At 46.3% G+C, this 46226-nt stretch carries 44 protein-coding genes and 3 tRNA genes; 12 read left to right on the top strand and 35 right to left on the bottom strand.

Going from position 1 to position 46226, the window contains the following annotated elements; translation table 11 throughout:
• Window positions 1–596 precede the first annotated feature (596 nt).
• From A1359_RS14935 to rpmH, 8 genes are all read right to left on the bottom strand, one after another.
• Window positions 597–2267 (bottom strand): arylsulfatase, encoded by a 1671-nt coding sequence (locus A1359_RS14935; protein ID WP_066984700.1) that lies wholly within the window; start codon window positions 2265–2267, stop codon window positions 597–599.
• A 108-nt stretch (window positions 2268–2375) separates the two neighbouring features.
• Window positions 2376–2582: an IS3 family transposase gene (locus A1359_RS23685; RefSeq protein WP_198159374.1), complete on the bottom strand. Its 207-nt coding sequence runs from the start codon at window positions 2580–2582 to the stop codon at window positions 2376–2378.
• On the bottom strand, window positions 2573–2737 hold the full coding sequence (locus tag A1359_RS23680; RefSeq protein WP_083960666.1) for a DDE-type integrase/transposase/recombinase: 165 nt from the start codon (window positions 2735–2737) through the stop codon (window positions 2573–2575). Before A1359_RS23680 ends, A1359_RS23685 begins: the two co-directional genes overlap by 10 nt.
• A gap of 191 nt (window positions 2738–2928) precedes the next feature.
• Window positions 2929–4266 carry a tRNA uridine-5-carboxymethylaminomethyl(34) synthesis GTPase MnmE gene (gene mnmE / locus A1359_RS14930; RefSeq protein ID WP_066984697.1) on the bottom strand — a complete coding sequence of 446 codons (1338 nt, stop codon included), beginning with the start codon at window positions 4264–4266 and terminating at the stop codon, window positions 2929–2931.
• A gap of 6 nt (window positions 4267–4272) precedes the next feature.
• Window positions 4273–5973: a membrane protein insertase YidC gene (gene yidC, locus A1359_RS14925; protein WP_066984694.1), complete on the bottom strand. Its 1701-nt coding sequence runs from the start codon at window positions 5971–5973 to the stop codon at window positions 4273–4275.
• 4 nt (window positions 5974–5977) lie between these two features.
• Window positions 5978–6202 (bottom strand): membrane protein insertion efficiency factor YidD, encoded by a 225-nt coding sequence (gene yidD / locus A1359_RS22010; protein ID WP_083960665.1) that lies wholly within the window; start codon window positions 6200–6202, stop codon window positions 5978–5980.
• Window positions 6184–6552: a ribonuclease P protein component gene (gene rnpA, locus A1359_RS14920; protein WP_066984691.1), complete on the bottom strand. Its 369-nt coding sequence runs from the start codon at window positions 6550–6552 to the stop codon at window positions 6184–6186. Before rnpA ends, yidD begins: the two co-directional genes overlap by 19 nt.
• Entirely contained in the window at window positions 6553–6687 is a 135-nt protein-coding gene (gene rpmH, locus A1359_RS14915) for a 50S ribosomal protein L34 (RefSeq protein ID WP_066984687.1), read from the bottom strand.
• Between the two features lie 356 nt (window positions 6688–7043).
• Here rpmH and htpG point away from each other — a divergent pair, with 356 nt between their 5' ends.
• Both htpG and A1359_RS14905 read left to right on the top strand, forming a co-directional pair.
• A complete protein-coding gene (htpG, locus tag A1359_RS14910) occupies window positions 7044–8978 on the top strand; it encodes a molecular chaperone HtpG (RefSeq protein ID WP_066984684.1) in 1935 nt (644 codons plus the stop codon).
• Between the two features lie 101 nt (window positions 8979–9079).
• Window positions 9080–9907 (top strand): hypothetical protein, encoded by an 828-nt coding sequence (locus A1359_RS14905; RefSeq protein WP_066984681.1) that lies wholly within the window; start codon window positions 9080–9082, stop codon window positions 9905–9907.
• A 229-nt stretch (window positions 9908–10136) separates the two neighbouring features.
• Here A1359_RS14905 and A1359_RS22505 read toward each other — a convergent pair whose 3' ends face one another.
• Entirely contained in the window at window positions 10137–10733 is a 597-nt protein-coding gene (locus A1359_RS22505; RefSeq protein ID WP_066984677.1) for a hypothetical protein, read from the bottom strand.
• A gap of 312 nt (window positions 10734–11045) precedes the next feature.
• On the opposite strand from A1359_RS22505, the gene A1359_RS14895 reads away from it, so the two are divergent.
• The 3 genes from A1359_RS14895 (at window position 11046) to A1359_RS14885 (ending at window position 13520) form a co-directional block, all read left to right on the top strand.
• A complete protein-coding gene (locus tag A1359_RS14895; RefSeq protein ID WP_066984675.1) occupies window positions 11046–11564 on the top strand; it encodes a hypothetical protein in 519 nt (172 codons plus the stop codon).
• An 82-nt stretch (window positions 11565–11646) separates the two neighbouring features.
• Entirely contained in the window at window positions 11647–12756 is a 1110-nt protein-coding gene (gene tgt / locus A1359_RS14890; RefSeq protein ID WP_066984672.1) for a tRNA guanosine(34) transglycosylase Tgt, read from the top strand.
• Between the two features lie 20 nt (window positions 12757–12776).
• The gene (locus A1359_RS14885) at window positions 12777–13520 is read left to right on the top strand and encodes a Fic family protein (protein ID WP_066984669.1); all 744 of its coding nucleotides are present in this window, start codon (window positions 12777–12779) and stop codon (window positions 13518–13520) included.
• 64 nt (window positions 13521–13584) lie between these two features.
• On the opposite strand, the gene A1359_RS14880 is transcribed toward A1359_RS14885, so the two are convergent.
• The 12 genes from A1359_RS14880 to A1359_RS14825 form a co-directional block, all read right to left on the bottom strand.
• Window positions 13585–14805, bottom strand: coding sequence for an aspartate kinase (locus A1359_RS14880; protein WP_066984666.1), 1221 nt, complete (start codon window positions 14803–14805; stop codon window positions 13585–13587).
• A 762-nt stretch (window positions 14806–15567) separates the two neighbouring features.
• Entirely contained in the window at window positions 15568–16908 is a 1341-nt protein-coding gene (locus A1359_RS14875; protein ID WP_066984663.1) for a Fic family protein, read from the bottom strand.
• Window positions 16909–17502: 594 nt separating this feature from the next.
• A complete protein-coding gene (locus A1359_RS14870) occupies window positions 17503–17880 on the bottom strand; it encodes a type II toxin-antitoxin system VapC family toxin (protein WP_066984660.1) in 378 nt (125 codons plus the stop codon).
• On the bottom strand, window positions 17877–18086 hold the full coding sequence (locus tag A1359_RS14865; protein ID WP_066984657.1) for an AbrB/MazE/SpoVT family DNA-binding domain-containing protein: 210 nt from the start codon (window positions 18084–18086) through the stop codon (window positions 17877–17879). The genes A1359_RS14870 and A1359_RS14865 overlap by 4 nt, the downstream gene beginning before the upstream one ends.
• A gap of 205 nt (window positions 18087–18291) precedes the next feature.
• The gene (locus A1359_RS14860) at window positions 18292–18534 is read right to left on the bottom strand and encodes a DUF2442 domain-containing protein (protein ID WP_066984653.1); all 243 of its coding nucleotides are present in this window, start codon (window positions 18532–18534) and stop codon (window positions 18292–18294) included.
• 11 nt (window positions 18535–18545) lie between these two features.
• A complete protein-coding gene (locus A1359_RS14855) occupies window positions 18546–18806 on the bottom strand; it encodes a DUF4160 domain-containing protein (protein ID WP_066984650.1) in 261 nt (86 codons plus the stop codon).
• 25 nt (window positions 18807–18831) lie between these two features.
• Window positions 18832–21441, bottom strand: a complete 2610-nt coding sequence (gene alaS, locus A1359_RS14850; RefSeq protein ID WP_198159373.1) for an alanine--tRNA ligase — start codon at window positions 21439–21441, stop codon at window positions 18832–18834.
• Window positions 21442–21517: 76 nt separating this feature from the next.
• Window positions 21518–21856, bottom strand: coding sequence for a HepT-like ribonuclease domain-containing protein (locus A1359_RS14845; RefSeq protein ID WP_066984647.1), 339 nt, complete (start codon window positions 21854–21856; stop codon window positions 21518–21520).
• The gene (locus tag A1359_RS14840; RefSeq protein WP_066984643.1) at window positions 21846–22157 is read right to left on the bottom strand and encodes a nucleotidyltransferase family protein; all 312 of its coding nucleotides are present in this window, start codon (window positions 22155–22157) and stop codon (window positions 21846–21848) included. Before A1359_RS14840 ends, A1359_RS14845 begins: the two co-directional genes overlap by 11 nt.
• A gap of 23 nt (window positions 22158–22180) precedes the next feature.
• Window positions 22181–22678, bottom strand: coding sequence for a regulatory protein RecX (locus A1359_RS14835; RefSeq protein WP_083960663.1), 498 nt, complete (start codon window positions 22676–22678; stop codon window positions 22181–22183).
• Window positions 22641–23690, bottom strand: coding sequence for a recombinase RecA (gene recA / locus A1359_RS14830; RefSeq protein WP_066984640.1), 1050 nt, complete (start codon window positions 23688–23690; stop codon window positions 22641–22643). Before recA ends, A1359_RS14835 begins: the two co-directional genes overlap by 38 nt.
• Window positions 23691–23794: 104 nt before the next feature.
• Entirely contained in the window at window positions 23795–24310 is a 516-nt protein-coding gene (locus A1359_RS14825; protein WP_066984637.1) for a hypothetical protein, read from the bottom strand.
• Window positions 24311–24983: 673 nt separating this feature from the next.
• Here A1359_RS14825 and A1359_RS23245 point away from each other — a divergent pair.
• Window positions 24984–26243, top strand: coding sequence for a VPLPA-CTERM sorting domain-containing protein (locus A1359_RS23245; RefSeq protein ID WP_232322270.1), 1260 nt, complete (start codon window positions 24984–24986; stop codon window positions 26241–26243).
• A 210-nt stretch (window positions 26244–26453) separates the two neighbouring features.
• On the opposite strand, the gene A1359_RS14810 is transcribed toward A1359_RS23245, so the two are convergent.
• Window positions 26454–27152 (bottom strand): 4'-phosphopantetheinyl transferase family protein, encoded by a 699-nt coding sequence (locus A1359_RS14810; RefSeq protein ID WP_066984627.1) that lies wholly within the window; start codon window positions 27150–27152, stop codon window positions 26454–26456.
• A gap of 157 nt (window positions 27153–27309) precedes the next feature.
• On the opposite strand from A1359_RS14810, the gene A1359_RS14805 reads away from it, so the two are divergent.
• The 6 genes from A1359_RS14805 to A1359_RS14780 all read left to right on the top strand — a co-directional run bounded on the left by A1359_RS14805 (window position 27310) and on the right by A1359_RS14780 (window position 33211).
• Entirely contained in the window at window positions 27310–29046 is a 1737-nt protein-coding gene (locus tag A1359_RS14805; protein WP_066984624.1) for an acetolactate synthase 3 large subunit, read from the top strand.
• Entirely contained in the window at window positions 29046–29537 is a 492-nt protein-coding gene (gene ilvN, locus A1359_RS14800; RefSeq protein ID WP_066984621.1) for an acetolactate synthase small subunit, read from the top strand. The genes A1359_RS14805 and ilvN overlap by 1 nt, the downstream gene beginning before the upstream one ends.
• A 105-nt stretch (window positions 29538–29642) precedes the next feature.
• The gene (gene ilvC, locus A1359_RS14795) at window positions 29643–30659 is read left to right on the top strand and encodes a ketol-acid reductoisomerase (RefSeq protein ID WP_066984618.1); all 1017 of its coding nucleotides are present in this window, start codon (window positions 29643–29645) and stop codon (window positions 30657–30659) included.
• Between the two features lie 58 nt (window positions 30660–30717).
• Window positions 30718–31515 carry a DUF5020 family protein gene (locus A1359_RS14790; RefSeq protein ID WP_066984615.1) on the top strand — a complete coding sequence of 266 codons (798 nt, stop codon included), beginning with the start codon at window positions 30718–30720 and terminating at the stop codon, window positions 31513–31515.
• A gap of 108 nt (window positions 31516–31623) precedes the next feature.
• Window positions 31624–32364, top strand: a complete 741-nt coding sequence (pssA, locus tag A1359_RS14785) for a CDP-diacylglycerol--serine O-phosphatidyltransferase (RefSeq protein WP_066984612.1) — start codon at window positions 31624–31626, stop codon at window positions 32362–32364.
• A gap of 7 nt (window positions 32365–32371) precedes the next feature.
• Window positions 32372–33211 carry a CHAD domain-containing protein gene (locus A1359_RS14780; RefSeq protein WP_066984610.1) on the top strand — a complete coding sequence of 280 codons (840 nt, stop codon included), beginning with the start codon at window positions 32372–32374 and terminating at the stop codon, window positions 33209–33211.
• Window positions 33212–33274: 63 nt separating this feature from the next.
• Here the strand turns inward: A1359_RS14780 and phoR are convergent, their stop codons facing one another.
• From phoR to A1359_RS14715, 13 genes are all read right to left on the bottom strand, one after another.
• Window positions 33275–34549 (bottom strand): phosphate regulon sensor histidine kinase PhoR, encoded by a 1275-nt coding sequence (gene phoR, locus A1359_RS14775; protein ID WP_066984607.1) that lies wholly within the window; start codon window positions 34547–34549, stop codon window positions 33275–33277.
• Between the two features lie 5 nt (window positions 34550–34554).
• On the bottom strand, window positions 34555–35247 hold the full coding sequence (gene phoB, locus A1359_RS14770) for a phosphate regulon transcriptional regulator PhoB (RefSeq protein WP_066984709.1): 693 nt from the start codon (window positions 35245–35247) through the stop codon (window positions 34555–34557).
• A 223-nt stretch (window positions 35248–35470) separates the two neighbouring features.
• Window positions 35471–37339: a SurA N-terminal domain-containing protein gene (locus tag A1359_RS14765; protein WP_066984604.1), complete on the bottom strand. Its 1869-nt coding sequence runs from the start codon at window positions 37337–37339 to the stop codon at window positions 35471–35473.
• Between the two features lie 98 nt (window positions 37340–37437).
• A tRNA-Asp gene (locus tag A1359_RS14760) sits at window positions 37438–37514 on the bottom strand.
• A gap of 6 nt (window positions 37515–37520) precedes the next feature.
• Window positions 37521–37596: transfer RNA gene (locus A1359_RS14755), tRNA-Val, on the bottom strand.
• Window positions 37597–37609: 13 nt separating this feature from the next.
• Complete coding sequence (locus A1359_RS14750) at window positions 37610–37882, bottom strand: HU family DNA-binding protein (RefSeq protein ID WP_066984601.1); 273 nt, start codon at window positions 37880–37882, stop codon at window positions 37610–37612.
• A 203-nt stretch (window positions 37883–38085) separates the two neighbouring features.
• Window positions 38086–40500 (bottom strand): endopeptidase La, encoded by a 2415-nt coding sequence (lon, locus tag A1359_RS14745; protein WP_066984598.1) that lies wholly within the window; start codon window positions 40498–40500, stop codon window positions 38086–38088.
• A gap of 149 nt (window positions 40501–40649) precedes the next feature.
• Entirely contained in the window at window positions 40650–41927 is a 1278-nt protein-coding gene (clpX, locus tag A1359_RS14740; protein ID WP_066984595.1) for an ATP-dependent Clp protease ATP-binding subunit ClpX, read from the bottom strand.
• 94 nt (window positions 41928–42021) lie between these two features.
• On the bottom strand, window positions 42022–42657 hold the full coding sequence (gene clpP / locus A1359_RS14735; RefSeq protein WP_066984592.1) for an ATP-dependent Clp endopeptidase proteolytic subunit ClpP: 636 nt from the start codon (window positions 42655–42657) through the stop codon (window positions 42022–42024).
• 8 nt (window positions 42658–42665) lie between these two features.
• Window positions 42666–43967, bottom strand: a complete 1302-nt coding sequence (tig, locus tag A1359_RS14730) for a trigger factor (protein ID WP_066984589.1) — start codon at window positions 43965–43967, stop codon at window positions 42666–42668.
• A 110-nt stretch (window positions 43968–44077) separates the two neighbouring features.
• A tRNA-Leu gene (locus A1359_RS14725) sits at window positions 44078–44161 on the bottom strand.
• Window positions 44162–44300: 139 nt separating this feature from the next.
• Complete coding sequence (locus A1359_RS14720; protein WP_157200567.1) at window positions 44301–45863, bottom strand: hypothetical protein; 1563 nt, start codon at window positions 45861–45863, stop codon at window positions 44301–44303.
• A 15-nt stretch (window positions 45864–45878) separates the two neighbouring features.
• Window positions 45879–46139 carry a hypothetical protein gene (locus A1359_RS14715; RefSeq protein ID WP_066984586.1) on the bottom strand — a complete coding sequence of 87 codons (261 nt, stop codon included), beginning with the start codon at window positions 46137–46139 and terminating at the stop codon, window positions 45879–45881.
• Window positions 46140–46226: the final 87 nt, after the last annotated feature.

Genomic DNA, 46226 nt, shown 5'->3' with positions numbered 1-46226 from the left:
AGCAGGAGAGGGAGCTTTTCTTAACTTAATGGTATTGATGCTTTGCGTAGGAACGATCAGCTTGGGTTTCGTCAGGTTATTTTCAGCCATCGCCGATTCGACAATGCTGAAATACTAGGTAAGCTCTAATGAAAAAATAGGAGAGTTAGACATGGGTCCGTATTACAGAAGCACATCTCAAGGCATGGGTAATTTTTTTGATACTTTCTATCAGCACCCCATTTTAATGTTACTTTTAGCTGCGGGGTTAGTGGCTACCGCGATCTTTTTTTGGAGCAGAAAAAGATCAAGTTAACAACGATGCTTGCTAAGCGCTTTGCTTTTTAAGTACGAGTGATAGAATTTCATAAAAAACAACACTAAAGCAATAAGTTACAAAATATCACCTTATGGTCGACCAGGATGTAGATGCTGCTCCACTATCTCGGCGCAGCGTCTATGTACATGTGTTTGCTCACTTCCACAGACGTTTCTGTCCTAAAAAAGGCCGTCACTTTTTATGATGACAGCCTCTATTAAAGCTTTAAAGACAAATTAGAGTTATTAATTGTCAAGTTGGACGACACCGTGAATATCCACGGCGTTGCCTCCGAACATTAATTCCCCGTTGGCATAGGAATGGTTACTCCTTCCGTCTTAAGCGCGTCCTTAATATATTGGAATTTTTGATACTTGGAAAGTTCGATCGGTCCGTCATATCCCATACTCTGCAACTTGCGTGGCGGATATTTCACATAGGTCTCCATCAGCTCTTTTACGGCCATTTCGACAGGCACTATCGTCCAAGTGTGATCCGTGAAGTTGTTCATGAAGATGTCATAGCGCTCCTGCGGATCCGCCAAAAGATCAAAAACCTGCGGAACTGTTGCAACATATTTTTCTGCGCCCTTCCAGCCAAGGTTAGTGTCGACAGCCAGACCACCCGTTGCTTGCCCATCGTCTCCGCGCAGATTGAACACAGCTTTGTAGTGGCCGACACGAGCGGCACCAGGGGATAACTCGTTCTCGGTGAAATAGAACCAGTTATTGCGTGCCGACTTGCCAGTGCCGAACAAAGCCGGTGACATATCATAACTATCGAAAGTCATGGGCTTGCCATCGCGATCTTTCTCCGGCAGCTTCACTCCCGCGAGCGATGCAAAAGTGGCCATGTAGTCAAGCCCGCCAAGAATGTCATTATTGGTAGTACCAGCCTTGATATTCGGTCCCCAGGCAATGGCGGGAACGCGGTTTCCGCCTTCACGAACTGTACCTTTAGTGCCACGGAAAGGCGTATAGCCGGCATCAGGGTATACATCTTGCCAGGCGCCGTTGTCGGTAGTCCAGAAGATGTAGGTGTTTTTGTCGAGACCGAGCTCACGAACCTTGTCAATTATTCTGCCAATCCGACTGTCGTTCTCGACCAGAGAATCGGCATACTTGCTCTTTGAAATGGATTTGCCTATGTAATCAGGATGGGGCATGTTCGGCTGATGCACCTTCATGAAATTGACGCTCATGAAAAACGGCTTGTCGGATTTGGCTACTTTTTCAAGATGCTCGATGCTGGCCTTCTCGACATAAGCATCGTAGAAAGGAATCCCGACAACGCCTTCCTTGCCGTCGATCACAGGCGTGTTCACATATTGACCGTTGACCTTGAATTCCTCAATCGTTTTACCCCCTGCGGTGCCGGACAATGAACCTTTGGTCACTTTCTGGAACATTTCGCGCAGTTCCGTAGGCATGTCGGGGAACCATGTGGGATCAGCATAGGTGTAAGCATTAAGGTGATAAAGCCCGACGTACTTCATCTCGTCGTAGCCATGGGCAGTAGGCATAGCATAATCGGCTTCGCCCAAGTGCCATTTGCCGGTGAAGAACGTCTGGTAGTCGGCTTTTTTCAGCACCGACGCTACCGTCCACTCCGCAGCAGGTAGCCCGCCACCCTGACCCTGGAACGCAACAGTGGTCATGCCGCTGCGATTAGGTATGCGCCCGGTTTGCACTGCGGCCCGGCCGGGGGTGCAGCTTGGCTGGGCATAAAACGAGTTGAACTTCATGCCTTCACTCGCCAGTCTGTCAAGATTGGGTGTGGGCATACCACGCCCCTCTCCACCGCCCCAAGCACCAGCGTCGCCATAACCAAAGTCATCTGACAAGATGAGAATGATGTTAGGTTTTTTATCTTCCGCCTTTACGGTAAATGAAACAAAACAAGCAGTCAAAGAAATAAGCGCCAATAATGCTGAGTGAAACAGGCGTTGTCGCCGGTGTATTGAAGTCATAATCCACCCCTTTTTTATGTTGATTTGAAAACAGATAATACTTAATTCTGTTAAGAGAAGAATTAACCCAAATTAGGCTGTAATGGTCAACAAAAACCTGACACTTCTTCAGTCAGCGTTTTTAAAATATCCCGGCTCGAATTCGAGCCGGGATTGATAACCCAATGTTGAATGTAATCGCTTACCATTGTAGAAAGCCAAATAACCGATCACGCTCAGTCTTGCTAAATCCTGGGTTCTAAATGTTTCGTAGTTGAGCTGTTCATGTTTTAGGCTACGGAAAAATCGTTCGGTTCGGTTGGCTACTATCCCCAAGGGGGCAGGCCCTCCCAACAATTACCCTTGCGACTCATGCTTTGCTCCTTGCCCATCACTGCCAAATGTTCTCGGTATTCGTGGCTGGCATATTGGCTACCACGATCTGAGTGATGTAGCAGGCAAGGTGGTCTTTTACGGCGCCAAAAAGCCACTTGTGCCCCGTGGGTATATGATTATTAGTCACTCAACCCACCACTTGGCGGAAAAATAAATCGATTACGAAGCGCAACGAGGGCAGGTGGATTTGACTGGATTCTGTAAGTCTATTCTGGAATAAAATTAGCGTAAGTTGTTGCTATAGCATGGCATTTAAGGAAATGCTCGGAACATGCTGGAAGCGATGCTATTTTCCGATACAAAAACTCCCGAAAATCTCACCTAAAAGATCATCGGATGTAAATTCGCCGGTAATTTCAGATAGACTAGTTTGAGCTTGTCTAAGATCTTCCGCCACCAACTCAGGGGCAAGATTGCTTAGTTGGTAACCGGCGTTTTCGACGGATTCCTGAGCCTGGGTCAAGGCTTGCAAATGGCGCCGGCGAGCAATAAAGATGTTATCGGTGGTTTCGCCAAAGCCTACACTGGCTTTTAAATGCTGTTTCAGCAAGTCCAGGCCGGCACCCGTTTTGGCCGATAAGTAGATTTCTACTTGGTGCACCCTATCGATTATTTGCGCAGGATGACCTGATAAATCGATTTTGTTGAAAACCCGAGTAACATCGATGTTGGCAGGCAATCTATCCAATAATGTACTGTTTTCGCTATCGGTACTATCCATCAACAACAAGACTTTGTCGGCTTTTTCGATCTCAAGCTGAGCGCGCCGAATACCTTCCTGTTCGACGATATTCTCGCTGTCGTGTAAGCCGGCAGTGTCGATAATGTGCAGCGGCATGCCATCGATCTGTATTCGTTCGCGTAATACATCGCGCGTAGTGCCTGCTATATCCGTCACAATTGCAGCCTCGTGTCCGGCCAGCGCATTCAGCAGACTGGACTTACCCGCGTTAGGCTTGCCGGCCAGTACGACGGTGATACCATCGTGTAGAAGGCGGCCTTGCTGAGCAGTGGCGTGAATTTTCTGAAGTTTGGCGCCTAGTTGCTCGATTTTGTTCGCCACCATGCCGTCGCTGAGAAAATCGATTTCCTCATCGACAAAATCAATGGCCGCTTCAATGTAAACCCTTAGTTCGATGAGCTCATCTATGAGTTCGTTGATTTGCTCGGAAAATAACCCCTGCATGGATTGCTGCGCTGAACGCACAGCTTGCTCGGTACCGCTGGTAATCAGGTCAGCAATCGCTTCGGCCTGGGCCAGATCAATTTTGTTGTTTAAAAATGCCCGCTGACTGAATTCACCCGGGTTGGCTAATCGAGCCCCCAAACTTAAAACCCGGCGCAATAGCATGTCTAAAACGACGCTACCACCATGCCCCTGTAGTTCCAACGTGTCTTCGCCGGTAAATGAGGCAGGCCCAGGAAAATAAAGCAGTAAACCAGAGTCGATAACACGCTCATCTATATCATGGAAATGACAATAATGGGCGTAACGGGGCTTGAGGGGTTTGCGACTGATTTGATTAGCGATGCTCTGAACGGCAGGCCCGGAAATGCGAATAATGCCAACGCCGCCGTTACCCGGCGGCGTGGCAATGGCGGCAATAGTGTCGCCGGTTTTCATGCCTGCTTAATGATGGTGATGCGCGTCTTCTGCCAACACATGCTTGGTGATATACCACTGCTGGATGATAGACAATGTGTTATTGCATATCCAGTACACAACCAAACCCGATGGGAAGAACAAGAAGAATACGGTGAAAACGATAGGGAACATTTTCATCACTTGAGCTTGCAACGGATCGATAGGTGCCGGATTCAAGCTTTGTTGAATCTTCATGGTGATGCCGTACAAAATCGGCAGCAAGTAGAATGGATCTTGCGCTGAAAGATCTTGTATCCACAACATAAAGTCAGCTTGACGCAGCTCTACAGTTTCGATCAAAACCCAATAAAGTGAAATGAACACCGGAATCTGTACCAGCATGGGCAAACAGCCACCTAATGGGTTGACCTTTTCCCGCTTGTACATGGCCATCATTTCAGTGTTGAATTTTTGTCTATCCTCGCCATAGCGCTCTTTCATTTCTTTCAGGCGTGGCTGAATTTTGCGCATTTTTGCCATCGACTGGAAGCTGGCTTTTGACAGCTTGAAGAACGTGGCTTTGATGAGGAAGGTGACACCCAGAATCGCCACGCCCCAGTTACCGACATAGCTGAATATTTTATTCAACAGCCAATAAATCGGTTTGGCAATAATCGTCAACCAGCTGTAATCGACCGTCAATTCCAGACCAGGAGCCGTGGCTTCCATGATGGGTTGTATTTTGGGACCGACGAACATTTTTGCATTGAATAAGCCTTCGCCATTCGATGGAATACTGACATCCTGCGAATAAGAGCCAATCACGAAACGGCCGTTATTGAGCGCCTTGGTGTAAAAATGATTTTCTTGATCCGCTGGTGGAATCCAGGCACTCGCAAAGTAATGCTGAATAAATGCACTCCAGCCACCTTTTGAGGTAACGTCCAGGTTGCTATCAGCTATATCGTCGAATTTTACTTTTTGATATTTATCTTTTTCAGTGTAAACGACGCCGCCGGAATAAGTTCTTATGAAGTTATTGCCATTGCTATCACTGTGTTCAACGCGAAGCAATTGATTGTATTGGCGACCCGACCAAGGCTTAGCGGACTGATTGTTGACTTTGTGTTCCAAATCAACAACATAACTGCCGCGTTTAAATGTAAAGGTCTTGGTAATGCTTAAACCTTCTGCGTTAGTCCAGGTCATTGGAATACTTAGCGTATCCTGACCTTCCTGCATTTCATAGCTGGTTTTCTCACTATGGTAAATAGCGTGATGATCAGGAGCAATAGCTGAATTTTGACCACCCACCAAGCCACTTTGCGCTAGAAACTCTTTTTCGGGGCTGCAGTCGAACAGGCGAATAGGAGATAAATCTTTTTCCGGGGCCTGCATGCCAATCAGCGCATATGCTTTTTGCACATAAGTGTTTACTTTTTCATGTGGATATTTCAACAAATCCAAATTACATAAAGTACCGCCCTCGGTATCAATTACTAAAGCAAAAACATCGGTTTTAACCGTAATTATTTTATTTTTGCTTGATGCTACAACTTGCTGCTGCAGCCCTGCTTCAGTTTGATCGGAATTGACTGCGGGTTGCTGAGTCATGTCGCCGGCTACAACAGGCGTGTCGGAGATGAAAGCCTGAGGTTTAGGGCCATAGTCTATCTGCCACGACTCCCAAAGCATGTAGGAGATCATCAACATCGCCATGATAAGCAGAAATCTTATGTTATCCATTGTTTTATTTACTCAATTTTTCTGGAACAGGATCGATGCCACCTTCGTGGAACGGGTGGCACTTTAATAATCGTCTAAGCGTGAGATAGGAACCCTTGGCTGCACCATGAAGCTGAATGGCCTCCAAGCCATAACTAGAACAACTCGGATAAAAACGACAACTCGGCCCTAGTAGGGGGCTTATGAAGTACTTGTAAACTTTGATCAGGGTTATAAGCAGGAATCGCATCGATCTACCAATTTAAGCCAATGTTTTTCCAATGACTTCCTCAAAATTTGCACGTCTGCATTTGCAGCGTCACCACGCGCCAATACCACAATATCTATGTTGACAATTTGCTGGCGTTGCAAGCGAAAGCTCTCCCGGACAGTTCTTTTTATGCGATTCCGTGCGACTGCTTTTTTGATGGCTTTTTTGGCGATGGCCAGTCCCAGTCTCGGATGCGACAAGGGACTATTGATCGCTAGAACTGTAAAATATTTATCAGAAGATTTTACAGGATTTGCAAAGACATTTTTATACTCGGCGGGCGTCCTGAGCCGATATAAATCGGGAAAGCCGAATTCTTCGGCTAACAATTAAACGGTCAAAGAAGCGCGACCTTTTGCTCTGCGCGCATTAATCACTCTGCGACCGCCGACTGTAGCCATTCTAGCGCGGAAACCGTGAGTTCTAGCGCGTTTCAGTTTACTGGGTTGAAAGGTTCTTTTCATGAGGTTTGCCTAATTAAATAAAACGGATAAAAAAGGCTGCGGATCATACTTTAAGAAGCCTGCTCATGTCAATTTGACTTAAGTCTTGTCTATTAAGACCTAACGATTGCAAAAAGACTAAGTTAGCCAGTTTCAGAACACCGTAGCAAAGCTTTGGCGTGGGAATTTTTGCCCACTTTTTAACGAAAAACGCTGACCTATTTAAAGACAGCTCAAGCCATTGCAAAGCATTCTACAGGTCATAGGCAAAATTAAGCTACGCCGGGCATGGATTTTTTTAAATCAAAAACTTGAAAAAACCGACCAGCATCCCCAATTAGCCACAGTCCCGTTTTTTAACTTGCATGAGTAACAATATGACTGTTGAAGCAAAAAAAGAAACCTTAGGTTTTCAAACCGAAGTGAAACATCTGCTGCACTTGATGATTCACTCGCTGTATAGCAACAAAGAAATTTTCCTGCGTGAATTGATTTCCAATGCCTCAGACGCCGCCGATAAACTGCGTTTTGAAGCCCTGGCCAACGACAGCCTGTATGAAGGCGACAGCGAACTAAAAATCCGCATCGCGTTTGACGAAGCCAAAAAAACCATCACCATCACCGATAACGGCATCGGCATGACTCGCGAGGAAGTGCAGGATCATATCGGCACCATCGCCAAATCCGGCACCAAGCAATTTTTCGAAAGACTCACCGGCGACCAAGCCAAAGATAGTGAATTGATTGGTCAATTCGGGGTCGGTTTTTATTCGGCGTTTATCGTCGCCGACAAGGTCACGCTGACCACACGCAAAGCCGGCGCTGATCATGAAGCCGGCGTGCGCTGGGAATCGGCCGGCGAAGGCGATTACAGCATCGAAACCGTCGACAAAGCCAACCGCGGCACCGAAATTGTGCTGCACCTGAAAGAAGGCGAAGACGAGTTTTTGAACAGCTGGAAGCTACATTCCATCATCAAAAAATTCTCCGACCATATCTCTTTGCCCATCATCATGAGCAAAGAAATCCCAGCAGAGAAAGACGAGGAAGGTAACGAAACCGCGCCGGCTCGCATCGAAGACGAAACTGTCAACAGCGCCTCCGCCCTATGGACCAAAAATAAGGACAACATCAGCGCCGAGGAATATAACGAGTTTTACAAACACGTCGGCCACGATTTCCAGGACCCGCTGGTACATGTCCACAGCAAAGTGGAAGGCACCAACGAGTACACCCTGTTGCTATATGTACCGGGCCGCGCACCGTTCGATATGTGGGATAGAGACGCCAAACACGGCGTCAAGCTGTACATCAAAAAAGTCTTCATCACCGATGACGCTGAGCAATTGATGCCACGCTACTTGCGTTTCGTTCGCGGCATCATCGACACCGACAGCTTGCCGTTGAACGTCTCTCGCGAGATCCTGCAACAAAGCAAACAAATCAGCAACATCAAAGCTGGCTCGGTGAAAAAAGTGCTGGGCATGCTGGAAGATTTGGCCGAAAACGACGCCGAAAAATACCAACAATTCTGGGAACAATTCGGTAACGTCATCAAAGAAGGTCCGATCGAAGATCACAAAAACAAAGACCGTGTCGCCAGTCTGCTGCGTTTTGCATCGACTCATACCGATGACAAAACTCAAAATGTATCACTGGCCGACTATGTCAGCCGCATGAAAGAAGGTCAGGACAAAATTTATTTTGTTACCGCCGACACCTTTGCTGCCGCTAAGAACAGCCCACATCTGGAAGTGTTCCGCAAGAAAGGTATCGAAGTCTTGTTATTATCCGATCGTATCGACGAATGGCTGGTCTCCAGCCTGACCGAATTCGACGACAAGCACATGCAGTCGATCGCCAAAGGCGAACTGGACCTGGACAAATTCGATACTGAAGAAGAGAAACAACACCAGGAAGAAATCAACAAAGATTTTGAATCGGTGCTGAAACAAATTCAGGAAGTATTGAAAGACAAAGTCAGCGAAGTCAAAGTCAGCCACCGCCTGACCGACTCCCCTGCTTGTTTGGTCACCGGTGCTTACGACATGAGTCTGAACATGGAGCGCATCATGAAAGAAGCCGGCCAGAATATGAACATGATGGGCATGGGCGGCAGCAAGCCGATCTTCGAAATCAATCCGGATCACGCCATTGTGCAGGCCTTAAAAACCGAGCAGGATGACGCCCGTTTCGCGGACATCAGTCACATCCTGTTCGACCAAGCCATCCTCAGCGAAGGCGGTCAATTGGATGATCCATCAGCGTTTGTGCATAAGTTGAATGGGTTGTTGCAGGGGTTGTTGAAATAAGCTGTTTTGATTTGAAAAAGGCCGGGCAACCGGCCTTATTAGTTATCGTTGGGATGAGACACGGATCTAATGAGTTACTTGTTAGCCTATAGGAGATCATATTGAAATTTGTAAAGGCATGTGAGAAGAAGTTTAATATTGGAGACGGTTGCAATACCCTCCAGCTAGGAACTTTTCAGTATTACAGGGAAATGGATCCTGATTTTAGTATTGCAGATAGTTCTGAGGGAACCATTAGATATCATTTAAATGTGCCAGATAGTAATCCAATCTTTCTTACGGATTCCCAATACAATAGTATGACAGGCGGTCACGCAACAATTGGAAATGGAAGTTCAAAATCCAGACCTCATGGTTCACTTTCCTATATTTTGAACGGCGGAAAAATGGAAATGCAACCGAATGGAATAAACTTTTCGGGAAGACTTGATATAGAGTATCGTCATCCAAATCCGTTTCTATATTGCTTTAGCGCTATTGAAGATATTTCAACTTATAATCCTGTTGAAGTTGACAAAAAATATGATAGCTACTATGAAATTAATTCGACTAAAATTAATGAGTTTATATCGTTTTTATCAAACTGTTTATTGACTCAGCTTACAATTGAAAATATAGATTTTGGCATGTTGGATAATGATGTTCCGATAGGTATCTTTCAAAATGGTTTTGGAGTGAAGCCCATCTTGCAAGAGATTAAGTATCTATCTAAAGCGCCGACCGTAGTAGAGTCGGGACAGGATCTCGACGAAAACGGTGTCGAATCTAGATTCATAAGTAGCTGTTTTGAAAAAGATCTGTCATACAAAAGCGATAGAGAATATAGAATTGTATTTTTTATAATTCTAAATGGATATGGCGTTGTTCCAATGAAAAAGCAACCTAAATTAATTAACATCAATCCTTTTTCCGATTTTGTCAGCCCGTAGCCATGTAGCCCGCGTAGATACTGTTATCCAAGTCAAGCCAAATGAATAGCGGAATCGAAGGGTTTGGCGGACTTTAAGACGCCGAAAGCAACATGAATCAATTTACGCATCATGGCACCAATGATTAGCCCGCGTAGCTCCGATTAGCGAAGCGTAATCGGAGGAACGTAAGAAACGAGGTTTTCATTTCCTCGAATTCTGTTTGTTTTTCGGTGTCGCGTTGCGACGCTCAATTTAACGCCGGTTCGCGGACCGGCAACCGCGATACTTTTCTTTGGACGGCCAAAGAAAAGTATCCAAAAGAAAGGCCGCCCCATGCCGCTTTTTCCCTGCGCTCCTCTGGTTTGAGCGGGGTTTTTCGAAGGGGCATCAGGGGAATAACAACCCCATTCCCGTAACCATGGGTACGCACCGCGTACCTTTTTGGCTTTCGCCATCGTGACAGCTTCAAATGGTACGCATTGCGCACCCTTGTATGATGAATTTTAACAACCGATTGCCCAGAAAAACCGAGCAGGATGACGCCCGTTTCGCCGACATCAGTCCGTAGTGTGCGGTGAGGTAACGAACCGCACGGGACAAGGTTTAAATTTCTCAAAATCTGTTTGTTGTTATGGTGTCGCGTTGCGACGCTCAATTTAACACCGGTTCGCGGACCGGCAACCGCGATACTTTTCTTTGGACGGCCAAAGAAAAGTATCCAAAAGAAAGGCCACCCCATGCCGCGTTGATCCTGCGCTCCTCGGGTTTGAACGGGTTTTTTCGAAAGGGCATCCCAGCCCTTGCGAAAAACGCGCGGCTTCCTTGCCGCGCCCCTGTCGGGCAAATCCGCTCAAACCCTCCGGTGCTCGGCGCGGCATCAGGGGAGAAAACCATCCCGTTGGCTGCAACAATCCCAACAGAACCGAAGGGTTGTTGAAATAATGCTTTAGCTTAAAACTGAAGGCCGGGTAACCGGCCTTTTTTTTGCCTTAAAAATTAACTTTTTTACTGCAATTTGATTCAGCCACACCTCTGCTCTCGCTTGAAGCTATAATGCGCCGCAAATCAAGCGACTTCCAAACATGCTTTAGACCCAAAGCATCATCGGAACTACCTCGCTTTTTCACTCATACTTAAAGCCTGAAAGTGCCTGTCCATGAATTTATTGCTGAAATACCTTTCCAGTTGCTGGTTCATCAATAACCCGGCCGAATTAACCCCTCCGATGTCCTTCATGTGGAAAAACGTTACTTTCTACTTGATTTCCGGCATGATCGTCGAAGGCCTAATCTCCGATCCTGCTGACGGCACCATAGAAGTTTTAGGCCGATTCATCATGGCCTTCACCTCTGTCGGCGCCTTACTGTTGTATGAGAGAAAATGGCATCTTTTCAACCAGTTATACACATCAATCTTCGTCTGTGAAAACTTCATTATGACATTAGCAGTTGGCGGGGAAATGCTGGAACTTTGGATGTCGTTTAATAAAGTCGAAAACGAACTCCGTGAAGGCATTAATATTGCCGTCGCTACTTTTTTGGTGCTGTGGTACACCGCCATCGTCAGTTATATTTTGCGCCGCTTCTTTTCTTACCCAACCAGTGTCAGCATCATTTTCGCCATCAGTTACTTTGTACTAACTTACGGCGTCCCTATGCTGTTAATGGATATTTAATCCACCTAAAAAGCCATCTTTGCTGGCTTGATTAGCTAAAAGGCCGGATAATTTCGGCCTTTTTAGTGTTTGCAATAATTATATGGAATTCAAACTTAAAACCCGCGACGGCCAAGCCCGCCGCGGGCAACTTACTTTTAGCCGTGGAGTGGTGGAAACGCCGATATTCATGCCGGTGGGCACTTACGGCACCGTAAAGTCATTAACGCCGGAAGATTTAGACGAGTTGGGCGCACAAATCATCCTCGGCAACACCTTTCATTTGATGCTGCGGCCCGGCATGGACGTCATGAAAGCGCACGGCGATTTGCACGACTTTATGCGCTGGCAAAAACCTATTCTGACCGACTCCGGCGGTTTTCAAGTATTCAGCTTGGGCGCTTTACGTAAAATCAGCGAACAAGGCGTGACCTTCAAATCCCCCGTCAACGGCAGCAAAATCTTCATGGGACCGGAAGAATCAATGCAGGTACAGCGCGACCTGGGCTCCGACATCGTCATGATTTTCGACGAGTGTACACCCTACCCTGCCACCTTCCAGCAGGCTGCCGACTCCATGCGCTTGTCCTTACGTTGGGCCGAACGCAGCAAGCGCGCCCACGAAGGCAATCCCTCGGCATTATTCGGTATCGTGCAAGGCGGCATGTATCCGGAATTGCGCCGCGAATCGATCAACGGCTTGACCAACATTGGTTTCGACGGTTACGCCATCGGCGGCCTGTCGGTCGGCGAACCCAAGCATGAAATGCTATCCACGCTGGATGCCATCATGCCGGACATGCCACAAGACAAGCCGCGTTATTTGATGGGCGTCGGCACCCCGGAAGATTTGGTGGAAGGCGTGCGGCGTGGTGTGGACATGTTTGATTGCGTGATGCCAACCCGCAACGCCCGCAACGCCCACTTATTCACCCGCCATGGGGTGATCAAAATCCGCAACAACCAATACCAATTCGACACTCGACCGCTGGATGAAGACTGCAGTTGCTACACCTGCCGCAACTATTCCCGCTCGTATTTGAAACATTTGGACAAGTGCAAAGAAATGCTCGGCTCCCGACTCAACACTATCCATAATCTACATTATTACCTAGAACTGATGCAGGGCATACGCGACGCGATTGAAGCGCAACGTCTGGATGAATTTGTAAGAGAGTTTTACGATTTACGTGGCGTCAGCATGCCTGATTAAACCCAAAGCGAGAATACAGCATGTCCACCACCGCCGACCTAGATCTTTTGCTAGCCGAAGTTGACCTACTGAAGGCCGACCTGCAATTGCAGGACTCCGAGGTCGATCCCAGCTTGCAACAACAATTGGACATCGTCTACACCTATGACAGTAATCGCCTGGAAGGCAGCAGTCTGGATTTATCAGAAACCCAAATGGTGATCCGCAATGGCCTGATGCTACCCGGCAAGCCAATGGCGGAAAACCTGAGTGCGTTAAATCACTATCAGGCGATCAAATTTATTCGCCAGCACGCCAGCGAACAACATTTATTATCGATAAGTACGTTAGAAAAAATTCACATCATCCTGTCGCAGGCGGTTCATCAGCATGCGGGTGGCGCTTACCGCGCCCAACCGGTCAGCTTGATCAACGGACAAGCTGCTCCTCAGGCCAAAGACGTCCCAAAACAACTCGCCGAACACATTCATTGGCTAAATCTTGAGGGTTGCTTCTTACATCCGCTGGTTTTCGCAGCCGAAGCGCATCTGCGATTGTTGTGCCTACAGCCGTTTCAAAACAATAACGGCTTGTGCGCACGCTTGATTATGAATCTGATTTTATTGAGCGAAGGCATGCCATTGCTTAATATCGCCAGCGATTCAAATACTCGCGGCAACTACATCGCCGCCTTCAACCAAGCGCAAGCCGACGATCATTCAGCCTGGCAGCTGTTTATCGCCGAGCAAGCCAAACTCAACTATCAACACTTGCTAAACCAATGACAACCAATCTAAAAAAAGGTCCGAATGCCTAAGCTTTCGGGCCTATTGATAACTATCGATTAAATCAGTCCTGATCCAGTCCAAACGCCTTGTGTAAAGAGCGCACAGCCAGTTCCAGGTATTTTTCATCCACCACCACGGAAATCTTGATTTCAGAGGTGGAAATCATCTGAATATTGATACCTTCATCGGCCAGGGTTTTGAACATGGTGCTGGCAATACCCGCATGCGAGCGCATACCGACGCCGACGATAGAGACTTTGACAATGGCGTTATCGCCGATAATCTGGGTATTACCGCCCAACTCATTGCGCAAGCCTTCCAATACATTTTTAGCGCGGGCAAAATCGTTATGATTGACAGTAAAAGTAAAATCGGTAGTGCCGTTGGCGGAGATATTCTGCACAATCATATCCACTTCGATATTCTCTGCGGCGATCGGCCCCAAAATTTTCGACGCTACGCCCGGCAAATCAGGCACACCGGTCAAAGTCAGCTTGGCTTCGTCCCGGTTAAACGCGATGCCTGAAATTAACGCTCTTTCCATTTCTGATTCCTCAAAGGTAATTAGGGTGCCGTTGCCTTCCATAAACGAAGACAACACGCGCAATTTGACATTGTATTTGCCGGCGAATTCGACCGAGCGGATCTGTAATACTTTGGAGCCCAGGCTGGCCATTTCCAGCATTTCTTCGAAAGTAATTTGCTCCAGACGACGAGCCTTAGGCACTACGCGCGGGTCGGTGGTGTAGACGCCATCGACATCGGTATAGATATGGCATTCGTCAGCCTTTAACGCCGCCGCCAGTGCTACGCCGGTGGTATCCGAACCGCCGCGTCCCAAGGTCGTGATATTGCCGTGTTCGTCCACGCCCTGAAACCCGGCCACCACCACCACACGGCCGGCATTCAAATCCGCACGCATGTTGGCTTCATCAATCTCGCGTATCCGCGCCTTGGTATGCGCGCTATCGGTCAAAATCTTGACCTGTGTTCCGGTGTAAGAGCGGGCGTCCACACCGGCGTTATGCAGCGCCATAGCCAACAGCGCGATGGTGACCTGCTCGCCGGTGGACAACAATACATCCATCTCTCGGTCGGTCGGCTGCAGCTGCATCTCTTTCGCCAGCGCTACCAGTCGATTGGTTTCCCCGCTCATCGCGGACACCACCACCACAATCTGATCGCCCGCATCGCGGGCATTTTTGATTTTCTCGGCCACTGCCTTGATACGTTCGACCGTACCAACGGAAGTGCCGCCAAACTTATAGACGTACAATGCCATGTTTTTATTGACCTTTTTGGCTTTCTAACACCCCTACAATACTCTCCCCCTCAGAGAGGGCTAGGATGAGGGGAATATAATGTGTCGCTAGTGCGACTGGTTATTTTAATGCCAGTTTTAAACCAGCAAAACTGAAAAATTTAAGCAGCTTGCTGATGACTCACTTCGCAGACATATTAATACAAGGTTTTTGGCTCTATATCCACGGCCCGCTGATTAAATTCCCCCCCAATCCGGATCGATACGGGCTGAGTGCAGGGCATCCTCAGAAATAAATGAGCTAATCAACGCCAATATTTAGACATTCCTCCGATTAAACTATCGCTAATCGGAGCGGGTTCCAACGGAACAATACTATGAAAATTCCGGGTATCCAACATTTCTATCAGATCTTCCTGATACAGTTCTGCCCATTCTTTAACTAATTACCGACATTTTCTAGGAATAGCGCCGTCGATAACATTGAAATTCTCCAACTCCATAACTGCGGCGAGCTGGATATTTTCACTACGAAAACCATAGATGGTTTTCGCTCTTTGGGTCAACCTATTGGCTGTTCAAATTTGCTCTAGACAAATTTGTGCTTATCCATAGAAAAGGCACCCAAATGCCGTTTATTCTCTACGCTTGGCGCGACATACAGGAAAAGCTCCATATTTTATATTGACACCAAATAACTTTGTTTCTGGTCAACGAAATTTTAGCAATAACTAATGTACGGAGTGATAAAGAATTAAGGCCATGTTACGAAACACTCAATCTTTATCCACCCGCTGACATTGAAATTAAAGCACTTGTAATTTTAGAGGCTAGCTCTGTAGTTGAAAGAGTTACTATATAATCATTTTCCAAGCGGATATGCCATTCGTCACCATTACCTATTCGCGTGGTTAGCTCTACAGCATATGGAGAACTTTCCTCGTCAGAAATCCATTTCGGAAACCCATCAGGATTCTTTCTCGCCCAGTACAGCGAAGGCCCTCCCTCACGGCCTAAATGTTGATGAATCCTTGCGCTTCTATGCCCTACATAGGCTAATCTTTCAATACTTGGCAAACCAGGAACCGAAATAGCAACAATCAAAGCCCAGCTTTTTGAAACACTATGGCCCTCACAAACGGCAACATAATCTTCCAGATCAAGCGGAGTTTCAAATATCCGAAAATTACAGGATCCTTTTACAGCATCAAGTTGTGAGTTCAATTGATGCTCTATAATCGATGCAAGCAGTTTTACACTTGTTTCCCAAATTTTTAATTGTTTTTGTTGGCTAATCCGAATTTTCTCAAGCGCAGGATTGAAACCCTGCATTTTCTTTGCTGATAGTTCAAGACCGGTGAGCGCCCCTTCAACTCGCTCAAATATTAATTCCAAAAAGGAACTAACATCCCCTCCCTGATCAGATTCACCGAGAGCATCAATGTATCGTTCTCGTTCTTTTTTCTTAATAATTATAGGAGGGTAACCTGCGCGAGTCAGTTCAAGATTTGTAATAGCACGAGCAGTCCGTCCATTCCCGTCGATATAAGGGTGAATATGTGCGAGCCAAGCATGCAATATTGCGGCTCGTATAGGAGCCGGCAAATTAGCGTTATCTATTGACCATTGTTGCCAGACCTCCATCTGTGTCATTACTTCCTCCCAAGTTTTTGGTGGCGTGTGCTTTGATCCGCGTATCGAAACTCGTACACTTCTAAATATTCCAGCACCAGCTCTATCACCCAATATAAGCTGATGAATAGTATGTATTTGTTGAATATCAGTAGGCGTACTCTTATTTTTCGCTAACTCAGTCAACTTTATTAGCGCCTTATCCAAGTCAATTGCATCTCGAACAAAAGCAGGGTCGTGCCCTGTAATAGTAACGCCTTTCAGCACCGCCAATTCTGTTTCTCCGGCAGAAAGGGTGCTACCTTCGATAGCATTTGATTCAGCTACCTGCTCAAATCGTTTCTCACCGTAATAATTGCGCACCGTCTCATCAGTGAGCGCCCCATTTAAACGAAGCAAAGCAATGCGTTCTTCAAGAACACGCAATTGTTCTTTGAGCTGAGATTCAGTTTTCAGGGTCAGAAGATATGGAGTATTTTCAAGATTAAACATCACTGTCTCAAGGGCCGTAGGCTGGGTAGAGCAACGCGAAACCCAGCAATAAAAATCGACGCTGGGTTTCATTTCATTCAACCCAGCCTACAAAAACTAACAATAACTCAACGATTTCCGCTCCGAAATGTTGGGTTACGCTATCGCTAACCCAACCTACATTGGGATAGGTTTTTGTACCGTTATGCCTTGCATAGCACCGGAGGCTTTGAACGGACAAATCGGCAGGACAGCCGATTTGCATGTGTAGCACCCGAAGGGCGAGACACAGGGATGTACCGAGTGATTTGCCCAATAGGGGCGATGCAAGAATGCATCGCGTTTTACGTAGGGGCTGGGAAGCACCTTCGGAAAACCCCGTTCAAAGCCTTCGGAGCGCAGGATCAACGCGGCATCCGGGTGTCTTTTGTTTTGGATACTTTTCTTTGGACAAGCAAAGAAAAGTATCTCGCTCGTCGGTGCGAGAACCGACTTCAAAACAGATCATCTCGATAGCGACACATGAATCTGACCAGACACCTGCTTGCCATAAACGCCTACCGGCTGATACCTTATTCTGGCCTACACTTCCACATCAATAAATCGACGACCCAGTTAATTTTTGGGGAAATATATGACTCCACTCAAGCCCTCGAAATGATCATCTGCCGTAACCAATTCGGCTTTGTGTTGTTGCGCTGTCGCATAAATAATTGCATCCGCAAAACTGAGTTTATGTTGTAACGACATTTCGGAAGCCAGCAATGCCAATGACTCGGTCAACTCAATGACCTCTGCTTGCTGAGTCAGGGCAATGATATGCAGAGCAAGTTCCTCATTTTTCTCTCGGCAAATCCATTTATGCAACTCATACTGAATCGACGTGGAAACGATTAAATTATCACTATCGGCAAGATAGGGAGCAAACTGATCCGCTAATATTCCGTCAGTCAGCCACTCTATCCAACCGCACGTATCAACAACCTGCTTCATACTCTATCGTTTCTATCCCTGACATCCTCGGTATTGGCACCTTTCATAATGCCGCGAAATGCCGCGATAGACGGTTTAGGGACCAAGGAAATCAAATTGCCTTTCACAACAACATCAAACTTTTGCCCGACTTTAAAATTCAGAGTCGTCAATATTTCCTCCGGTATCGCAACTTGATGTTGTTCTGACAAAGTAACTTCCAACATACTCACCTCCAACCATTAATAAATAAGGCCGTAGGCTGGGTAGAGCAACGCGAAACCCAGCAATAAAAATCGACGCTAAGTTTCATTTTATTCGACCCAGTCTAGTAGGCCGGAATAAGCGAAGCATTTCCGGCTGACACCTGCTTGCCAGAAACGCCTACCGGCTTATTCTGGCCTACAAACTCCCGCAAGGAGGCACATCAACTCAAACAACCTCACCCTCTTCATACAACGTCTCTGGCGCAATATCCGCCCCATTCGGCCAGGATATACTCCAGCCATCGACAAAAAATTTTTGAAAATATTGCTTGTCTTTCAGAGGTTCAAAAACCTCGCCATGCAACCACTTACAACAATCGGCAATCCTTTTCTCGCCATTATCGAAGGTCAACTTGATTTTATAATCGGATAAATATTCAGCGTCGATGACAACGGGCATGTATTGCATGGCATTCTCCGTTAATTAAGCGGTTCAATTCGATCGATCTGTTTGCCCAGCGTGGCTTTTTGCCAATTCTGCATCAATTCTTCCTGATGCAGCAACGCCCATTCCTGAATCAATTTTTTAGCCGTCTTAGAGTTAATATTACCTTTTATCATACTGCCATCCATGCTGAATAAACCCCGTTGACCTTGGTATTCAGCATGGAAATGTGGCGGATTATGATCGTTATGAAACATCCGAATGATGATTCCAAAAAACATGGATACATAAGGCATCGCAATCCACCAACTCAAAAACCAATTAGCCCAAGCGCTCCTTCACCCACTCCGGCACCGCCGCCAAAGCAGCTGCCAAATTGCTGGCATCATTCCCGCCAGCCTGCGCCATATCCGGACGCCCGCCGCCTTTGCCGCCGACTTGAGTGGCGACGAAGTTGACCAAATCACCAGCCTTGACCTTGCCCATGGTGTCTTTGGATACGCTGGCGATCAGGCTGACTTTGTCGCCGTTCACTACCGCCAGCACCAACGCAGCCGTGCCGAGTTTGTTTTTCAGCTGGTCTGCCAAATCGCGCAAGGCTTTGGGATCGACATCATCCAGTTTCACGGCCAACACTTTCACGCCATTGATATCGACGGCCTGGCTGGTCATTTCATCGCCCGCCGAGCTAGCCAACTTGGCTTGCAGTTTTTCCAGTTCTTTTTCCAGCGCGCGGTTTTTTTCCACCAGCTGCTGCACTTTATCTGCAGCTTTATCCGGCGAAGTTTTCAACAAACTGGCTATGTTTTGCAAAGCATTTTCGCGTTGCTCTACCCATTCCAAAGCCGCTTTACCGGTGACGGCTTCCAACCTGCGCACGCCTGCCGCCACGCCGGTTTCGCCGATGATTTTGAATAAACCGATGTCCCCGGCTCTGTCCACATGCGTACCGCCGCATAGTTCGGTAGAAAATTCGCCGATTTTCAATACCCGCACTTCGTCGCCGTATTTTTCGCCGAACAAAGCCATGGCGCCGGCTTTCATGGCCTCGTCTTTCGCCATCACTTCCGCGGCTACCGGGTTATTCAAACGAATTTGCTCGTTAACCATGTCTTCGATAATGGCGATTTCTGCTGCCGTCATCGGCTCGAAATGCGAGAAGTCGAAACGCAAACGCTCGGCATTCACTTGCGAGCCTTTCTGCGCCACATGCTCACCCAGAATGGTACGCAAGGCCGCATGTAATAAGTGAGTCGCAGAATGATTACGTTCGGTGGCTTTACGAATTTCGGCATCGACGCTGACTTCGCAAGCCTGACCACTGCTTAATGTACCTTGCAACACTTTACCTTTATGCAGGAACAGCTTGCCGCCCTGTTTTTGCGTGTCGTGCACTTCAAATACCGCACCGTCGCATTCGATCAAACCGGTATCGCCGACCTGACCGCCGGATTCGGCGTAAAACGGGGTTTGATCCAGAATCACTACGCCTTCTTCGCCGGTTTCCAGACTGTCGACCGCTTGACCCTTTTTGTACAAGCCGATAATCTCTACTGAGCCGTTCAAATTGAAGTAGCCGGTAAATTCGGTATTGCTATCGTGTTTGATGTCCTGATCGTAATCCGCTGCAAAACTGCCGCCCGCGCGGGCACGGTCGCGTTGGGCGCTCATTTCCACTTCAAAGCCGTTGTGATCGACGCTGAGATCGTTTTCGCGGGCGAAATCGGCGGTTAAATCCACCGGGAAGCCATAAGTGTCGTAGAGCTGAAACACCACATCGCCGGGTATCACACGGCCGTCCATTTTGGCGACGCAGGCTTCCAGAATCTTCATGCCTTGTTCCAGGGTTTCGGCGAAACGTTCTTCTTCTTTTTTCAACACCCGTTCGACTTGCTCCTGGGCTTTAGCCAGCTCCGGATAGGCCTCGCCCATTTCCGCTACCAACGGTGCAACCAGTTGGTAGAAGAACACTTCCCGGATACCCAAACGGTAACCGTGACGGATGGCGCGGCGAATGATACGGCGCAACACGTAGCCGCGGCCTTCGTTGGCCGGCAATACGCCGTCTGCCACCATAAATGCACAGGAGCGGATATGATCGGCAATCACCCGCAGCGAGCTGTTGGTTAAATCGCTAGTACCTGCCAATTTGGCGGCGACTTTTAACAGGTTTTGGAATAAATCAATTTCGTAATTGCTATGTACGCCCTGTAATACTGCCGCAATCCGTTCCAGGCCCATGCCGGTATCCACCGACGGTGCCGGCAGTGGTGTCAGATTGCCGTCTTTGTCGCGGTCGTATTGCATGAACACCAAATTCCAGATTTCGATATAGCGGTCGCCATCTTCATCCGGGCTGCCTGGAGGACCACCTGCAACATGTTCGCCGTGATCGTAGAAAATCTCGGTACAAGGGCCACAAGGACCGACATCGCCCATGGACCAGAAATTATCTTTGGCGCCGATGCGGGAAAAACGGCTCGGGTCGATTTTGACATCTTCCAGCCAGATGGCTTCTGCTTCAGAGTCTTCGTTAAATACGGTCACCCACAAGCGTTCCGCCGGAATGCCCAGTTCCTTGGTCAGAAAATCCCAAGCGTAATGAATGGCGTCTTGTTTGAAATAATCGCCGAAGCTGAAATTACCCAGCATTTCGAAAAAAGTATGATGACGAGCGGTATAGCCGACGTTTTCCAGATCGTTATGCTTGCCGCCGGCCCGCACACAGCGTTGACTGGTGGCTGCTCGGGTGTAATCCAGCTTTTCCCGACCTAAAAACACATCCTTAAACTGCACCATGCCGGCATTGGTAAATAGCAAAGTCGGATCATTTCCAGGCACTAAGGAGCTGGAAGGACGCACGGCATGATCGTGTTGGCGAAAGAATTCCAAAAAGGCGGTCCGCAATTCGGCGCTGGTCATTTTTTTCATGGTGGTTGCTTCGGTTGTTTTTTATGCTTCTTAAAATAAATATACGTTGGATGATAAGAGGTCCTCCAACGAACCTTTAATCATTTAACAAATTTGCCAGCGTTTCATATAGCTTAGGTAAAGACAATTCAATGGTATTCCAAACGGTTAAATCATTAACGGACGCATATCCGTGGATTAGCAGATTACGAAAAGCCACAATTTGCGCCAAATCGGGAATGCGTTCCGCCCAATTCGGCTCTATCTTGCATAACTGGTTTAAAGCTTCGCCAATGATCTCAAACTGCCGCTCCACGGCAGAGCGCAACATGCGGTCTGCTGCGTAATCGGCATAGGATTTCCCGGTAACAAATTCCAAAATCGCTTCAGCAGCGGAATGGGCATCCCAGAGAAAGACCCGAGGATCACGCGGCATAAACTACCTCGCGATTTTGTTGAATACTGGCAAGCAAATATGGATTACGTAATGCTGTAGCTTCAGCCAAATCCACATTTCGACCAATTAACTGCTCCAATTCTTGCCGTAAAGCAAAAAAATCATTTAAGGATGGCGATTGATGACTTTCAGCAAATTTGACTAAAAAATCCGCATCACTATGTTCCAAATCGAAATCCTCACCGCGCGCAGCAGAACCGAACACCTCCAAACGCTTCACGTGATAGCGTCTGCACAAGTCAGCTATTGCAGATTGATTCTGTAATATGATTGGATGCATGGTTATGTTTCGTCTCGATTTATTCAGCACGCTCTACGCAGTTTAATCTTCAACTCCGCAAACAAACGCTTGATCATCTCGCCGCTAAAGCCGCGCTGCTGCAAAAATCGGCTGCGTTTTAGCCATTCATTTTGCGTTAGCGACTTTTCCTCGTCATATTTGTTGCAGTACACATCTATCAACAGATTTTGCCAGCCACCTTGTTCCTCGGCTTGCGTATCCAAATCGGTTTCGTTGATACCGCGCTGCTGTAACTCGTACCGGATACGGATTGGACCATAGCCACTGGCGATACGTTGCCGCACGTAGCATTCCGTGTAGCGCGCATCATTTTGCCAGTTTTGCTCGGCCATTTCCTGTATGACCGGCTCAACCTCATCGCGCTGAAAGCCTCTTAGCGCCAGCTTATCCAGCAATTCCTTTTGGCTATGTTCGCGCCGGGCTAATAAACGTAAACAGGTTTGCTCAATCTGCTGACGACGTTCAGTCGCCGTCGACAAACTCGACGTCGTCTGCTTCATCGGCCGGCGCTACGGTGGCTAATTTTGCAAAGGCTTTTTCACGGATGGCGGCTTCCAATTCTTTGGCTTTATCCGGATTGTCTCGCAAATATTGCTTGGCGTTGTCTTTACCCTGACCTATTTTATCGTTGTTATAGCTGTACCAGGAGCCGGCTTTTTGCACGAAACCAAATTCCACCCCCAAATCGACCAACTCGCCGAAGAAGGACACCCCTTCGCCATACAGAATCTCGAAATCGGCTTGTTTGAACGGTGGCGCGACTTTGTTTTTGACTACCTTGACGCGAGTTTCGTTACCAATCACCTCGTCGCCTTTTTTGATGGCACCGATGCGGCGAATGTCCAGCCGTACCGAAGCGTAAAATTTCAGTGCGTTACCGCCGGTGGTGGTTTCCGGATTACCGAACATGACGCCGATTTTCATCCGCAACTGGTTGATAAAAATCACCAGCGTGTTGGAACGTTTGATATTAGCTGTAAGTTTACGCAAGGCTTGCGACATCAGACGAGCCTGCAAACCCATGTGCGAATCGCCCATGTCGCCTTCGATTTCAGCTTTAGGCGTTAAAGCCGCCACCGAGTCGATCACGACAATATCAACAGCACCAGAACGCACCAGCATGTCGGTAATTTCCAGGGCTTGCTCACCGGTATCGGGCTGCGATACCAGCAAATCGTCGATATTAACGCCGATTTTTTGCGCATAGACGGGGTCCAATGCATGCTCGGCATCGACAAACGCTGCCGTGCCACCCAGTTTTTGCATCTGAGCGATGGTTTGCAAAGTCAAGGTGGTTTTGCCGGATGACTCCGGACCGTAAATTTCAACCACCCGTCCGCGCGGCAAACCGCCAACACCCAAGGCAATATCCAGAGACAAGGAACCAGTCGACACGACTTCAATATCGCGGGAGGCTGCGACATCCCCCATCCGCATCACTGAGCCTTTGCCAAACTGTTTTTCGATCTGCATCAATGCGGCGCCTAGCGCCTTTTTTTTGTTCTCGTCCATTTTTATACCTGGTAAATCTGCGGCTGATGAAAGTTGAGCATTATCACACAGATAAGCGCTGGTAAAACAGCATCCGTAAAATCAAATATCTAGCATTTATAAGACTATGCAGGCTGACTAACTATCTCCAAACAACGCTGTAATGTGCTGCGGATGACAAATAAAGTCATGGCAATCGGATACAACAAATAATGCTCAGGTAATGCAAGACTAATCAGCACCAAGCTTGCCACTAAGCAAGTATCGAAGCGAGATAGATAATGTTGCAAATAAATTAAGGCATCTCGTGAGGCCTGATCGAACTGAGTGCTTTTATGAATGAATGCCCAAAGCATCCAACTGCACAACAATGCGTAATAGATGGGAAATACATGAAACATCGGCGAACCTTTACTAAACAAAGGTTCCCAATATCCATACCAGGCCCATAAAAGGCCGCAGGAAAAACCATCATGCCAGATACTACTGGATAGTTTCTTCAAGCATCCTGCCAACAGAAAAGCCCCTGCCAGACCAACCCCCGCCATCCATACCCACTCAATATTAAGCAAGGGTAGATAAAGGCTTTGGGTCTGAACCAATGTCGTCAACAGCACACAACAAATGATAAAAATAGGCATTTCTTTATGGGTCGAAAAGATTAAAACCCTAAATTTACACCTTTTTGGCTTGAATGCCTAAGCACTGATTTCAAAAAACCTAGCCTATCGAATCTGAGTTTTAGCTTTTTGCATAGGTGGGTTTTTCAACCTGACAGCCAATTTATGCCATATCACCCAATTTTAAAATGTCTGACCTGCTTGATAATTTAACCAGATAAACGGGCATTCCAGTCTTTTCCAATACCAAGAAAAAGTATATTAGCCAGGCTACAGCACCTGTCAATATTGACAATTCATGATGAACTTGAGCTTTCATTTTTACAAAACCAAAAACCGTGTAAAGAGCATGAGTTTTGCAAAATAATTCCCACATTAATAATAACCATGTGATTTGACGACAAAATTTACGGCATATCACGCAGTTTTTTAGCTAAAAGCCATATTTTAACCAAACAGATAATTCATCCCTCCAATAACACACTGTTTTACTGCGATTTTATTGAGACTGGCATGTTACTAGCGCTACACCTAATGTTACTTACTAGGTGAGTAACTAGAAAAAAGTCTCAAGTTCATGAAGCTTTTCCATTGGCGTAATAATAGTTAGTTAGCTTCTTGCCTAACGCAAAAAACCGGCTTTGTATCACGCACTATGGACTTGATATCAAAACAATTATATTCAGAGGATGATATGAAATTTCAAAAAAACACCATTGCTTTATTACTTGGCAGTTCAATGGCCGCCATTTCAGGCCAAGCAGCAGCTCACTGGAGCTCAGGCCCTTTCCTGTATAACGATGCCGGCACCAACCCCATGCATCTGGCCGCTGCCGAGCTGACTAATCCCGCCACCGGCACTACATTCGGCACTTACGAGCAAACTCGTGCCGGCGGAACGTCTTATGGCTGGATTCAAGCAGCCGACCCTGCTTTATGGGGCAACAGCCACGATAACAGCGGCTTGGCGTTTACCTTGTCGCAAACGTCTAAAGTGACTTTCACTATCAACACTCTGGGCACGGCTACCCAAGTCACGCCAACAGGTACATCTTCTTATACCGATATTTCCGGCATCGATTGGACGCCTGCATTCAGTATTTTTAAAGGTCTTGCGGCCCAGTCTTCTCATGAAGGTGCTGCCGCGAATAACACTGGATTGGCAGCCAATACGCCCGGAAATGTAGAATGGGGCCCTTACGGTTCCTCGCAACCTTATACTGCAGCGACCGATGCCACGTATGAAGCCACCACCGGCAATACTTATACCGGTAACGGTACCTGGGGTAACTTCCGCTCCACTGCAAGCTGGGTGTCTGGTAGAGACCTTTCCGCAACTGCCAAATTCAAAGACGGTACTTTAATCGGCACCGACCCTACTTTGGGTGGTAACAACACGAGTTTGCTGGAATATGTCGATCATATAATGGGTGCTGACGGCTCACATACCGTAACCGGCACATTCACGTTAGGCCCTGGCGATTACAGCATTTGGATCGGCGGCACCAGTTTGGCCGATGCTGTGGCCCAACAAAACAATTACCAAGGCTTGTACAATGCCAATCTCACTGATGGCGTCGCTTATTCTGATGCAGCCCTTGCATACAACACTCACTTATCAACTGCCAGCCCCGAGCTACAAGCCGCACAAGCTGCGTACAATGCGGCGATGGCAAGTCATACCAACACCCAGGCCGACAGAGATGCCGCTACAGATGCTTTACAAGCAGAGCTGGATAAAGACTCAACTGCGCAAAGCTTAAGAAACACCATGCTCACTGCGGGTGCAGACATCATTCATTACACCGACGCCATTGCACACCTAAGAGCTAAAGAAGGCTATACCATTCAAACCACTGTTTCTGCAGTACCTGTTCCAGGTGCAGTTTGGTTGTTTGGTTCCGCTATTGCTGGCTTGGCAGGTATTGGGCGTCGCAAATCAATTGCGGCGTAATACTTAATCATACGGCTAAAGGATGTAGTCAAACTATCGAAACCTAAAGTTATCGATTTTATAGAGCTGAAAACAGGGGTAGTATTTGAGGATGAGATGCTACCCCCTCAATTGACAAACTTCAGCCTACCAGACTCAAACAGTTACGAATCATCAAAAAAATAACCGACACTTGGTTAATCGAGGAAGCAAGTATGCTTTCTTTGACTTTTAGTCATCGCCAACAACTGCTTCCAAAATTAAATGGCGCAAACTAAAGTCGCAGTTTCTGGTCACCAGTGCGGCACAAGCAGGCGGATCTATTGGTAACTCTGTGATTTGCCAATCACCTGCTGCACCGTATTCTTCCGGAATGGCGCGCAGCTGACCCTGCGAGCACATTTCTACTTCGCATTGCTCCAGCCCCAATGCAATACCCCGACCCACCGCTTTGACAAAGGCTTCTTTTTTGGTCCACAAGCTATAAAACGCTGCCAACCTTTGTGCTGGAGGCAATTGTTGCCATTCCTGCAACTCAAGCGTTGAGAAGCAGCGGGCGGCCAAGCTATCCAGACTAGAACGCGGCTTGATAACTTCGATATCAATGCCGATATCTGCAAAATTAGCAACGGCTATCATCAAAATGTCAGCTGTGTGCGAAATATTGAAATGCAGCGAACGACAAGCCAGATAAGGTTTGCCGTGTACGCTGGTTTCAAAGGATAAGTTGATAGGCTGTTCGGGCAGATAGCTTGCCAGGGTTTGCCTAAGCAAAGCCCGCACGGCGATATAGCGTTGACGCATTACAGCTATGTTAAAAGATTCGGCTTTTTGCCTTTCAGACTCACTCAATATGGCTAGCAAACTAGCAGTGGTTTTTGGATCTGTTGACAAACATCCGCACCAAACATCCACAAAATTGCCGTTCATTCGTTATCCCTTGTTTAAAACAGGTGATTTAGAAAATATAAAAACCTAAGCAAAACACTTGGTTTTCCTTGACGAAAGCTTCTAAAGACAGTAGTTTACACAACCTTTTTTTGTAAAAAGCATTTTCAGGTTTGATTAGTATTTTGAGGGCATAAAATTGGAACTCAGCGGCGGACATATACTTGTCCAGTGTCTTAAAGACGAAGGTGTCGAATTTATTTTTGGCTATCCAGGTGGCTCGGTTTTGCACATCTATGATGCCATTTTTCAACAAGACGACGTAAAACATATTCTGGTGCGGCATGAACAAGGCGCCACCCACTCAGCCGACGCCTACGCGCGTGCTACCGGCAAGACCGGCGTGGTGCTGGTGACTTCCGGTCCCGGAGCTACCAATGCGGTGACAGGCATTGCAACGGCCTACATGGATTCGATCCCGATGGTGATCATTTCCGGCCAGGTGCCTTCGCCTGTGATTGGCAGTGACGCATTTCAGGAAGTCGACACCGTGGGTATTACCCGCCCCTGCGTCAAACATAATTTCCTGGTCAAAGATGTCAATGACATTGCCGAGACCATGAAAAAGGCTTTTTACTTGGCCAGCACCGGCCGACCCGGCCCTGTGCTAGTTGATATTCCTAAAGACATTACCGACCCAAATATCAAAGTACCTTACAAGTACCCGAAAAAAGTCCACATGCGCTCTTACAACCCCGTAGTGGTTGGCCATAAAGGTCAGATCAAACGCGCGGTTGAGGTGATGCTGTCGGCACAACGTCCGGTAATTTATTCCGGCGGTGGCGTGATTTTGGGCGAAGGTCATAAAGAACTGACCGAACTGACCCAAATGCTGGGCTTTCCGATTACCAATACGCTGATGGGCTTGGGTGGTTATCCGGCTACCGATAAACAGTTTTTAGGTATGCTGGGCATGCACGGCACCTATGAAGCCAATATGGCGATGCACGAAAGCGACGTCATCCTGGCCGTCGGCGCACGTTTCGACGATCGCGTCACCGGCAAGTTGGCGGAGTTTTGCCCTTATGCCAAGATCATTCATATTGATGTCGATCCGTCATCGATTTCCAAAACCGTGCGGGTCGACATTCCAATTGTCGGCGAAGTTAAACCGGTACTGGAACAAATGATCGAACTGGTCAAAGAAAGCAAACTCAAGCCGTCGAAACCAGCCCTGGAAGCTTGGTGGCAATTGATCGAAAGCTGGCGTGAGGTTAAATGCCTGGAATATGACCGTGGCAGCCTGATCATCAAACCACAATTTGTTATCGAACAACTGTACGAAGTCACCAACGGCGATGCCTACATCACCTCGGACGTGGGTCAGCACCAAATGTATGCAGCGCAGTACTATCATTTTGATAAACCACGACGCTGGATCAACTCGGGCGGCTTAGGCACCATGGGCTTTGGCTTGCCTGCCGCCATTGGCGTGAAACTGGCGTTTCCCGACGCAGATGTCGCTTGCGTCACCGGCGAAGCCAGTATTCAGATGTGTATTCAAGAGTTATCCACTGCTTTGCAATACAACACCCCGGTAAAAATCATTAATTTGAACAACCGCTACATGGGCATGGTGCGGCAATGGCAGGAATTTTCCTACCAAAGCCGTTATTCACAATCGTATATGGACACTATTCCGGAGTTTGTAAAACTGGCCGAGGCTTATGGTCATGTCGGTATCCGGGTAGAAAAACCAGCCGATGTGCGGCCTGCACTGGAGGAAGCCTTTGCTCTAAAAGATCGCACGGTGTTCCTGGATTTCATTACCGACCGCACCGAAAACGTTTATCCCATGATTGAAGCCGGTAAAGGCCATCATGATATGAAGCTGCGTGTTGCACCTGGCACACCGCTGAACAGGGAGTTATCGTAATGAGACATATCATCTCGATTTTGATTGAAAACGAATCCGGCGCCCTGTCTCGCGTGTCCGGCTTGTTCTCTGCCCGTGGTTACAATATCGAATCATTGACTGTCGCACCCACCGAGGATACCAGTCTGTCGCGCATGACACTGGTTACACGCGGCAACGATGAAGTCATCGAGCAAATCACCAAGCAATTGAATAAGCTGATCGACGTGGTAAAACTAATCGACTTGGCCGATGCGCCGCATATCGAACGCGAACTGATGCTGGTTAAAATTAAAACCACGCATGATTCGCGGGAAGAAGTCAAACGCATGACTGACATCTTTCGCGGTAAAATCATTGATGCCACCGCGAGCAGTTTTGTCGTGGAAATGACCGGCCACTCCAGCAAACTGGATGCTTTTATCCATGGTTTTGATGAAGGCAGCATCATCGAAGTGGTGCGCTCCGGCCCCACCGGCATTTCTCGCGGCGAGAAAGGCTTACACCTTTAACGGATGACTGGAGTACAAAACTAGGTTTGTACTCCTAGCCAGCGACAGTTTCATGAAAGACGACATCCAATATTTAATTTAACCCCTTAAAACACGAGAAACACTATGCAAGTTTATTACGACAAAGACGCTGACCTGTCGGTCATCAGAGGCAAAAAAGTAGCCATCATCGGTTACGGCTCACAAGGCCATGCTCATGCCAACAACCTGAAAGACTCAGGTGTTGACGTTGTCGTCGGCCTGCGAGCCAACTCCGCGTCCGTTGCCAAAGCACAAGCCAGCGGCCTGACAGTTAAAGATGTACCGGAAGCTGTTGCCAGTGCTGATGTGGTTATGATTTTGACACCAGATGAGTTCCAATCTCAGTTGTACAAAAACGAAATCGAGCCCAATATCAAACAAGGCGCCGCTTTGGCGTTTGCTCACGGATTCGCCATTCTGTACAACCAAGTCGTACCACGCGCGGACTTAGACGTGATCATGATCGCGCCTAAAGCCCCAGGCCATACTGTGCGCTCCGAATTTACCCGTGGCGGCGGCATTCCTGATTTGATCGCGATCCACCAGGATGCCTCCGGACTAGCCAAAGCCATTTGCTTGTCTTATGCCTCTGCCATTGGCGGTGGTCGTTCCGGCATCATCGAAACCACTTTCCGCGACGAAACCGAAACCGATTTGTTCGGCGAACAAGCCGTATTATGCGGCGGTGCGGTTGAACTGGTGAAAGCCGGCTTCGAAACCTTGACCGAAGCGGGCTACCCACCTGAAATGGCTTATTTCGAGTGTTTGCACGAATTGAAACTGATCGTGGATTTGATGTACGAAGGCGGCATCGCCAACATGAACTACTCCATCTCTAACAACGCTGAGTATGGTGAATACGTCACAGGCCCGAAAGTGATCAACGAAGAAAGCCGTTGGGCAATGAAACAAGCCCTGGAAGATATCCAACAAGGCAAATACGCCAAGCAATTTATCATGGAAGGCCAAACCGGCTACCCTGAAATGACTGCTCGCCGCCGCCTGAATGCCGAGCATCCGATCGAAACTGTCGGCGCTAAATTGCGGGGCATGATGCCTTGGATCAAGGCTAATCAAATCGTCGATAAAAGCAAAAACTAATTGACTGACACTAAAAAGCCCATCTTTTGATGGGCTTTTTTTTGCTCATGTAAAAACCATGCCTTTATGCCGCCCAGTTCGACCAATAAAATCTGATCTACTACTGTTTTTGGCTGTTCTGGCCGCACTACCTGCGACTACCTATGCCGATTTCATGCAATGGAGCAGCAGCGAAATTCAATTGCTATACGGCAGCAATTTTAACGAACCCTTCAATCCGGAAGGCGTCAATAAATTTACTATTACTGTCACCCATGCGCACGGCTGGGCTTATGGTCGCAACTTTTTCTTTATGGATACGCTGTTTTCCACGGATGGCGAACCCTCGCAAATCAATCTTTACGGCGAGGCTTACAGTACTTTTAGCCTGGGCAAGATGCTGAATAAAGACTTATCCTTCGGTATTTTTAAAGATTTTGGGGTAACCGGCGGCGTCAACCTCGCTGAAAATATGGATAGTTCGCAAAGCGGCTTTCGGGCCTGGCTTTATGGAGTGACGCTGGATTTTAACCTGCCAGGCTTTGATTATTTTAATGTGGATTTTTTGCGCCAGCGCATCACGGAAACCGAAGATATCGGCACTTCCTGGCAAATCACCCCAGTGTGGAAGCTGCCGTTTCAAATAGCCGGAACCAAATGGACTTTTGAGGGTTTTGCCGACTTTATCGGCAAGAAAGCTAATTACGCAAGCCGCCAAGCTTTAGCCCAGCCACAATTACGCCTGGATGTGGGTGATTTTTTTGGCAATGAAGATCAGCTATTTTTAGGGATTGAATATCAGTATTGGCATAACAAATGCGGCATCAAAGGCTTGCATGACAATGTTCCGCAGGCCTTACTAGTTTGGCGATTTTAAACAAAGCATAAACCCGGCTGCCTACTGGATAGTTTATAGCCAACAAGATAGCAGGCTAGTGACGGTCCATGTACAATGCCGCCATGTTCTTAACTGTAGACTCATACTATGATTCAGAAACAACAACCTAAACGTCATCGTGGTATCTACCTGCTACCCAACCTATTTACCACGGGCGCCATGTTCGCCGGTTTTTATGCGATTACTTCGGCTATTAACGGCCGTTTTGAAACCGCAGCCATTGCCATGTTTGTTGCCATGGTACTGGATGGTCTGGACGGGCGGGTTGCTCGTTTGACTAACACTCAAAGCGAGTTCGGAGTGCAGTACGACAGCCTATCTGACATGGTCTCCTTCGGTGTCGCCCCCGCAGTTGTCATGTATTTATGGACACTTTCCAGCATGGGCCAGGTGGGCTTATTCGCAGCATTTGTGCATATGGCAGGCGGCGCCCTAAGATTGGCCCGCTTTAACACCCAAGTCGAAGTGGCGGACAAACGCTATTTTCAAGGCCTACCCAGCCCTGCAGCAGCAGCGATACTGGCGGGTGGACTGTGGTTTTGCGTTGAAAATGACTACGATGTGGAAAACTTTAAATACCTGGTGATGATTACTACCATTGCCACCGGCTTGTTAATGGTCAGTAACTTTCGCTACTCCAGCTTTAAAGAAATCGACTTTAAAAACAAAGTACCCTTTATTGTTGCTATTGTTGCCATGCTAGTCATCAGCTTTGTGATGGCTCAACCGCAACGCATGTTATTTCTTATTTCAGTCGGTTACGCCGCATCCGGGCCTATCGTAACTTTAGTGATGCGCAAAAAACGCCTGCAAAGCCGAAAATCCTGAGCTGATTATGCAAGATGGTCAACTTTTGCTAACAGCTTTTGACAAGCTTTGGAAAAAATACTGTAAACGCCTGCAACATTGCCAGCAAGCAGCCAGCGAGGATGCCGTTCATAAGTTTCGCATCTGCTGTCGGCGACTATTGGCTATTATTGAATTATTGCAGGCTATTGCACCCCAAAAGGCCTTAGGTAAATTACGTAAAAACCTTAAATCGCAGCTCGATCAGTTTGATGAGCTGCGCGATACCCAAGTCATGTTGCTTGAAGTCAGCTCTAATAGCGACAAACTGCCTGAACTTGCCACCTTCCAGCGTTATTTGCAACTAAACGAACAAAGACTATTGGCAAAAGCCCCTAGCAGCTTTCTAGACCTGAATAGTAAAACACTGCATAAACTGCAGCAGCAAGCGCTAAAAACACTGGCGAAAGAATTTGGCAAAACTGATTTAAAACCCCTGATACTGGCCACTATCGATAACACGTACAGCATTGCATTGGAGCGCTACCGTGCAATCGATCCCAATCAAACTGACACGCTTCATCGCCACCGCATTGCGGTAAAGAAGCTGCGATATATGCTGGCATCGGCTCAAGTACTACTACCTGATTTGCCAGAAGACCACCTTAAACGCTTGCAAACTTATCTGACCTACCTAGGCGAAATTCAAAACTCTTGTGTATTGCTAAACAGTTTAAACCGTTTTTTTGCTCATCAACCACCCGACATGCTGCAGAAGCATTATCAACAGCGCCACCAAGCAATACTCAATGATTATATGACTCAGCGCAGCGAGATTTTGCAATTCTGGCGCCAACAAAAGAACGATCCATTTCCTTGGGCACAGTGATTTTTTGAAGGTTAACTACCCTACAAGCCAAGTCGCTTAAAAGCTATCGATAGCAATCAAACTTTAACAAACACGGGTGGCGGGAAATAGACAACGGAATTTACTACCGCTCCCTAACTGACTTTCTATATCCAGTTTGGCATCATGCCTGACCAGCACATGTTTAACGATGGCCAAGCCCAAACCAGATCCGGCAATTTTATGGTTACGCTTAACCTCGGCACGATAAAAACGCTCGGTAATACGAGAGATATCGGCAGCGGCAATACCTTCACCAAAGTCCTCAATCTCGAGAACCAACGAGCCATCCTGATTTTTTCGCCAGCTCACTTTAACCGTAGAACTGACCGGTGAATATTTCAACGCATTGACTATTAAATTGGTGAACGCGCTTTGCAACTCTTGCGCATCCCCTTTTAAGTTGCTTTCGCTGGCTATGTTCAGCTCAATACGGCATTCGTCTTTTTCGAGCAAATCGCTTTCTTGACAAATTTGCTCTAACAAATCGCGCATATTGATGCATTCGGTTTTTTTAGCTTTAGTTTCCAGCTTGGCCAGCATCAGTAAATCATCAATCAGATGCTGCATGCGCTCAGTTTGGGTCGACATATTTTCAAACGACCGCACAAAACCAACCGGTACATCATCCATCTCCTGCAAAGTTTCCAGATAGCCTTTTAAAACAGTTAGCGGTGTACGTAATTCATGCGAGACATTGGCAACAAAGTCAGTACGCATTCTTTCCATATTTTTGACTTGGGTAACGTCTTGCGCCAGCATTAGACGCAGACCGGCACCATAGGGCACGATACTGATTTGCAATATACTGCTGTCGTTAACCGGCGATGTAATACAGATTTTTTGCCCGTAATCCTGCGACTTCAAATACTGCACAAATTGAGATGCTCGAATCAGATTAGGTATGCGCTGACCTTTGTCGGATTTTTTTAACCCCAGCACTTCCAGTGCCGCTTTGTTAGTCCATTCAATTTCAGCATGCTCTCCCAACACTACCGCCGCATCCGGCAGCGCATCTGTCGAGGTGCGAAATTGGTTAATCATTCGACTGAGCTTTTTCTTACGTTTTTTATCGGATTTTTTAATTTTCCACAGATGATAGTAAATATCACCCCAAATTCCTCGGCGCGTACGATAATCGCGAAATGCGCCTCTACTTAACCACTGCTCTAGCTCATTGATAGCCAACGATTGCCGGATCAATAAAAATACGCTTAAAAACAATAGCATCTGACTTAAGTGACCGATAAAAAAACTCAGCACAAGCACTGGTAATGCCAAGGCAATTACAATACCAATCTCTCTTCGCCAACGTTCCATTTAAATTATTCTGCCATAGATAAACGATAACCAAAGCCGCGCACAGTTTGAATCAAGTCTTCACGATCGAATTCTGCCAATAATTTACGTAAACGACGGATATGTACATCCACTGTGCGTTCTTCTATATATACACTCCGCCCCCAAACTTGATCCAGCAAATGCGTGCGGCTATAAACTTTATCCGGATTGGTCATAAAAAACTGCATCAACCTAAATTCAGTGGGGCTAACATCAATCACCTTACCTGCAATGGACAGCCTGTGCTGCTCAGCATCCAGCGTCAAATCACCCAGGGTAAGTTGACCAGTCTCGCTCAGCTTGCCGCTACGCCGCATCACGGCTTTGATTCGGGCCACCAACTCCTTGGGCGAAAACGGCTTGGTAATGTAATCATCTGCACCGATTTCCAATCCGCGAATTTTATCTTCTTCTTCGCCGCGTGCCGTTAACAAAATAATCGGCAATTCTTTATAGCTAGACTCCCGCTTCAAACGTCGCGCCAATTCTACGCCGCTCATCCCTGGCAACATCCAATCCAAGACCAATAAATCGACCCTATTTTCCGCTAAAGCACCCAATGCTTCTTCCGCACTGGCGGCAGCCGAAACCTGTAAACCGGCCTGCTCCAAAACCATTATTAACATTTCCCTAATGGCATCTTCATCTTCTACAACCAGGATATTCAAATTCGCCATAATCATGTTTATTAAAGCCTAATCAACCTGGGAATTTAACAGCGATATGTTACCTTTTTATGACAATCGACAAGCCTACAGTCTTTTCGGGGAACATTTGCCAATAAATTGCATAATTCAGCCCTAAACAGACTACTGAATCATTAAAAAAAGGCACGGTGTGAATTTTATACTAAGAAGGATGGCCATAATCGAATGATTATGGCCATTTGCAGCGTGGTTTTTATTGTTTTGCGACGTTGAATTTGATATCAGCATCAGCTTGCAGTTGATTCAACATGGCTTCGAACTGGGCCCTACCAAAGGCAGTAGCCATACTTTTCTCAATCTCTGCCAGTTTAGCTTTGTCAGCCTCACTCATTACACCCTCTGTCACCTGACTAATACTGACGAGAATTTTGCCACCAGTAGGATTATCGATCACGATACTACTAGGTTGATTAGCCTGAGGTTTAGCTGCTCTGAAAACAGCCTGACTAACCGCCGGATCAAGATCTGTGCTATTACGCATTAAGCCAGCAACTTTTTGCACTGAAAGATTGGCTGCCTTAGCGACTTCTCCCATACTTTTACCGGCCAACAACTCATCGTTGAGTTTATTGGCCATTGCAACTACTTGCTGCTGCGCCTGATCTTTTTGCAATGCGGCAATCACCTCAGCTTTTACTACTTGCAGTTCTTTATTAGCGGCCTGCTCGTGGGACAGCATACGCAATACCACTATTTTGTCAGTACCCACCTCGACCGGTTCGCTATTATTACCTTTTAAAACATCCTCCGAAAAAGCAGCTAAACGCACTTTTTCTTCAGCGGCGACATCATCACCAGTGCTACGTGTGAACATTGGAGATTTCTTGACATCAACACCCAATAATTTAGCCGAGGCTTCCAAACTAGTTGGGTTTTCATAACTCACTTCACTCAACCTTTCACCTAACTCACTAAACCGGCTTTCTGCTTGGGCTTTTTGATAGGCTTTAGTCAGCTCTGGCTTAACTGAATCATACGACTTGATTTCTGCAGGCACTAATTCGGTAACCTTGATTAAATGATAACCAAAAGCTGATTTTACGGGCTCAGAGACTTCGCCTAGTTTCAATTGACTGGCAGCGTCTTCAAAAGACTTTTCCATCACGCCGACAGTAAATAAGCCCAGATCACCACCATTCTTTGCACTAAGCTTATCATCTGATATTTCAGTCGCCAGCGTGGCAAAGTCTTTATTGCTTAATTCCTGCTTGGCTTTAATAGCTTTTTGCAGTGTCTGCTCGTCGTTTGCAGAGTCTTTAGCAAAAGCAAACAGAATATGGCTGATTTTACGTCTTTCCGGAGTAGTAAATTGGGCCTTTTGGTCTTGATAGTAGGCTGTTAGTTGATCTTCAGTCACAACAACATCTTTAGCCAAGGTATCCAGCGACAATTCTACATATTCTATCGAGACCTGTTCCGGCGTTTGATAGAGATCCTGATGTTGCTGATAGTAGGCGGCGATTTCTTCGTCAGTTGGTGTCTCGGATTTTGGGTTCAATGGAATAGTCAAGTATTCCAAATCGCGTTTTTGGTTTTGGATTTTGAAAAAACCCTCGACTTCAGCTTTGGTGACAAAACCGCTGTCTGTCACCGCATGCTGCACTTGCTCCATGACTAGTGCCTTTTTAATGCGACCTACAAATTCATCAGAAGACATACCTTGCGAACCCAGCAAAGTTTGATACTGGGTTTTATCAAAAGCGCCGTCTTTTTGAAAATATTCCAAAGACTGAATAAAGTCCCTGGCTTCCTCATCCGTCACCACCAACTTCTGAGCTTCAGCAAACTGTAATAACACTTCGTCGCGAATCAATTTTTGTATGGCCTGTTTTTTCAAGACCTCTTCATCAAATTTCCTGCCCGCCAAGTTTTGCGCAAACTGCTGATATGCCTGACTAACATCGCGTTGAAAAAACTCTTTGTCACCTACCGTAAGTACAGGCGCTTCTGAGCCGCCTCCTAAATAATTTTGAATACCCCATAAGCCGAACAGCACGCACACAAGTACTAATATGATAGACGCAAATACGCCCTGAACTTTTTCTCTAATCTCTAAAAGCATAAGATCTGTCCTTAAACAGCATTAAACCTGATCACTCCAGGCAACAAAATTAAAACGCAAAAAAAAACCTCGAACCATACGGCCCGAGGTTTCTGTTTTGGCGGAGCGGACGGGACTCGAACCCGCGACCCCCGGCGTGACAGGCCGGTATTCTAACCAACTGAACTACCGCTCCTAAGTCTGGTGGGTGCTGAGGGGTTCGAACCCCCGACCCTCGCCTTGTAAGGGCGATGCTCTCCCAGCTGAGCTAAGCACCCGACTAAAGAAATGCTAGTTTACAGCATCTTTTAAAGATTTGCCAGCTTTAAATGATGGAATTTTTGCTGCTTTAATGGTTATTTCTTCGCCAGTTTGTGGATTACGGCCTTTACGCTCAGCTCTGTCTTTAACTTCAAATGTACCAAAGCCTACCAAAGCAACAGAATCACCGTTTTTAAGTGCTTCTTCTACAGACTTGATAAAACCATCTAAAGCACGACCAGCATCTGCTTTCGTTAATTGCGATGTGGCTGCAATAGCATCAATCAGTTCAGATTTATTCATTTATTACCCCTTAGGATGTCGTTATATTAATTATGCTCAAGCAAACAAGCGTTTTATACCGTTAACAGGCTCCCCACCATACCCATAGACAGCTCTTCTTCGTATGAAGGCAGACTTTATATCAACGAGCCGTAAGCCGTGTCAAGCTTTGTAATACCTGCAAGCCCCGATTTATATGGTTTTACGGCTGACATCATATAATTTTAATGTGCAACTACTGATTTTTGTTTTGCTTTGGTTTTATTAGCTGGCGTTTCAGTATTGCTAGCAACATCAATTGCTATGGGAACCGGCATTTTTTGCAACGCAATCTCCAACACCTCATCAATCCAGCGCACACACTTAATGGTCAAATTGCTTGTAACATTTTCTGGAATTTCAGTGAGGTCTTTTTCATTTTCAAACGGAATCACTACCGTTCTAATACCACCTCGATGAGCGGCTAAAAGTTTTTCTTTCAAACCACCAATGGGCAATACTTCGCCACGCAAAGTAATTTCTCCCGTCATAGCCACATCAGCCCTAACCGGAATCTTGGTCAACGCCGAAATGATCGCTGTGCACATACCGATACCTGCACTAGGACCATCCTTGGGTGTAGCACCTTCTGGCACATGAATGTGAATGTCGTTTTTTTGAAAAACTTCATTATCAATGCCCAAAACATCAGCGCGACTTCTCACCACCGTTACCGCAGCATCAATTGACTCTTTCATGACATCGCCGAGCTTGCCTGTCGCTTGTTGCTTACCTTTACCAGGCATCACCGCCGTTTCGATTGTCAGCAACTCGCCACCAACTTCTGTCCACGCCAAACCAGTTACTTGACCAATTTGATCACTATCTTCGGCCATGCCATAACTAAACCGTCTGACACCCAAATACTTATTCAGGTTTTCTGAGTCTACGATGATTTTGTCTTTGCCTTTTTGCAACAATAAATCTTTGACTACTTTACGGCAAATTTTCGATATTTCCCGTTCCAGACTACGTACTCCGGCTTCTCGGGTGTAATACCGAATAATATCCCTAACCGCAGTTTCAGTAATTTCGATTTCACTTACCGCTAAACCGTTATTTTTAACCTGTTTGGTCATCAAAAAGCGCATCGCAATATTGATTTTTTCGTCTTCGGTATATCCAGCCAATCGAATCACTTCCATCCTGTCCATTAGTGGCGCTGGAATATTCAGAGTATTCGCGGTAGCAACAAACATAACATCGGACAAGTCAAAATCCACTTCCAGATAATGATCGGCAAACGTGTGATTTTGTTCGGGATCCAACACTTCCAGCAATGCTGACGCTGGATCACCACGAAAATCGGCCGCCATTTTGTCTATTTCATCTAGCAAAAACATCGGGTTGCGTGTTTTTATTTTCGACAGATTCTGCAGAATTTTGCCCGGCATAGAACCAATATAAGTCCGTCTATGTCCACGAATTTCCGCTTCATCCCTCACCCCGCCTAATGCCATGCGCACATACTTTCGATTGGTAGCACGGGCTATGGACTGACCAAGCGAAGTTTTACCAACACCCGGCGGCCCAACCAGACACAAGATTGGACCTTTCAACTGCTTCACTCGCTGCTGCACGGCAAGATATTCTAGAATTCTTTCTTTTACCTTGTCCAAGCCATAGTGTTCAGCTTCTAAGACTTGTTCCGCCACTTTCAAATCATGTCGCACTTTGGTTTTCTTTTTCCACGGCACGCTGACCATCCAGTCGATGTAATTGCGGACCACTGTGGCTTCTGCCGACATCGGCGACATCATTTTTAATTTATTCAGTTCCGCTACTGCTTTGGTTTTGGCTTCAGCAGACATTCCAGCCGCATGGATTTTTTTCTCCAGCTCTTCTACTTCGTTACTAGCCTCATCCATCTCACCAAGCTCTTTCTGAATAGCTTTCATTTGCTCATTCAGATAGTACTCGCGCTGATTTTTCTCCATTTGTTTTTTGACGCGACCACGGATTTTCTTTTCCATCTCCAGAATATCGACTTCGCTTTCCATTAAGGTCATCAGGCTTTCAAGGCGTTTGGCAATATCTACCATTTCAAGCATGCCTTGCTTTTCCTCTACCTTGAGCGCCATATGGGCCGCCATGGTATCTGCCAAGCGACCCGGCTCATCAATACCCGCTAGAGAATTCAATACTTCGGGCGGGATTTTGTTGTTGAGTTTCACATATTGATCGAACGAACTGATCGCCGTTCTTTGCAAGACATCCATTTCCTGCTCATCAATGGTGATTTCATCGTTCAGCTCAATTACACCCGCAGCACAATAGCCTTCAAATTCCTGATATTGAATCACGGAGCAACGCTGAGTGCCTTCAACCAAGACTTTGACAGTCCCATCCGGTAATTTTAGCAACTGTAATATATTTGCCAGCGTGCCCACTTTATACAAATCATCAAATTCGGGCTCATCAACATCTGCCTGCTTCTGCGCAATCAGCAACACCTGCTTATCTTGACTTATGGCGGCATCCAGTGCGTCGATAGACATACCCCGACCCACAAACAATGGAATCACCATGTGCGGATACACCACAACATCACGAAGCGGCAAAACAGGAATCAGATCTTCTTTACTTTTTACTTGTGTCATTTAATTTGTGTCCTGTGGCAGGAAAGCAATTTACATAGCATCGTATATGAGGTCGATAATTTATAAAACAAGTATCTTTACTCACGAGACAAAAAAAAGGGGTTTTGTGGACAAAACCCCTTTTTTTGAACTTGATAAAGTTTTTTCTATTATGTTTCCGCAGCGGCAACACGCTTTGCGTCTGACTCGTAAACCAAAATAGGATCGGATTTACCATTGATGACGCCTTCATCAATAACAACTTTGGATATATTGTCACTAGAGGGCAGTTCGTACATGGTATCCAACAAAACATTTTCTACTATGGTTCGCAAACCACGCGCACCTGATTTACGTTCCATAGACTTACGAGCAATAGCTGAAAGCGAGTCTTCTCTGAACTCCAACTCAGCACCCTCCATCTCAAACAAATGTTTATATTGTTTGATCAGGGCATTTTTAGGTTCAACCAGAATTTGTATCAATGCAGCCTCATCCAGCTCATCAAGGGTTGCCACCACAGGCAATCGACCAACAAACTCGGGGATTAAACCGTATTTAATCAAATCTTCCGCGCGTACATCCGCAAAGATTTCACCGACATTCTCATTTTCATCCTTAGCTTTCACCTCAGCTGAGAAACCGATACCACCTTTTTCAGTACGACTACGAATCACTCGATCCAAACCGGCAAAAGCGCCGCCAACAATAAACAAAATATTGGCAGTATTGACTTGTAAAAACTCCTGTTGCGGATGTTTACGTCCACCTTGCGGCGGAACGGACGCTATCGTACCTTCAATCAACTTTAACAGGGCTTGCTGCACACCTTCACCCGATACGTCTCGGGTGATGGATGGGTTATCCGCTTTACGGGATATTTTGTCTATTTCATCAATGTAAACAATGCCAGTTTCGGCTTTTTCGACATCATAATCACACTTTTGCAGGATTTTCTGGATGATATTTTCTACGTCTTCCCCTACATAACCGGCTTCAGTCAGCGTGGTAGCGTCAGCAATGGTGAAAGGCACGTCCAGTAATCTAGCCAGTGTTTCGGCCAATAGGGTTTTACCTGAACCAGTTGGCCCAATCAGCAAAATATTGCTTTTTGCCAACTCAATATCGCTTTTTTTGCTATTGCTACGCAGGCGCTTGTAGTGATTGTAAACGGCCACAGCCAGAATCTTTTTGGCGTTTTCTTGGCCAATCACATAGTTATCAAGCTCTTGCTTAATTTCCTTCGGCTTAGGTAATGCACCATTACCCACGACTTTTTCATCTTCAAGCAACTCATCACGAATGATATCGTTACATAACTCAACACACTCATCACAAACATAGACCGACGGACCCGCTATCAGCTTTCTAACTTCATTTTGACTTTTACCGCAAAATGAACAATAAAGAAGCTTATCTTCATCTTTATCTTTTTTGTCTTTACTCATGCACAAACCCCGTGGTGATGCTTTGCTTCAGTAATTGAAGACTATCTCAAAAAACCAACTTTCCCAACAAATTTACCGTATAGCGGCAAAGGGCTTAAACAACACGACTACTCAGAACTTTATCGATCAATCCATAAGCAACAGCTTGCTCAGAACTTAAAAAATTATCCCTATCCGTATCTTGCTGAATTTTTTCCAGTGGCTGTCCTGTATGGTGTGCAAGAATTTTGTTCAAGCGATCACGAATTGCCAGGATTTCGCGCGCATGGATATCGATATCCGAAGCCTGCCCCTGATAACCGCCCAGTGGTTGATGGATCATCAGCCTGGAGTGCGGCAAACAAAAACGTTTATCCGCTGCCCCGCCAGCCAGCAATAACGCTCCCATGCTAGCTGCCTGACCAATGCACATGGTACTAACATCTGGCTTGATGAACTGCATAGTGTCATAAATCGACATGCCTGCAGTGACTGAACCACCGGGGGAGTTGATATACAAATGAATGTCTTTATCTGGATTTTCCGATTCCAAAAACAATAATTGCGCCACGACTAGATTGGCCATGTAATCTTCTACCTGACCCACCAAGAAAATAACTCGTTCCTTAAGCAACCGGGAATAGATATCAAACGAACGCTCACCGCGTGCAGTTTGCTCAATTACCATTGGCACCAAACCGCCTGCAGCTTGAGGCAGTATCACATTATTCATATCATTCAGATTGCTCATTTAAATTCCTATGCTTGCTGTCTATCCATAATATCTTCGAAACCAACAGATTGATCGGTGATTTTAGCGCGATCAAGCACCCATTCAACAGCTTGATCTTCAAGAACCATTTGCTGAACATCATTCAATCGACTATTGTCGGCATAATACCAATTCACGACATCTTCAGGCTTTTCATAACTTTTTGCCATATCTTCGATCACAGACCGAACCTTGTCAGCGTCGATTTTAATCTCATTTTTTCGAATGATTTCACCTAAAATCAAACCCAATGCCACCCGGCGCCTAGCCTGGTTTTCAAACATATCTTGCGGCAGATTCAAATCTTCCAATTTCATGCGAGCTTTACTGGCACGCTCGGCATAAGGCTTCATCAAAGATTGCACCTCCTGATCAATCAAAGCATTAGGCAGACTAATTTTGACATGTTCAAATAAAGCATCCATTACAGCGGTTTTTAGCTTATTTTTTAAACCTTGCACCAATTCTCTTTCCATGTTGGCTTTAACATCAGCTCGAAATGCCTCAATATCGCCCGCCTCTACGCCATAGGCCTTAATGAAATCAGCATCCAGTTCAGGCAGGATAGACTCCTCCACTTTCACCATCTCAACTTCAAACTCAACTTCTTTTCCGGCAAGTTTTTCACTATTGTATTTTTCCGGGAATGTAATGTTAAAAGTTTTACTTTCGCCAACAGACAAGCCTTTCAGCTCGTCTTCAAACCCTGGAATCATCTGATTGCCACCAATCTGAACTGCATAGTTTTCAACTTTGCCATCGGTGAAATTTTCGCCTTCCGATAGCCCTGAAAAGTGGATAGTAACCTGATCATCTGCTTGCGATGCGCGCTCAACAGTTCCCCATGTCTTTTTCTGCTGTCTCAACTTTTCGATCATATTATCGACATCAGTCTCGGCAACAATTGCAGTTGGGCGCGCAATTTCTAGTTCGTTAACCGCATCCAACATAACTTCCGGATATATTTCGAATTCGGCGATGTATTCAAAGCCTTCGCTTTTGTCAGCGGGCGTAATGTTAGGATGTCCAGCCGGCACCAATTCCTGCTGTTGCAAAGCCTCAAAATAAGTCGATTGAATCAAATCGCCCGCCACTTCATTCTTAACTCGCTCACCGTATAGTTTTTTCACCATACTGGTTGGTACTTTGCCTGGGCGAAACCCATCGACCTTAACTTCCCGAGCCAGTTTTTTGAAGCGAGTTTCCATCTTTTCCTGCAACAATGCATCAGGCACAATAACGGTCATTTTTCGGCTTAATTCTGATGTCTTCTCGACAGAAACTTGCATTGGATTACCTCAAAAATTTAAAAAGATTGTTTGGATTTGGGGACCGATCAGCGAATTTCATAAACTTAATAAAGAAAAGCTGCTGTATCGCTGTGAATCACAGAAAGACATGGTGCGAGCGGAGAGACTCGAACTCTCACGGGGTTACCACTGGAACCTAAATCCAGCGCGTCTACCAATTTCGCCACGCTCGCATAACAAAATAATCAGTTATTATAATCAGGCATTAAAACAAAAACAACACCTAATGCTTATTTACTTACCGCCAGACCTAAAAATTAAAAACCAATACCATTTTTGACTGAGCGTATTGGTTTTTATGTAAAAACAGAATTAACCTTGTTTACGCAGATACTTCTCAACGCCCGTGGTTCTAATATAACCTATATCATCAGACTGGGCTTGCTTGGCCATATAACGCTCAACCCCAGATACCTGAGGCGCATCCTTGACCAAACCGTATCTTTTAGAAACATACTTAGCTACCCCTGTCAGTACAACAGCATCTTTTTCCCGCAATTCCTGACGTAGAAGATACTTACTAACAGAGCTAATTTCAACAACAGGCTTAACCAATAATAGCTGTTTGGCCAAATATTTACTAACGCCCGTTTTAGGCGCCTGATTTCTGGATAAAGTCGCTTGCTTGGCCAAATATTTAGCAACACTACTCATGGGCTCAACCTGGCTTTGCAACTGAATCTGTTTAGCCAGATAACGCGCCACCCCGGTTGGCTTGGCTTGATTAGAAGATGCTTGCTTGGCAATATATTGAGCAACACGAGAACCTTCAAACACCTCTTCTACTGGCTCAGCGATTTCTTGCTCAACCACTTCAGTTTGACGCTGGGCATTTTCAGCTTGCATTCTTGCCTCCTGCTCCTGATAACGAGCAACTAATTCGGCTGCCGCAGCTTTTTTAGCTAACCTAGCCTGTTCTGCAACAAACTTTGCCACCCCGGTCGCTGGTATTTGTTCCTGCTCTGATTTCTCCAGGGCCTTAACATAATTTGCGACCCCGGTAACCTTAGGCGCATCTTTAGCCAATTGAGTTTGCTTGCTGACATATTTAGCAACACTGGTTGCTACAGGCGCATCTTTGGCCAGCAACTCGTTCTTCAGTACGTATTTAGCCACTCCCGTAACACTTGGCGCTGAGCTTTCACGCAAACTCTGCTGAGTTACATACTTAGCAACCCCCGTCATCACATGCCCATCATGCTCCTGCATGGTTACGTATTTTGCAACACCTGTAACAGGCGCTTCTCTAGCCTGAATAGCTTGCTTGATAAAATATTTAGCAACTCGGGTAACCGGATTTTCATTTTGTAGAGATAGATATTTCTCAACTCCGCTGATAACGGGTTCAACCTCTAAAATTTCTTCTTCAACTTCAAGCACTTCTTCAGCTTCAACGTCTTCAACTTCTAACACTTCTTCAGCCTCAGCCTCAACTTCAACTTCAACTTCTTGATCTTCTAACGTGCCTTCATCTTCCTGGACCAATTCCAGCTCTAAGTCTACCGACTCTGATTCTGGACCTGACTCTTCAATTACCGGCTTGTTAGCTTCCTCAAGCGCCTGCTGTTGCGCTAAATATTTTGCTACGCCGGTTAGATTAGCTTCCTCAACTGCTGGCTCAAGTTTTTGTAAATAACGGGCGACGCCTGTCAGTTGACCGTCATTTCCGCTGGCATCGTAACTTTTTTCAACTACACCACCCGTAGATGGCTTATCAAAAAGCAAAGGCGGTAATATGCCCAATAAGCTATTCATCAAACTGTTTTTTTTCATTTTGAGAATACTCCCGAATGAATTAATGTCATGCAAAACCAGCCTTTGGCTGTTTACACCTTCTTTTAAACGTAACGTGCCCATAATAAAAACCTGCCACAATTGCTTAATATTATTTTAGTTGCCTTCGCTAAAAATAACTTTAGGCTGAAAACTACTTGCCGGATATCTGGGATCAACTTCTTCTATTTGTTTAGTAACAACGCCCTGGCTTACACATGGTGGCGGCGTGATTGAGGCCACAGTCTTAACAACCGACTCATCAATGTAAATGACCTTAGGCTGAAAATCTGCTGCCGGGTACTCTGCTGCATCAACAGCTGCAGCCATCAATAATAACCCGCCGAGTATTCCTAGGTTCAAATGTATTTTTTTCATATTTCCACCTTACTTTTGATTTTAAACACCAGCCCCGGATGAAACCATCCAGGACTGGGTTTATCTTCTTATTAAAGCACTGCTTCC

This window comes from Methylomonas lenta, from assembly GCF_001644015.1.
In the GTDB taxonomy this organism is placed as follows: Bacteria; Pseudomonadota; Gammaproteobacteria; order Methylococcales; family Methylomonadaceae; genus Methylomonas; species Methylomonas lenta.
Note: the sequence above shows the minus strand (reverse complement) of the source record. Positions and strands in the feature narration are given on the sequence as shown.

Excerpts from the sequence above, each read along its gene's own strand:
- A1359_RS23245 (WP_232322270.1), top strand. The coding sequence starts at position 24,984 with ATGAAATTTCAAAAAAACACCATTGCTTTATTACTTGGCAGTTCAATG.
- A1359_RS14780 (WP_066984610.1), top strand. The coding sequence starts at position 32,372 with ATGCAAGATGGTCAACTTTTGCTAACAGCTTTTGACAAGCTTTGGAAA.
- yidC (WP_066984694.1), bottom strand. The coding sequence starts at position 5,973 with ATGGATAACATAAGATTTCTGCTTATCATGGCGATGTTGATGATCTCC.
- A1359_RS14835 (WP_083960663.1), bottom strand. The coding sequence starts at position 22,678 with ATGAAGCAGACGACGTCGAGTTTGTCGACGGCGACTGAACGTCGTCAG.
- A1359_RS14840 (WP_066984643.1), bottom strand. The coding sequence starts at position 22,157 with ATGCATCCAATCATATTACAGAATCAATCTGCAATAGCTGACTTGTGC.
- mnmE (WP_066984697.1), bottom strand. The coding sequence starts at position 4,266 with ATGAAAACCGGCGACACTATTGCCGCCATTGCCACGCCGCCGGGTAAC.
- A1359_RS14880 (WP_066984666.1), bottom strand. The coding sequence starts at position 14,805 with ATGGCATTGTACGTCTATAAGTTTGGCGGCACTTCCGTTGGTACGGTC.
- A1359_RS14750 (WP_066984601.1), bottom strand. The coding sequence starts at position 37,882 with ATGAATAAATCTGAACTGATTGATGCTATTGCAGCCACATCGCAATTA.
- A1359_RS14765 (WP_066984604.1), bottom strand. The coding sequence starts at position 37,339 with ATGCTTTTAGAGATTAGAGAAAAAGTTCAGGGCGTATTTGCGTCTATC.
- yidD (WP_083960665.1), bottom strand. The coding sequence starts at position 6,202 with ATGCGATTCCTGCTTATAACCCTGATCAAAGTTTACAAGTACTTCATA.
- phoB (WP_066984709.1), bottom strand. The coding sequence starts at position 35,247 with ATGGCGAATTTGAATATCCTGGTTGTAGAAGATGAAGATGCCATTAGG.
- pssA (WP_066984612.1), top strand. The coding sequence starts at position 31,624 with ATGATTCAGAAACAACAACCTAAACGTCATCGTGGTATCTACCTGCTA.
- A1359_RS14825 (WP_066984637.1), bottom strand. The coding sequence starts at position 24,310 with ATGCCTATTTTTATCATTTGTTGTGTGCTGTTGACGACATTGGTTCAG.
- recA (WP_066984640.1), bottom strand. The coding sequence starts at position 23,690 with ATGGACGAGAACAAAAAAAAGGCGCTAGGCGCCGCATTGATGCAGATC.
- lon (WP_066984598.1), bottom strand. The coding sequence starts at position 40,500 with ATGACACAAGTAAAAAGTAAAGAAGATCTGATTCCTGTTTTGCCGCTT.
- clpX (WP_066984595.1), bottom strand. The coding sequence starts at position 41,927 with ATGAGTAAAGACAAAAAAGATAAAGATGAAGATAAGCTTCTTTATTGT.
- A1359_RS14895 (WP_066984675.1), top strand. The coding sequence starts at position 11,046 with ATGAATTTATTGCTGAAATACCTTTCCAGTTGCTGGTTCATCAATAAC.
- rpmH (WP_066984687.1), bottom strand. The coding sequence starts at position 6,687 with ATGAAAAGAACCTTTCAACCCAGTAAACTGAAACGCGCTAGAACTCAC.
- alaS (WP_198159373.1), bottom strand. The coding sequence starts at position 21,441 with ATGAAAAAAATGACCAGCGCCGAATTGCGGACCGCCTTTTTGGAATTC.
- A1359_RS14885 (WP_066984669.1), top strand. The coding sequence starts at position 12,777 with ATGTCCACCACCGCCGACCTAGATCTTTTGCTAGCCGAAGTTGACCTA.
- ilvC (WP_066984618.1), top strand. The coding sequence starts at position 29,643 with ATGCAAGTTTATTACGACAAAGACGCTGACCTGTCGGTCATCAGAGGC.
- A1359_RS14875 (WP_066984663.1), bottom strand. The coding sequence starts at position 16,908 with ATGTTTAATCTTGAAAATACTCCATATCTTCTGACCCTGAAAACTGAA.
- A1359_RS14870 (WP_066984660.1), bottom strand. The coding sequence starts at position 17,880 with ATGAAGCAGGTTGTTGATACGTGCGGTTGGATAGAGTGGCTGACTGAC.
- tgt (WP_066984672.1), top strand. The coding sequence starts at position 11,647 with ATGGAATTCAAACTTAAAACCCGCGACGGCCAAGCCCGCCGCGGGCAA.
- A1359_RS14845 (WP_066984647.1), bottom strand. The coding sequence starts at position 21,856 with ATGCCGCGTGATCCTCGGGTCTTTCTCTGGGATGCCCATTCCGCTGCT.
- ilvN (WP_066984621.1), top strand. The coding sequence starts at position 29,046 with ATGAGACATATCATCTCGATTTTGATTGAAAACGAATCCGGCGCCCTG.
- A1359_RS14855 (WP_066984650.1), bottom strand. The coding sequence starts at position 18,806 with ATGCCTTATGTATCCATGTTTTTTGGAATCATCATTCGGATGTTTCAT.
- A1359_RS14715 (WP_066984586.1), bottom strand. The coding sequence starts at position 46,139 with ATGAAAAAAATACATTTGAACCTAGGAATACTCGGCGGGTTATTATTG.
- tig (WP_066984589.1), bottom strand. The coding sequence starts at position 43,967 with ATGCAAGTTTCTGTCGAGAAGACATCAGAATTAAGCCGAAAAATGACC.
- phoR (WP_066984607.1), bottom strand. The coding sequence starts at position 34,549 with ATGGAACGTTGGCGAAGAGAGATTGGTATTGTAATTGCCTTGGCATTA.
- A1359_RS14865 (WP_066984657.1), bottom strand. The coding sequence starts at position 18,086 with ATGTTGGAAGTTACTTTGTCAGAACAACATCAAGTTGCGATACCGGAG.
- A1359_RS14790 (WP_066984615.1), top strand. The coding sequence starts at position 30,718 with ATGCCTTTATGCCGCCCAGTTCGACCAATAAAATCTGATCTACTACTG.
- A1359_RS14810 (WP_066984627.1), bottom strand. The coding sequence starts at position 27,152 with ATGAACGGCAATTTTGTGGATGTTTGGTGCGGATGTTTGTCAACAGAT.
- A1359_RS14935 (WP_066984700.1), bottom strand. The coding sequence starts at position 2,267 with ATGACTTCAATACACCGGCGACAACGCCTGTTTCACTCAGCATTATTG.
- A1359_RS14860 (WP_066984653.1), bottom strand. The coding sequence starts at position 18,534 with ATGCAATACATGCCCGTTGTCATCGACGCTGAATATTTATCCGATTAT.
- clpP (WP_066984592.1), bottom strand. The coding sequence starts at position 42,657 with ATGAGCAATCTGAATGATATGAATAATGTGATACTGCCTCAAGCTGCA.
- htpG (WP_066984684.1), top strand. The coding sequence starts at position 7,044 with ATGACTGTTGAAGCAAAAAAAGAAACCTTAGGTTTTCAAACCGAAGTG.